Annotated in this window: 62 protein-coding genes and 1 tRNA gene (2 of these 63 running past the window's edge); 32 read left to right on the forward strand and 31 right to left on the reverse strand. The window is 68.4% G+C overall.

Annotation, left to right across the window (positions count from 1 at the left end; genetic code table 11):
- Positions 1–306, forward strand: partial view of an alpha/beta hydrolase gene (locus VHC63_06660; protein ID HVV36269.1) — the 3' portion only. It extends 534 nt beyond the left edge of the window; only the last 306 of its 840 coding nucleotides appear in the window; the start codon falls outside the window, past its left edge; the stop codon is at positions 304–306.
- Here the strand turns inward: VHC63_06660 and VHC63_06665 are convergent.
- Positions 303–818, reverse strand: coding sequence for a MaoC family dehydratase (locus tag VHC63_06665; protein ID HVV36270.1), 516 nt, complete (start codon positions 816–818; stop codon positions 303–305). The genes VHC63_06660 and VHC63_06665 overlap by 4 nt on opposite strands.
- Positions 819–870: 52 nt before the next feature.
- Here VHC63_06665 and VHC63_06670 point away from each other — a divergent pair, with 52 nt between their 5' ends.
- The 3 genes from VHC63_06670 to VHC63_06680 are packed head-to-tail and all read left to right on the forward strand — an operon-like array spanning position 871 to position 3,934.
- Positions 871–2,454, forward strand: coding sequence for an acyl-CoA dehydrogenase family protein (locus VHC63_06670; protein ID HVV36271.1), 1,584 nt, complete (start codon positions 871–873; stop codon positions 2,452–2,454).
- The gene (locus tag VHC63_06675) at positions 2,454–3,008 is read left to right on the forward strand and encodes a DinB family protein (GenBank protein HVV36272.1); all 555 of its coding nucleotides are present in this window, start codon (positions 2,454–2,456) and stop codon (positions 3,006–3,008) included. Before VHC63_06670 ends, VHC63_06675 begins: the two co-directional genes overlap by 1 nt.
- Positions 3,009–3,046: 38 nt before the next feature.
- Positions 3,047–3,934 (forward strand): fructose bisphosphate aldolase, encoded by an 888-nt coding sequence (locus VHC63_06680; protein HVV36273.1) that lies wholly within the window; start codon positions 3,047–3,049, stop codon positions 3,932–3,934.
- A gap of 63 nt (positions 3,935–3,997) precedes the next feature.
- Here VHC63_06680 and VHC63_06685 read toward each other — a convergent pair whose 3' ends face one another.
- The 3 genes from VHC63_06685 to VHC63_06695 are packed head-to-tail and all read right to left on the reverse strand — an operon-like array spanning position 3,998 to position 6,469.
- Positions 3,998–4,939 (reverse strand): CoA ester lyase, encoded by a 942-nt coding sequence (locus VHC63_06685; GenBank protein ID HVV36274.1) that lies wholly within the window; start codon positions 4,937–4,939, stop codon positions 3,998–4,000.
- 9 nt (positions 4,940–4,948) lie between these two features.
- On the reverse strand, positions 4,949–5,644 hold the full coding sequence (locus tag VHC63_06690; protein HVV36275.1) for a dienelactone hydrolase family protein: 696 nt from the start codon (positions 5,642–5,644) through the stop codon (positions 4,949–4,951).
- Between the two features lie 9 nt (positions 5,645–5,653).
- A complete protein-coding gene (locus VHC63_06695) occupies positions 5,654–6,469 on the reverse strand; it encodes a hypothetical protein (GenBank protein ID HVV36276.1) in 816 nt (271 codons plus the stop codon).
- 112 nt (positions 6,470–6,581) lie between these two features.
- Here VHC63_06695 and VHC63_06700 point away from each other — a divergent pair, with 112 nt between their 5' ends.
- Positions 6,582–7,058 (forward strand): hypothetical protein, encoded by a 477-nt coding sequence (locus VHC63_06700; GenBank protein ID HVV36277.1) that lies wholly within the window; start codon positions 6,582–6,584, stop codon positions 7,056–7,058.
- 10 nt (positions 7,059–7,068) lie between these two features.
- Here the strand turns inward: VHC63_06700 and VHC63_06705 are convergent, their stop codons facing one another.
- Genes VHC63_06705 through VHC63_06715 form a run of 3 tightly spaced genes read right to left on the reverse strand, consistent with a single transcriptional unit; the run spans position 7,069 to position 11,329 of the window.
- Positions 7,069–8,268 (reverse strand): acyltransferase, encoded by a 1,200-nt coding sequence (locus VHC63_06705; protein ID HVV36278.1) that lies wholly within the window; start codon positions 8,266–8,268, stop codon positions 7,069–7,071.
- A 23-nt stretch (positions 8,269–8,291) separates the two neighbouring features.
- Complete coding sequence (locus VHC63_06710; GenBank protein HVV36279.1) at positions 8,292–9,917, reverse strand: hypothetical protein; 1,626 nt, start codon at positions 9,915–9,917, stop codon at positions 8,292–8,294.
- A gap of 23 nt (positions 9,918–9,940) precedes the next feature.
- On the reverse strand, positions 9,941–11,329 hold the full coding sequence (locus VHC63_06715; GenBank protein HVV36280.1) for a class II fumarate hydratase: 1,389 nt from the start codon (positions 11,327–11,329) through the stop codon (positions 9,941–9,943).
- A gap of 134 nt (positions 11,330–11,463) precedes the next feature.
- Here VHC63_06715 and VHC63_06720 point away from each other — a divergent pair, with 134 nt between their 5' ends.
- The 3 genes from VHC63_06720 to VHC63_06730 all read left to right on the forward strand — a co-directional run bounded on the left by VHC63_06720 (position 11,464) and on the right by VHC63_06730 (position 14,420).
- A complete protein-coding gene (locus tag VHC63_06720) occupies positions 11,464–12,471 on the forward strand; it encodes an NlpC/P60 family protein (protein HVV36281.1) in 1,008 nt (335 codons plus the stop codon).
- Between the two features lie 115 nt (positions 12,472–12,586).
- Positions 12,587–13,477, forward strand: a complete 891-nt coding sequence (locus tag VHC63_06725; protein ID HVV36282.1) for an LLM class F420-dependent oxidoreductase — start codon at positions 12,587–12,589, stop codon at positions 13,475–13,477.
- A 1-nt stretch (position 13,478) separates the two neighbouring features.
- A complete protein-coding gene (locus VHC63_06730) occupies positions 13,479–14,420 on the forward strand; it encodes an NAD(P)H-quinone oxidoreductase (protein HVV36283.1) in 942 nt (313 codons plus the stop codon).
- A 15-nt stretch (positions 14,421–14,435) separates the two neighbouring features.
- Here the strand turns inward: VHC63_06730 and VHC63_06735 are convergent, their stop codons facing one another.
- The 3 genes from VHC63_06735 to VHC63_06745 form a co-directional block, all read right to left on the reverse strand.
- A complete protein-coding gene (locus VHC63_06735; protein HVV36284.1) occupies positions 14,436–14,639 on the reverse strand; it encodes a BldC family transcriptional regulator in 204 nt (67 codons plus the stop codon).
- A gap of 88 nt (positions 14,640–14,727) precedes the next feature.
- Positions 14,728–15,480: a glucose 1-dehydrogenase gene (locus tag VHC63_06740; protein ID HVV36285.1), complete on the reverse strand. Its 753-nt coding sequence runs from the start codon at positions 15,478–15,480 to the stop codon at positions 14,728–14,730.
- On the reverse strand, positions 15,480–15,983 hold the full coding sequence (locus VHC63_06745) for a helix-turn-helix domain-containing protein (GenBank protein ID HVV36286.1): 504 nt from the start codon (positions 15,981–15,983) through the stop codon (positions 15,480–15,482). Before VHC63_06745 ends, VHC63_06740 begins: the two co-directional genes overlap by 1 nt.
- A gap of 76 nt (positions 15,984–16,059) precedes the next feature.
- Between VHC63_06745 and VHC63_06750 the strand changes: the two genes are divergently transcribed.
- Entirely contained in the window at positions 16,060–17,121 is a 1,062-nt protein-coding gene (locus VHC63_06750; protein HVV36287.1) for a hypothetical protein, read from the forward strand.
- A gap of 8 nt (positions 17,122–17,129) precedes the next feature.
- Here the strand turns inward: VHC63_06750 and nucS are convergent, their stop codons facing one another.
- A complete protein-coding gene (gene nucS, locus VHC63_06755; protein HVV36288.1) occupies positions 17,130–17,786 on the reverse strand; it encodes an endonuclease NucS in 657 nt (218 codons plus the stop codon).
- Positions 17,787–17,790: 4 nt separating this feature from the next.
- Positions 17,791–18,153, reverse strand: coding sequence for an ArsC/Spx/MgsR family protein (locus VHC63_06760; protein ID HVV36289.1), 363 nt, complete (start codon positions 18,151–18,153; stop codon positions 17,791–17,793).
- Between the two features lie 130 nt (positions 18,154–18,283).
- Here VHC63_06760 and VHC63_06765 point away from each other — a divergent pair.
- The 4 genes from VHC63_06765 to hemG all read left to right on the forward strand — a co-directional run bounded on the left by VHC63_06765 (position 18,284) and on the right by hemG (position 21,677).
- Positions 18,284–18,356, forward strand: a tRNA-Leu gene (locus VHC63_06765).
- Positions 18,357–18,406: 50 nt separating this feature from the next.
- Positions 18,407–19,444, forward strand: a complete 1,038-nt coding sequence (gene hemE / locus VHC63_06770) for a uroporphyrinogen decarboxylase (GenBank protein ID HVV36290.1) — start codon at positions 18,407–18,409, stop codon at positions 19,442–19,444.
- On the forward strand, positions 19,441–20,307 hold the full coding sequence (hemH, locus tag VHC63_06775; GenBank protein ID HVV36291.1) for a ferrochelatase: 867 nt from the start codon (positions 19,441–19,443) through the stop codon (positions 20,305–20,307). The genes hemE and hemH overlap by 4 nt, the downstream gene beginning before the upstream one ends.
- Positions 20,304–21,677 carry a protoporphyrinogen oxidase gene (hemG, locus tag VHC63_06780; protein ID HVV36292.1) on the forward strand — a complete coding sequence of 458 codons (1,374 nt, stop codon included), beginning with the start codon at positions 20,304–20,306 and terminating at the stop codon, positions 21,675–21,677. Before hemH ends, hemG begins: the two co-directional genes overlap by 4 nt.
- Positions 21,678–21,705: 28 nt before the next feature.
- Here hemG and VHC63_06785 read toward each other — a convergent pair whose 3' ends face one another.
- Positions 21,706–22,386 carry a chlorite dismutase family protein gene (locus VHC63_06785; protein HVV36293.1) on the reverse strand — a complete coding sequence of 227 codons (681 nt, stop codon included), beginning with the start codon at positions 22,384–22,386 and terminating at the stop codon, positions 21,706–21,708.
- Positions 22,371–22,655, reverse strand: coding sequence for a hypothetical protein (locus VHC63_06790; protein ID HVV36294.1), 285 nt, complete (start codon positions 22,653–22,655; stop codon positions 22,371–22,373). Before VHC63_06790 ends, VHC63_06785 begins: the two co-directional genes overlap by 16 nt.
- A gap of 37 nt (positions 22,656–22,692) precedes the next feature.
- On the opposite strand from VHC63_06790, the gene VHC63_06795 reads away from it, so the two are divergent.
- The 8 genes from VHC63_06795 (at position 22,693) to VHC63_06830 (ending at position 29,746) form a co-directional block, all read left to right on the forward strand.
- Positions 22,693–23,238 (forward strand): hypothetical protein, encoded by a 546-nt coding sequence (locus VHC63_06795; GenBank protein ID HVV36295.1) that lies wholly within the window; start codon positions 22,693–22,695, stop codon positions 23,236–23,238.
- Entirely contained in the window at positions 23,231–24,154 is a 924-nt protein-coding gene (locus tag VHC63_06800; GenBank protein HVV36296.1) for a PD-(D/E)XK nuclease family protein, read from the forward strand. Before VHC63_06795 ends, VHC63_06800 begins: the two co-directional genes overlap by 8 nt.
- A gap of 10 nt (positions 24,155–24,164) precedes the next feature.
- Complete coding sequence (locus tag VHC63_06805; GenBank protein HVV36297.1) at positions 24,165–25,043, forward strand: lysophospholipid acyltransferase family protein; 879 nt, start codon at positions 24,165–24,167, stop codon at positions 25,041–25,043.
- 1 nt (position 25,044) lies between these two features.
- Complete coding sequence (locus VHC63_06810; GenBank protein ID HVV36298.1) at positions 25,045–26,091, forward strand: NAD-dependent epimerase/dehydratase family protein; 1,047 nt, start codon at positions 25,045–25,047, stop codon at positions 26,089–26,091.
- Complete coding sequence (locus tag VHC63_06815; protein ID HVV36299.1) at positions 26,091–26,846, forward strand: enoyl-CoA hydratase; 756 nt, start codon at positions 26,091–26,093, stop codon at positions 26,844–26,846. The genes VHC63_06810 and VHC63_06815 overlap by 1 nt, the downstream gene beginning before the upstream one ends.
- Positions 26,847–26,912: 66 nt before the next feature.
- Positions 26,913–27,251, forward strand: a complete 339-nt coding sequence (locus tag VHC63_06820; GenBank protein HVV36300.1) for a YciI family protein — start codon at positions 26,913–26,915, stop codon at positions 27,249–27,251.
- 53 nt (positions 27,252–27,304) lie between these two features.
- On the forward strand, positions 27,305–28,465 hold the full coding sequence (locus tag VHC63_06825; protein ID HVV36301.1) for a sigma-70 family RNA polymerase sigma factor: 1,161 nt from the start codon (positions 27,305–27,307) through the stop codon (positions 28,463–28,465).
- 45 nt (positions 28,466–28,510) lie between these two features.
- Positions 28,511–29,746 (forward strand): hypothetical protein, encoded by a 1,236-nt coding sequence (locus VHC63_06830; GenBank protein ID HVV36302.1) that lies wholly within the window; start codon positions 28,511–28,513, stop codon positions 29,744–29,746.
- Here the strand turns inward: VHC63_06830 and VHC63_06835 are convergent.
- The 4 genes from VHC63_06835 to VHC63_06850 are packed head-to-tail and all read right to left on the reverse strand — an operon-like array spanning position 29,743 to position 34,211.
- A complete protein-coding gene (locus VHC63_06835; GenBank protein HVV36303.1) occupies positions 29,743–30,576 on the reverse strand; it encodes a sulfotransferase domain-containing protein in 834 nt (277 codons plus the stop codon). The two genes, VHC63_06830 and VHC63_06835, sit on opposite strands and share 4 nt — an antisense overlap.
- Before the next feature lie 54 nt (positions 30,577–30,630).
- Complete coding sequence (locus VHC63_06840) at positions 30,631–31,239, reverse strand: GNAT family protein (GenBank protein ID HVV36304.1); 609 nt, start codon at positions 31,237–31,239, stop codon at positions 30,631–30,633.
- A 21-nt stretch (positions 31,240–31,260) separates the two neighbouring features.
- Positions 31,261–33,129, reverse strand: a complete 1,869-nt coding sequence (locus VHC63_06845) for an AMP-binding protein (GenBank protein HVV36305.1) — start codon at positions 33,127–33,129, stop codon at positions 31,261–31,263.
- Positions 33,126–34,211, reverse strand: coding sequence for an alanine--glyoxylate aminotransferase family protein (locus VHC63_06850; GenBank protein ID HVV36306.1), 1,086 nt, complete (start codon positions 34,209–34,211; stop codon positions 33,126–33,128). Before VHC63_06850 ends, VHC63_06845 begins: the two co-directional genes overlap by 4 nt.
- Positions 34,212–34,362: 151 nt before the next feature.
- Here VHC63_06850 and VHC63_06855 point away from each other — a divergent pair, with 151 nt between their 5' ends.
- The 10 genes from VHC63_06855 (at position 34,363) to VHC63_06900 (ending at position 43,983) form a co-directional block, all read left to right on the forward strand.
- Entirely contained in the window at positions 34,363–35,559 is a 1,197-nt protein-coding gene (locus tag VHC63_06855; protein HVV36307.1) for an HNH endonuclease signature motif containing protein, read from the forward strand.
- Between the two features lie 9 nt (positions 35,560–35,568).
- Positions 35,569–36,327: a class I SAM-dependent methyltransferase gene (locus VHC63_06860; GenBank protein HVV36308.1), complete on the forward strand. Its 759-nt coding sequence runs from the start codon at positions 35,569–35,571 to the stop codon at positions 36,325–36,327.
- A 2-nt stretch (positions 36,328–36,329) separates the two neighbouring features.
- Positions 36,330–37,988 carry a class I adenylate-forming enzyme family protein gene (locus VHC63_06865; protein HVV36309.1) on the forward strand — a complete coding sequence of 553 codons (1,659 nt, stop codon included), beginning with the start codon at positions 36,330–36,332 and terminating at the stop codon, positions 37,986–37,988.
- A gap of 16 nt (positions 37,989–38,004) precedes the next feature.
- Positions 38,005–39,186, forward strand: coding sequence for a cytochrome P450 (locus VHC63_06870; GenBank protein HVV36310.1), 1,182 nt, complete (start codon positions 38,005–38,007; stop codon positions 39,184–39,186).
- Positions 39,187–39,307: 121 nt separating this feature from the next.
- Positions 39,308–40,432: a M15 family metallopeptidase gene (locus VHC63_06875; GenBank protein HVV36311.1), complete on the forward strand. Its 1,125-nt coding sequence runs from the start codon at positions 39,308–39,310 to the stop codon at positions 40,430–40,432.
- A 42-nt stretch (positions 40,433–40,474) separates the two neighbouring features.
- Positions 40,475–40,720: a DUF6582 domain-containing protein gene (locus tag VHC63_06880; protein ID HVV36312.1), complete on the forward strand. Its 246-nt coding sequence runs from the start codon at positions 40,475–40,477 to the stop codon at positions 40,718–40,720.
- A complete protein-coding gene (locus VHC63_06885) occupies positions 40,717–41,328 on the forward strand; it encodes a methyltransferase (protein HVV36313.1) in 612 nt (203 codons plus the stop codon). The genes VHC63_06880 and VHC63_06885 overlap by 4 nt, the downstream gene beginning before the upstream one ends.
- Positions 41,329–41,373: 45 nt before the next feature.
- On the forward strand, positions 41,374–42,315 hold the full coding sequence (locus VHC63_06890) for an iron-containing redox enzyme family protein (protein HVV36314.1): 942 nt from the start codon (positions 41,374–41,376) through the stop codon (positions 42,313–42,315).
- Positions 42,312–43,244, forward strand: a complete 933-nt coding sequence (locus tag VHC63_06895; protein HVV36315.1) for a hypothetical protein — start codon at positions 42,312–42,314, stop codon at positions 43,242–43,244. Before VHC63_06890 ends, VHC63_06895 begins: the two co-directional genes overlap by 4 nt.
- A 52-nt stretch (positions 43,245–43,296) precedes the next feature.
- A complete protein-coding gene (locus VHC63_06900) occupies positions 43,297–43,983 on the forward strand; it encodes a cupredoxin domain-containing protein (GenBank protein HVV36316.1) in 687 nt (228 codons plus the stop codon).
- Here the strand turns inward: VHC63_06900 and VHC63_06905 are convergent.
- The 10 genes from VHC63_06905 to VHC63_06950 form a co-directional block, all read right to left on the reverse strand.
- Complete coding sequence (locus VHC63_06905; protein ID HVV36317.1) at positions 43,980–44,465, reverse strand: hypothetical protein; 486 nt, start codon at positions 44,463–44,465, stop codon at positions 43,980–43,982. The genes VHC63_06900 and VHC63_06905 overlap by 4 nt on opposite strands.
- Positions 44,465–44,827, reverse strand: a complete 363-nt coding sequence (locus VHC63_06910; protein ID HVV36318.1) for a response regulator — start codon at positions 44,825–44,827, stop codon at positions 44,465–44,467. Before VHC63_06910 ends, VHC63_06905 begins: the two co-directional genes overlap by 1 nt.
- On the reverse strand, positions 44,824–45,315 hold the full coding sequence (locus VHC63_06915; protein ID HVV36319.1) for a chemotaxis protein CheX: 492 nt from the start codon (positions 45,313–45,315) through the stop codon (positions 44,824–44,826). Before VHC63_06915 ends, VHC63_06910 begins: the two co-directional genes overlap by 4 nt.
- Positions 45,312–45,686, reverse strand: coding sequence for a response regulator (locus tag VHC63_06920; protein ID HVV36320.1), 375 nt, complete (start codon positions 45,684–45,686; stop codon positions 45,312–45,314). The genes VHC63_06915 and VHC63_06920 overlap by 4 nt, the downstream gene beginning before the upstream one ends.
- Before the next feature lie 11 nt (positions 45,687–45,697).
- Complete coding sequence (locus tag VHC63_06925) at positions 45,698–46,528, reverse strand: protein-glutamate O-methyltransferase CheR (protein HVV36321.1); 831 nt, start codon at positions 46,526–46,528, stop codon at positions 45,698–45,700.
- Positions 46,525–47,598, reverse strand: a complete 1,074-nt coding sequence (cheB, locus tag VHC63_06930; protein HVV36322.1) for a chemotaxis-specific protein-glutamate methyltransferase CheB — start codon at positions 47,596–47,598, stop codon at positions 46,525–46,527. The genes VHC63_06925 and cheB overlap by 4 nt, the downstream gene beginning before the upstream one ends.
- Before the next feature lie 42 nt (positions 47,599–47,640).
- Entirely contained in the window at positions 47,641–49,917 is a 2,277-nt protein-coding gene (locus VHC63_06935; GenBank protein ID HVV36323.1) for a methyl-accepting chemotaxis protein, read from the reverse strand.
- Positions 49,914–50,393, reverse strand: a complete 480-nt coding sequence (locus tag VHC63_06940) for a chemotaxis protein CheW (GenBank protein ID HVV36324.1) — start codon at positions 50,391–50,393, stop codon at positions 49,914–49,916. Before VHC63_06940 ends, VHC63_06935 begins: the two co-directional genes overlap by 4 nt.
- On the reverse strand, positions 50,390–52,603 hold the full coding sequence (locus VHC63_06945) for a chemotaxis protein CheA (GenBank protein ID HVV36325.1): 2,214 nt from the start codon (positions 52,601–52,603) through the stop codon (positions 50,390–50,392). The genes VHC63_06940 and VHC63_06945 overlap by 4 nt, the downstream gene beginning before the upstream one ends.
- Positions 52,604–52,785: 182 nt before the next feature.
- A complete protein-coding gene (locus tag VHC63_06950; GenBank protein HVV36326.1) occupies positions 52,786–53,622 on the reverse strand; it encodes an SMP-30/gluconolactonase/LRE family protein in 837 nt (278 codons plus the stop codon).
- 264 nt (positions 53,623–53,886) lie between these two features.
- Between VHC63_06950 and VHC63_06955 the strand changes: the two genes are divergently transcribed.
- Positions 53,887–54,627 (forward strand): SDR family oxidoreductase, encoded by a 741-nt coding sequence (locus VHC63_06955; GenBank protein ID HVV36327.1) that lies wholly within the window; start codon positions 53,887–53,889, stop codon positions 54,625–54,627.
- A 7-nt stretch (positions 54,628–54,634) separates the two neighbouring features.
- Here VHC63_06955 and VHC63_06960 read toward each other — a convergent pair whose 3' ends face one another.
- The 3 genes in view from VHC63_06960 to VHC63_06970 are tightly spaced (each overlapping or abutting the next) and all read right to left on the reverse strand, a layout consistent with a single transcriptional unit that may run on beyond the window.
- The gene (locus VHC63_06960) at positions 54,635–55,537 is read right to left on the reverse strand and encodes a Ppx/GppA phosphatase family protein (protein ID HVV36328.1); all 903 of its coding nucleotides are present in this window, start codon (positions 55,535–55,537) and stop codon (positions 54,635–54,637) included.
- A complete protein-coding gene (locus tag VHC63_06965) occupies positions 55,534–55,986 on the reverse strand; it encodes a DUF501 domain-containing protein (GenBank protein HVV36329.1) in 453 nt (150 codons plus the stop codon). The genes VHC63_06960 and VHC63_06965 overlap by 4 nt, the downstream gene beginning before the upstream one ends.
- A protein-coding gene (locus VHC63_06970; protein ID HVV36330.1) for an adenylate/guanylate cyclase domain-containing protein crosses the window boundary here: on the reverse strand, positions 55,968–56,239 show its 3' portion. 1,165 nt of this gene lie beyond the right edge of the window; only the last 272 of its 1,437 coding nucleotides appear in the window; its start codon lies off the right edge, out of view; its stop codon occupies positions 55,968–55,970. Before VHC63_06970 ends, VHC63_06965 begins: the two co-directional genes overlap by 19 nt.

The following is a 56,239-nucleotide window of genomic DNA, read 5'->3' on the forward strand; positions in this document are numbered from 1 at the left end:
TCGGCACACATCCCCGCGGTCAAGGACGCTCTGCGCGATCCGGCAAACCTCGCCGCCGCCATCGGTTACTACCGCGCCATGCTCGGGAGCACGGACCATCCCGGCACGCAGGGCGTCCCCCCGCAACCGCTGTTGTACCTCCACGGCCGCGACGACGGCTGCCTCGGCGTCGACCTCACGACGACCGCCGCGACGTTCCTGTCCCCCGAATCACGCGTCGAGGTGCTCGACGACTGCGGTCACTTCCTTCAGGTCGAGCGGCCCGACCTGGTCAACAAACTCGTCGTCGACTGGGTGACGGCTTAACTCGACCAGACGTCGTCACCGTAGGGACGCCGGCGCACCGGAGCGGCGTCCTTCTTCCACACCATGACCTTGCGGCGGAAGTAGCAGACCTCGTCGCCGTGCTGGTTGAAGCCCTTGGTTTCGACGGTGACGATGCCGCGGTCGGGCTTGGAGGACGACTCGACCTTGTCGAGCACGCGCGTCTCGGCGTAGATGGTGTCGCCGTGGAACGTCGGCTTCTTGTGGGTCAGCGACTCGATCTCGAGATTCGCGATCGCCGCGCCGGACACGTCGGGCACCGACATGCCGAGCACGAGTGAATACACGAGGTTGCCGACGACGACGTTCTTGCCGTGCACCGTCTCGTTCTCGGCGAACCACACGTTGGTGTGCAGCGGGTGGTGATTCATCGTGATCATGCAGAAGAGGTGATCGTCGTATTCGGTGATCGTCTTGCCGGGCCAGTGCTTGTAGATGTCGCCCACCTCGAAGTCCTCGAGGTACCGCCCAAACGGCCTGTCGTACGTCGTCATGCCAGCCAAGCTAATGGTGGGGCCCGCGCGTCCCAAACGTAGGATTGCGGGCATGCCAGCCCCTTTTTCGATGGATGAGGCCCGCGCCGCGTTGGGGGACGCGCAATCGCTCGTGGACGCGTGTGCCCGGCGCATCGCCGGTAACGGCGGCGTCGACGCCCACCAGGTCGTGGCGTACGACTTGGCCCACGCCGCCGCCGCGGTCGCCTGCGCCCGGGGCGCAGCCGACTACGGCGACCGCGGGGACGTCGAAGCGCGGCTGGCGGCGGCCTTCGTCGCCGACGCCATCCACGACGTGGCGTCGCGGGTCACCGGTCGTGAGGCGGCGTGGGGCGTCGAGCCGGGCGCGCTCGACAAGGCCCTGCGGCTCACCGCCGCCGGCCGCGATCCCGAGTTCATGGCGTCGCTGTGCGGCGAGGAAGGCCCGCGGCACCTGGGCGACGACATGCAACTCGTCGCCGACACGTTCCGCCGGTTCGCCGAGGACAAGGTCCGCCCCGTCGCCGAGCACATCCACCGGACCAACAGCGATATCCCCGAAGACATCATCAGTGGCCTCGCCGAGCTCGGCACGTTCGGCCTGTCCGTCCCCGAGCAGTACGGCGGCTGGGCGACAGGAAGCGACGACGAGTACGTCTCGATGGTGGTGGCCACCGAGGAGTTGTCGCGGGGCAGCCTCGGCGTGGGCGGCAGCCTCATCACGCGACCCGAAATCCTCACGCGTGCACTCCTCAAGGGCGGCACCGAGGAACAGAAGGCCGAGTGGCTGCCCAAGCTGGCGACGGGTGAAGTCATGAACGCGGTGGCCGTCACCGAGCCCGACTTCGGCTCCGACGTCGCCGGCGTCAAGGTCACCGCGGTACGCGACGGCGACGACTATGTCGTCAACGGCGTCAAGACGTGGTGCACGTTCGCGGCGCGCGCCGACGTGCTGATGCTGCTCGTGCGCACCGGAACCCCCGACTCGGGCCACCGCGGCCTGTCGCTGCTGATTTCGCCGAAGGAACGCGGCGACGGCCACGGCTTCCTCCTCACCCAGGACGGCGGCGGCAAGCTCGAAGGCCGCCCGATCGACACCCTCGGCTACCGCGGCATGCACTCCTACGAACTCGCCTTCGAGAACTGGCTCGTTCCGGCCGCCAACCTCATCGGCCTCGACGACGGGTTGGGCAAGGGCTTCTACATGCAGATGGCCGGCTTCGAGAACGGCCGCCTGCAAACCGCGGCGCGCGCCATCGGCGTGATGCAGGCCGCCTACGAAGCGGCGCTCGACTACGCGAGCAACCGCGTCGTGTTCGGCGAGCCGATCGTCAACTACCAACTCACGCGCGCCAAGCTCACCAAGATGGCGGCGATCATCCAGGCCGCCCGCCAGTTCAGTTATCACGTCGCCCACCTGATGGCCAAGGGCGAGGGCTCGATGGAGGCCAGCCTCGTCAAGGCCTACGTGTGCCGCGCCGCCGAGTGGGTGACGCGCGAAGCCCTGCAGATCCACGGCGGCATGGGTTACGCCGAGGAGTTCCCCGTCAGCCGCTACTTCGTCGACGCCCGCGTGCTGTCGATCTTCGAGGGCGCCGACGAAACGCTCGCCCTCAAGGTGATCGCCCGCCGCCTCACCGAGGCTGCGGCGTCCTAATGGGCGTCGGCGACTGGGACGTCCCACGTCCGGGCTGGACGTGCGCCGAATGCGGCTTCGCGTTCGACGACTTCGACCCGCACTCGGTGGCGGAGTCCATCGCCAAGACGGGTAAGCGCCTGCGCGCTCCTCTCACCCGCGGCCTGAAGGACGAGGACCTCGACGCCGTCCTGCGCGCGCGACCCGTGCCCGACATGTGGTCGGCGCTCGAATATGCCTGCCACGTGCGCGACGCGCTGCGCATCAACATCGAGCGCGTGCCCGCCACCGTCGCCGGCAACCCGCCCGAGTTCCAGGCGCTGGCGCGTGACAAGGCGGCGTTGAGCAGGCGCTATAACGAGCAGGATCCGGCGGCGGTCGCCGACGAGATCGACGCCGCCGCTGCCGAGTTGAGCGCGGCGTTCGCCGCCGTACCCGACGACGGTTGGGATCGCTACTGGATGCGCGACGACATGAAGTTCACCATCGACTGGATGGCACGCAACGTGCAGCACGAAGTCGATCACCACCTCCTCGACATCGGAAGGACCCTGCGGCAGGTACGCGGGCGTTGAGCGAACAGCTCACAGACGGAACTAAGAAAGGCACTCATATGAACCAGGAACAGCTCGACAAGGTCCGCGCCGGCCGTGGCTTCATCGCCGCCCTCGACCAGTCCGGCGGGTCGACTCCCAAGGCCCTCAGGCTCTACGGCATCGAAGAGTCGGAGTACTCGGGGGAGGCCGAGATGTTCGACAAGATCCACGAGATGCGTTCTCGGATCATCGAGAGCCCGTCGTTCAACGGCGACCGCATCCTCGGGGCGATCCTGTTCGAGATGACGATGGACCGCCAGATCTCGGGCATGGACACCGCGGAGTACCTGTGGTCGAAGAAGGGCGTCGTGCCGTTTTTGAAGATCGACAAAGGCCTCGCCGACGAAGCCGACAACGTGCAGCTGATGAAGGCCATGCCCGACCTCGACGCGCTGCTCGAGCGCGGCGTGGCCAAGGGCATCTTCGGCACGAAGGAGCGCTCGGTCATCAACGACGCCAACGAGACAGGCGTGCAGGCGATCGCGGCGCAGCAGTTTGAGGTCGGCAAGCAGGTCCTGTCGCACGGCCTCGTGCCCATCCTCGAACCCGAGGTCAACATCAAGGCGCCCAACAAGGCCGAAGCCGAGGCGCAGCTGAAGGCGGCGCTGCTCGCCGGCCTCGACGACCTGTCCGCCGACCAGCACGTGATGTTCAAGCTCACGCTGCCATCCGAAGACGGTTTCTACAGCGACCTCGTCAACCACCCGAAGGTGGTCAAGGTCGTCGCCCTCTCGGGCGGCTACACCCGCGCCGAGGCGTGCGAGAAGCTGGCCAAGAACCCCGGCGTGATCGCGTCGTTCTCCCGCGCGTTGACCGAGGGTCTCACGGCCCAGCAGAGCGACCAAGAGTTCGACAAGGCCCTCGACGCGTCGATCCAGGCGATCTTCGACGCCTCGGTCAAGTAGCCCTCCCCGCACTTCTGTGAAGGGTTTCCCGCCCTATGGGCGGGCAACCCTTCACAGAAGTCGTTAGCCGGGGGTGCGGGTGCGGCCGGCGCGCTTGCCGCGGGCCACCAACTTGACCGCGACCTTGCGGCTGGCTTCGTCGATCATCTCGTCGCCGAACATCACCGCGCCCTTGCGGTCGCCGGTGGTAGTGGCCTTCTCGTAGGCGTCGAGCACGTCCCATGCCTTGTCGAACTGCTCCTGCGTGCCCGAGAACAAGTCGTTGAGGATCTCGACCTGGTCGGGGTGCAGCGCCCACTTGCCGTCGAAGCCGAGGATCTGCGTGCGGGTGGCGTAGTCCTTGAAGCCCTCGCTGTCGCGCACCTTCACGTACGGGCCGTCGATCACCTGGAGGCCAGCAGCGCGCCCGGCCATGAGGATCTTCATGAACACGTAGTGGAAGTAGTCGCCCGGATACTCGGGGATCTGGAGACCGCCGGCGAGCGAGGGCATCTCCATCGACGCCGAGAAGTCGACGGGACCGAGGATGATCGTCTCGAGACGGGGCGACGCCTTGCAGATCTCTTCGACGTTGATGAGGCCCTGCGCCGTTTCGATCTGGGCCTCGATGCCGATGTGACCAAGGGGCAGCCCGCTGTTCTTTTCGACCTGCGTGAGCAGCAGGTCGAGGGCGACGACCTCGGCCGCCGTGTTGACCTTCGGCAGCATGATCTCGTCGAGACGCTCCCCCGCGTTCCCCACGACCTCGATCACGTCGCCGTAGGTCCAGATGGTGTCCCAGGCGTTGACGCGCACGCACAGCACGCGGTCGCCCCAGTCGAGGTTCTTGATGGCATCGACGACCTTGGCGCGGGCGTCGACCTTCTCCAGCGGCGCCACGGCGTCCTCGAGGTCGAGGAACGTCATGTCAGCGTTGATCGTCGGGCCCTTGGCGAGGAACTTCTCGCTCGATCCGGGAACCGAAAGGCAGCTACGGCGGGGCAGGTCGCGGGAACGTGCGGACATGCGCAGAGCCTACGACGAGAGGTTCTGCTTCAGGAAAGCGAACGCGTCGGCGAGGCACTGCTCGGCGACGTCGTGGTTGTAGGTGCCCAAGGCGTTGGTCTCGTTGGCGAAGGCGTGACCGGTGCCCGGGTGAATCGTGAAGGAGACGTCCTTACCGAGACCCCGCAGCTCGTCCTGCAGCGCGTTGATCTTGTCGGGCCCGAAGAAGTCGTCGTTCTCGGCGTAGTGGCCCTTGACCGGCGCAGTGAGGCCGTTCCAGTCGGGGGCATTGCCGAACACCGGGGCGCCGTAGAACGGGACGACGGCGCCGATCTTGGCGCCGTACTCGGCGCCGAGCATGAGCGAGAGCATCCCGCCCATGCAGAACCCGATCACACCGACCTTGCTGCTGGTGGTCTCGTTGCGGCCCTGGAGGTAGTCGACGGCGCCCTCCATGTCGCGCACGGCCCGCGCCTGGTCGAGCGTCGACATGAGGTGGCTCGCCTTGTCCATCTCGTCGTGCTCGGCCAACTCGCCGTGGTACAGGTCCGGGGCGAGCGCGACGAAGCCTTCACCGGCGAGGCGGTCGGCCATGCCCTTGATCTGGGGGTTCAGCCCCCACCACTCCTGGATCACGAGCACGCCCGGGCCCGACCCGCTCGCCGGAAGGGCGAGGTAGCCGCTCGCGTTGTCGCCGTTGGACGGAAAGGAAACGGTCTCGCTCATGGCGCAGTTCTAGCGGAGCGGGCGGAGCAGTTCTGCCGCGATCGGGCAGTCGGCGCGGGTGACGGCGCGGCCCGGGTCCATGGCGCCGGTCGGGCCGACGATCGTCTCGATCAACGACAGCGGCACGAACTCGTAGTCCGCATCCCAGGCGTCGTCGTCGGCGTCGACGGCTGCGCCCAGCGCCTCCCACATACGCGCCGGCAGCACGGTCGCCTCGCCCGCCGCGACCACGACGTGGCGGCCGGCAGCGCGGCCGACCGCGGCCGCGGCGCGTGACCCGCTCGCGGCGATGACGCCGTCGGGACCGACGGCGGTGGCGTCGATCATGACGACGTCCGCCGCCGCGGCCGCGGCGCCAATACCCGAGTCGCGCACGCCGATGGCGTCCACGTCGGCGCGCTCGAGGGCGCGCGCCAGCCCGTAGCCCACCGGCGTGTCGACGGCGAGCACGGTGATGTCGCCGCGCCGCGTCAAGGCGTCGCCCGAATACCACGGCGGGCCGACCAGCAGGATCGTGGACTCGCCCGGGATCAGCCCGTCGAGGAAGTAGGCGACCTCCTCGCCGGTCGGGTCCTCGACCAGCAAGTCTTCGATCAGGTCCGCCTCGACGTGGGCATGGTCGGGCGTGACGAGCATCCGGGCCGTCACCCACCACACCGGGCCCATCGCCGGCTGGCGCTGCACGAGCCGGCGGCAGGCGGTGACGAGACCGGCGGGGTCGCCGACGAAGCCACCGAGGGCCCGCGCCGCGGTCAACCCCGCCAGCCGCGGACCATCGCCGTCATTGCGCGCCGCCCACCGCAGCCTCTCGATCGGGTGTGCCATTGTTCAGCGCCCTGCGGGCGCAGCCAATGGCTTGGCCGCAGTTCCGTTGATTCGCTCGCTCCACTCGCTCATCTCGCTTCCAGCGTAGGCGTGCCACTACGTTTTCGTGCTCGTGGCGACGACGATTTCCACCGACGTAACGCTGGCCCCGTTGACGGGACGGGCGCGCACGCTCGAAGAGTTCCTCACGACCTTCCACATGGCCGTCGTGGCGCTCGATCCCTTCACGCAAGAAGGTGCGTGGATCCTGCCGATCGCCACCCGGGTGCTGACGCATTTCAGCCAGGCCGACGTGCGCGTGGCCCTGTTGCTGCCGGCGACGCCCGACGAGTGCCGCCTGTTCCTCGGCCCCTGGGTGAACACCCTGCTCACCTTCGCCGACCCCGAGCGCGAGGCGATCCGGGGAATGGGCTTCGACAAGCTGCCCGCGTTTGCCCATATCGCCATGGACGGCACCGTCGAGGGCAAGGCCGAAGGCTGGTTCCCCGAGGAATGGCAGAAGGTCGTCGACCACCTCGCCGAGGTCATGAGCTGGAGCTCGACGGTCGTCGAGCGCGACGGCGACCCCGCACCGTTCCCGGCGCGCTGACGAGCCCGTCTCAGGGCGCGGCGGCGTCCTCGACGCGGTGCCGGGCGCGGTCGGTCGCCGTCTCCCGCCGCCGGGCCCAACGGATCGCCGGCTGCTCGACCCAGCGGTAGCTGATCGCGCCGGCCACGAGCGCGATCGGGACGATCACGGCCAGGCCGCGCAGCAGCCCCGCCGCCGTCGGTTGCGAGTGCAAGACGCCGTTGTAGAGCAGGGCGATGGCGATGCTGTGGAACAGGTACACGCCGTAGGACCGGTCGCCGATCCACTTGAGCGGGCGGCTCCCGAGCAGCGCATTGGCCCGCTCCAGATGCGCGGCACCGAACAGAAACGCACCGAAGCCGACCGCCAACACCGGACGGCCGACGAAGTACGCCATCCACCTCGGCTGCACCGCGTGATCGCGCGCCGCCAGATCGCCGAGCCACAACCAGACGGCCGCCGTGACGGCGAAGCCGCCGGCGGCGAGCAAGAACGCGGTCCAGCGTCGGGGTGCTGCTCGGCGCGCGACAGTCCACGCCACGAGCATCCCGACGGCGAAATGACCGCCGTAGCCGATGATGCCTTCGGCCATCGCCCGCACGAACAACTGCACGGCCTCGGGCAGGTGGTGCATCACTGATGCTGCGCGGAACGCCACGATGCGCGTCGCGGTGGCGACGACCAGCGCGCCGATCGTGTACGCGGTCGGCGCCTGGCGGAACCGACGCGCGATCTCCGGCAACACGCCGTAGTACATCGCTTCCCACGTCAGTGTCCACCACGCGCCGTCGATGCCCAGACCGAAGGTGGCGTGCACGATTGGCAACACCAGCGCCTGCGCCATGACGAGGTGCATCGCCACCTGGAACACGCCGTCGCCCGTCGTGAGGGGATGGTGCGTGCTCGGCGGCTGGTGCAGCGCGAACGACCACACGGCCAGCACGACCGCGATCGAGACGTAATACGCCGGCAGGATGCGAGCAACGCGGCGGCGCGCATAGGCGCGGGGCCGGAACGGCTGGTCGGTGGCGAAGGGCAGGAACATGACGAAGCCGCTGATGACGAAGAACATGTCGACGCCGAGGTAGCCGCCGCCGGCGGCGTTGAGCACTCGGTGGGCGAAGCGGGGCGCGCCGATGATCTCCCAGGTGTGGAACACGACAACCGCCAGCGCGGCGACGGCGCGCAAGCCGTCGATCGCGGGAACCCGCAGCGGCTTGGTGGCGTTCACGTGGTGGAACTATTGCGCGGCACTCAGGCGCCGGCACGCAGGCCGCAGACCTGGTGCTCGCCCGCCGGGAGTTGCAGGATGAGCGGACCGGCCACGACGAACGCGATCGTCACGGCGGAACCCGCGGTGAGCGGCACGATCCGCGGCCCGGCGAATCCGCCCGGGTACGGGACGTAGATGAGGGCCGAACCGCTGCGCCCGGGCCGCACGGACACGACGCCGGTCGCACCCGTCCGCGTGAGCGCGGCGTTCTCGCCCCGCAGGTCGACCGTGTCGCAGGCGCCCCTCCGCCGGCTCGTCGCGTCCGGTCCGAGCGCGGCGACGACACCGCCGACCGGGCGGCGCGACGACTGGCTGACCGCCACTTGCAGGGCCAGGCGCGCCTGGGCCAGCTGCCGCGGGTTGGGTGACAGCCGCGGCAGCCTCCCGCGGTCGCGCAGCGACGCCATCTCCGCCACGGTGATGTCGTGGTTGTAGGTGAAGTCGACGAAGTTGCTGACGCGTGGCTCGGATCGCGCCACCGTGAGCGCCGCCAGCATCTGCCCGCGCACCGTCTGGTCGCGGGTCCGGTCGTCGCGGGCGTTGTCGCGCAACTGCAACCAGCCGGACGCGGCGAGTCCGACGCTGACGGCCAGCACCAACGCCACCCGCAGCACCGACCGGCCGGCGAACTGCTGCACCGCGAACGCGATGAACGCCAGCAGCAAGGCGGCGCACAAGTACAGGTAACGCGACGCCGCCGCCATGCCGATGTTGCCGCGCCCTTGAGAGATGACGGCGAACATCACCGGGGCGGCCACGGCGAGGGCGCACACTTCCGGCGCCCGTCGCCACCACGACCGGCCGCGTGCCGCGGCCACCACCACCAGCGCGACCAGAAGCACTTTGCCGACAGTGTCGCTATGAAACGGCGCGCCCAGGGTGGCCGACATCCCGCCCCACACGTAGTGGGGGATGTCGTCCGGGCCGCCGTGCAGCGACTTGGTGTCGCCGCTGAGACCGACGGCGCCGGCGGTGCGCAACCACACCACGTAGACCGCGGCGGCCGGCGCGGCGACAACGGCCGCGGCGCGTGCTCCCCAGCGTCCGAACGCGCCGAGCGCCAGGGCCATCACCATGACGACCGAGATCCCCGACAGCAGCAGCGAGGCCACCGCGCCCGCACTGACGAGCGCCACCCGGCGCCGCGTCGGCGCGCCGTCGAGCGCCAGCAGCAACGCCATGCCCGACACCAGCGAGCCGACGAAGCCGACCTGGAACGCCCACGTCATGTTCTCGGACCCGGCACCGAAGAAGGCGAACACCGTCACCAGCCCGGTGGCGACCGCGATACCCACGCCGGCGCGACGCATCAGGCGCCACAAGAGGTGACACGCCAGCAGGTGCAGGCCGAAGACGCCCGCAAGGTAGGGCCAGTAGCTGCGCAGGCCGAAAACGCTGAAGACGGCTCGGTACCAGAGGATCGGCAGCGTGCTCCAGTGCTCGTTGTGGGGGTACAGCAAGCCCCAGCGGGGGTGGTGCAACCCGCGATAGAGGATGAAGTCCCACTCGTCGCCGAAGAACCACTTGCCGCGGCACACGACCGCCAGCGCGACGAAGGCCAGCGCCAGCGTCGCCAGGTGGACGCGCGTCCACTGGCGCGTCGCCATCGCGCCGCTGCGGGTGGGCGCCGCTACTTGATGACTCCGCCCTTGGTGAGGGCCATGACGTCGAGCGCCTTGTCGGCCTCGGCTTCGGTGAGCAGCCCTTCCTCGAGGACGACTTCTTTCAACGTCTTGTTTTCCTTCAACGACTTCTTGATGACGCGCGCCGCCTCGTCGTAGCCGATGTAGGGATTGAGCGACGTGCCCACCGAGGGCGACGACAGCGCGTGGCGCAGGCACTGCTCGACGTTGGCCTCGATGCCACTGATGCACTTGTCGGCGAAGGTCCGCGACACCGACGACAGGAGGCGGATCGACTCGAGCAGGTTCCGGGCGATCACCGGCAGCATCACGTTGAGCTCGAAGTTCCCGGCGCTGCCGCCGAACGCGACCGCGGCGTCGTTGCCGATTACCTGCGACACGACCTGGCACACCGCTTCGGGCACGACCGGGTTGACTTTGCCCGGCATGATCGACGAGCCGGGCTGCAGGTCGGGAATGTGGATCTCCATCAGACCCGTGCGCGGTCCCGAGCCCATCCAGCGCAGGTCGTTGGCGATCTTGTACAGCGACACCGCGATGGTGCGCAGGACACCGCTGCACTCGACCAGGGCGTCGCGCGACGCCTGGGCCTCGAAGTGGTCGCGGGCCTCCGACAGCGGCAGCCCCTTGTAGCGCTTGGCGACGCGGGCGATCACGCCGGCGGCGAACCCCGGCGGGCAGTTGAGGCCGGTGCCGACGGCGGTGCCCCCGAGGGGCAACTCGCCCACGCGAGGCAGCGCGGCGTTGATCCGCTCGATGCCGTATTCGATCGACGCCGCGTAGCCGGAGAACTCCTGGCCGAGGGTGACGGGCGTGGCGTCCATCAGGTGGGTGCGACCGCTCTTGACGACCTTGTCGAACTCCTTGGCCTTCTTGCGCAGTGCCTTGGCCAGGTGCGTGAGCGCGGGAATGAGATCCTGGACGAGGCCCGCCGTGGCGGCGACGTGGATCGACGAGGGGAACACGTCATTCGAGGACTGCGACGCGTTGACGTGGTCGTTGGGGTGGACGGGCTTGCCCAGCTTGTCGGTGGCGAGCGACGCCAGCACCTCGTTGGCGTTCATGTTCGACGACGTGCCCGAACCCGTCTGGTACACGTCGATCGGGAACTGATCACGGTAGGCGCCGTCGATGATTTCGTCCGCCGCGTCCGAAATGGCCTTGGCCACGTCCTTGGGCACGATCTTGAGTCGGGCGTTCTCCATCGCCGCCGCGCCCTTGATGGCGGCGAGCGCCGAGATCAGCAGCGGGTCGATCGTGAGGCCCGAGATCGGGAAGTTCTCGACGGCGCGTTGGGTCTGAGCAGCCCATTTGGCCTTTGCCGGGACCTTGACGTCGCCCAACGAATCGCGCTCAATTCGAAACTTTTCAGCCATGAAAAAACCCTACGTCCGGCTTTGCGAGATTCCCCAATTCGCAGGTGAACCCGATAAGGTGTCGCCCCAACGTGTTGCAGACAACGGCCCGCCGGGCTGCCACCGTTCTAGCGCTCATCCTTTCGCTGGGGATGTTGAGCACGATCGTCGCCCCCTTGGCGTCGGCCGACTCTGTCGCGTCCAAAAAGGCCGAGGCGGCGCGCATCTCCGCTGAGTTGGATCGCCTCGCCGAGCGGGTGAGCATCCTCGACGAGGACTACAACCAGGCCCGGGTCAAGGCCACCGATCTCGACAACAAGACGCGCAACGCCCAGGCCGATCTGGCGCGCACGACCGCCAAGGCGCAGTCGGCGACCGACGCCCTCAAGGCAATGTCGATCTCGGCGTACATGAAGGGCGGCATCACGCCGTCGGGTGTCGGTCTCGGTACCGACGATCCGGCGCGCGCCGAGTACTACCTGCACGCCACGGCCAACCGACAGCAGGACGCCATCGACGCGCTGCACGCGGCGCGTCTCCAGTTGGCCGAGCAGCAGAGCGCCCTGGTCGGCCAGCGTGACCAGGCCCGCCGCAACCTCGCCGCCGTCAACGCCAAGCGCAAGGCCGCCGAGAGCGCCGTCGCCGCCGAGCAAGCACTGCTGTCCAAGATCAAGGGCGACCTCGCCCGCCTTGTCGCCGCCGACCAGGCCCGCCGCCGGGCGGCGACCGCGCCCCGCGCCTCGCGGGGTCGCAGCGGCCGCGGCATCGGCACGCCGCCCACCGTCGACGTCCCGGCCCCCAACGCGGCGGCCGCCGGTGCCGTCGCCGAAGCCAAGCGGCAGTTGGGCAAGCCGTATCACTACGGCGCCGCGGGTCCTGACAGCTTCGACTGCTCCGGCCTGACGATGTGGTCGTGGGCCCACGGTGGTGGCCGCTCGCTGCCCCACTCGTCGCGGGCGCAGTACTCGGCAACGTCGCGAGTCCCGCTCAACGAGATCGCTCCCGGCGACCTCGTGTTCTTCGGCTCGTCGGTCGGCTCGATCCACCACGTCGGCATCTACGTCGGCGGCGGCAAGATGATCCACGCCCCCGAAACCGGCGAAGTCGTCTCGTACCAAAACGCCTTCCGCAGCGACCTCGTCGGAGTCGGCCGAGTGAATTAGCGCCGCAAGCAGAGCTCGCGGCGCTAGCGCAACCCGGCCTCACCTCTCGTTGCCTCCGGGCCGAACAAGTCGGCCCTGCGGCGTCACGGTTCGCGTTGCTTTAGGTTCTGTGGGCATGCGTACTGGTGTGTTCTTGGCGGCGGACGGGACTCTCGAGCAGCTGGGCGAGGGACTCGCTGATGTGGCTGAGCGGGGGTTCGACTCGGCGTGGTTGCCGAACATCTTCGGCTTCGACGCCCTAACGGCGATTGCCGCGGTCGGCAACCGTGGACCCGGCATCGAGATCGGCACGGCGGTGATCCCGACCTACCCGCGTCACCCGATGATGCTGGCGAGCCAGGCGCTGACGACCCAGGCGGCGATCGGCAACCGGCTGGCGCTCGGCATCGGCCTGTCGCACCAGATCGTGATCGAGAACATGTTCGGCTACTCCTTCGACAAGCCGGCGCGGCACATGAAGGAGTACCTCCAGGCGCTCCTGCCGCTGCTGGCGGGCGAGCCGGTCAACGTGCAGGGCGAGACGCTCAAAGCCGTCGGGCAGCTCTCGGTCGCCGGCGCGCAACGCCCGCCGGTCCTGCTTGCCGCCCTGGCACCGACGATGCTCAAACTCGCCGGCGGCGTCGCCGACGGCACCGTCACGTGGATGACGGGTCCGGCGACGGTCGGTGACCACATCGTGCCGTCGATCACCGCCGCCGCCGAAGCCGCAGGGCGTCCGGCGCCGCGCACGGTGGTGGCGCTGCCGACGATGGTCACCAACGACGTCGACGAAGCCAAAGCGCGCGCCAGCAAGGTGTTCGTCGTCTACGGAGGCCTGCCCTCCTATCGCGCCATGCTCGACCGCGAGGGCGCGGCGGGCCCGGCCGACGTCGTGATCGCCGGCGACGAAGCGACGGTGCGCAAGGCCATCGACGGCGTGCGCGACGCCGGCGCCACCGACTTCGTCGCCGTGCCCTTCGGCAACGCGGAGGAGAACGCCCGCACGCTCACCGTCGTCAAGGGCTGACGTGCGAGCCGTCGTCGTGCGTGACGGCGCCCTCGTCGTCGAAGCGCGGCCCGATCCCACGCCTGGACCGGGCGAGGTCCTCGTCGCCGTCAAGGCGGCCGGCCTCAACGCCGCTGACTTGTTGCAGCGGCGCGGTTTCTATCCCGCCCCGCCGGGCTCGCCGCCCGACATCCCGGGATTGGAGATGGCCGGCGAGGTGGCGGCGCTGGGAACGGCGGCGACTCGCTTCGGCGTCGGCGACCGCGTGATGGCCGTCGTCGGCGGGGGCGCGCAGGCGACCCATCTCGTAGTGCACGAGCGCGTCCTCATGGCGGTGCCGCCGGGCGTCGACTGGGCACAGGCGGGCGGCTTCCCCGAAGCCTTCACCACGGCCCATGACGCGCTGTTCACCCAGTGCGGCCTGGCCATGGGTGATCGCGTCTGCGTGCACGGCGCCGCGGGCGGCGTCGGCACCGCTGCGGTGCAGATGGCACACGCCGCGGGCGCCCACGTGACCGCGACGGTGCGCGATGAGTCACGCCACGACGAGGTGCGGGCGCTCGGCGCGGACGTCGTCATCGCGCCCGACCGGTTCGCCGACACGACGGGCTACGACGTCATCCTCGAACTCGTCGGCGGGCCGAACATGGACACGAACATCCAGGCGTTGAACACCGGCGGTCGCATCTCGGTGATCGGCGTCGGCGCCGGGATCATGGCGGAGGTCAACCTGGCGAACCTGATGGGCAAGCGCGGCGCGATCCACGCGTCCACGCTGCGGGCGCGCCCGCTCGAGCAAAAAGCCGACGCGGCGCGCCGCGTCGAACAGCACGTGGTGCCGTTGCTGGCCAACGGGCGCGTGCGCGTGCCCGTGCTGGCGACTTACAGGCTCGACGAAGTCGAGGCTGCCTACGAACGATTCTCGGCTGGGGGGAAGCTCGGGAAGATCGTGCTGACGAACTAGCCGTCAGTCACGTCGTCAGGCGAGGTCCGTACCCACGTCCTCGAAGCGCTCGAGCAGCTCCTTGACTTCGCTCGCCCGGAACCGGCGGTGCCCACCGAGCGTGCGCAGCGCCGTCAGCTTGCCCGAACGGGCCCAGCGGGTGACCGTTTTGGGGCTGACACGGAACAGCGTCGCGACCTCAGCAGGGGTCAGCAGGTCGGATTCGACAGAAATCGTCATGGGAGGAACACCTTTTTTCGTCTCGCCCAGGGACAACGGGCGAGAGAGGTATTTCTGGCGCGATTCCGGCACTATTTCCTATTCCCACTCAGATGGCCGTCCAACCCCCGTCGACGGCCAAAACCTGCCCCGTCACGAACGACGACGCATCGCTGGCGAGGAAGAGGAGCGCTCCGTCGAGTTCGCCCGGCTTCCCCGGGCGTGCCATCGGGGTCTTGCGGCGCACCAGCGTCATGGCGTTCTCGTCGGCGAACATCACCGCCGTCATCTCGCTTTCGAACCAGCCAGGCGCCAACGCGTTGACGCGCACGCCCTGCCGGGCCCACTGCGCCGCAAGGTCACGGGTGAGTTGGATGACGGCTCCCTTGGACGACGCGTAGGAGGCGGAGGCGAACATGCCGGCGCCGACCATGCCGAGGATCGACGCCACGTTGACGATCGAACCGCGGCCGGCCGCGAGCATGTGGCGCCCCGCTTTCTGACACAGCGCGAAGGTCGCAGTGAGGTTGACCGCAACCGTGTTGCGGAACTCGTCCACCGGTTCGTCGATTGCCGCGATCGGCTCGCCGATGCCGGCGTTGTTGACGACGATGTCGATGCGGCCGTAGTTGTCCATGGTGGCGGCGACGAGATCGTCGAGGTCGTCGTCCACGGCGACGTCGCACGTGAGCGGCAACGAGCGTTCGAGTTCGTCGGCCAATGCCTTGATGCGATCGGCGCGTCGCGCCGCGAGCACGACCGTCGCACCAGCGTCGTGGAGCGCATGCGCCATCTGCACGCCGATGCCCGACGACGCGCCAGTCACGATCGCGGTCTTGCCTTCGAGGGAAAAGAGATCCATCACGCTCCGTCGTGTTCGGCCGACACCACGGCGGCGGCGACCTTCAATACGTGTGCCAGTTCAGCAGACGGCAACGCGCGGCCGAGGGCTTGCATGACGACGGCGCCGACCGCCATCAACTCCAGGGCGAGACCCATCGCTTCAGCCGACACGTCGAACTCGGCGCCGCGGGCGTTGACGATCTCGGCGATCTGGTCACTGGACGCCTTGAGCGCCGCCTCGACGGCGCGTGCCGCGGTCTCGTCACGCGGTGCCAGCGCCAGCACGTCGAGGAACAAGCGATGTTGCGTCGAGCAGCTGGCGGCGAGGGCGGCGGTCAGGAGTTCGGCCTTGCTCTCGAAGTTGCCGTAGATGGCGCCCGTCGTGAGCCCGGCGCGGCGGGCGATCTCGGCGACGCGCGTCCCGTCGTACCCCTTCTCCATGAAGACCTCGGTGGCCGCGTCGAGCAGGCGCTGCCGGGTGCTGTCGGCGGGTGCGCCGCCCCCAAACCGGGTCGCCTCCATGCAGTTTGTTTAACGCGTTCGGACCGCGCTCGCCTTGAGACCCTAGAGTTCACGGCCTGGATCTGGGGAGGCATCGATGCAATTGGAATGGACCGAAGCGGAACTGCTCGAGACGCATGCCGTCGAGGCACCGCTCTTCGCCGGCGGCGTGAAGTGCCACGGTGGCTTCGGCCATGACGGCGAATACGTCTCGCCGCGCACCAAGAACCGCTGGACGGCCATCGAAAACTGGAAGGCCGAACATCAGAAGAACTTCGGCACCGAGTTGCTCGACATCGGCCTCGACCGCTGGCCGGCGCACTACCCCAACGTGGCGCAGGCGAAGTACCTGTTGCGGAACGGCGTGTTCGAACCGATGACCTCGACGCTCACCCGCGTCGGCACGGTCGAAGGCTTCGGCGCCTACTTGCGTTACTCCCCGATTCCCGACCTCCAGGCGCACTTCGTCGAGCCCATCAAGGGCACGGCGATGGCGCACCTTGGTGGCGGACTGTTCGAGGCGCACGCCCGCGACGAGGCGGGCTTCGACAGCGCCGACGGGTTCGAGGGCGGCCACAAGCAGATGTGGTTCGCGGCGCGCGACGTCGCCTTCGAGAACCCCGTCACCGACGACCAGGTGGAAGTGATGCTGGCGCGCATGGGCATCGGGCAGAACGCCAACCCGCAGCAGCGCTCGACCGGCGTGCTGTCACAGCTCAACGCCGACCAGCAGGTGCCCGAGATCGACGCGACGCTCGAGTCGCTGATCCAGCGCATGACGTCGCTGCTGCTCATCGAAATCAGCGCGTTCCACATCTTCGCTTTCGCCGAAGAGGTGCTGTCCGATAACGAGCTCACCGCCGGCGACGGTCTGGCGGCACAACTCGTGTCCTACATCCGCGCCGACGAGACGCCACACGTCGAGTACCTGAAGACGACGCTGACCGAGATGCGCGACCGCACGTTCGTCGGCGTCGACGGTCAACACATTGCGGGCCGCGACGTGATCGGTCCGATCTGGGAGCGCGCCGTGGCCAACTCGCTCGGCCCCAACCGCGAGGCGAACCTCGCCACGCAGATGAGCGAGCTGCACCACGCACTGTCGTCACGCAAGAACGGCGGCGAGATCCTCGAGGGCTTCCACGCCCTCGCCACTTAGCCGGTCGTTCAGAACAGCGTGTTGTCGACGCGGCCGTCTTTCAGCGCGTCGTAGTCGACTTCCACACAGGTAAGGCCCCGCTGATCGGCGAGGACCTTGGCCTGCGGCGCGATCTTCTGGGCGGCGAACACGCCGCGCACCGGCCGTAATCTCGGGTCCTGGTCGAGGCACTCGATGTAGCGGGCCAACTGCTCGACGCCGTCGATCTCGCCGCGGCGCTTGATCTCCACGGCGACCATCTGCCCATCCCGGTCGCGCAGCATCAAGTCGACGGGACCGATCGGGGTCGGGTACTCGCGCCGCACGAGTGACAGGCCGTCTTCGATGGTGTGCGGGGCGCCGGCGAGGAGGTCGCGCAACGCGTGCTCGACGCCGTCTTTCACCAAGCCCGGACCGACCTCCATGTCGTGGCTGCTGTCGGAGAGCACTTCCTCGAAATCGATGGTGAGGGTCTCACCCTTCGAATTGGTGACGATCCACTGCAGCTCGCGTTCTTCGACGAAGTTGGGCGCCATCATCCAGTTGAGCGGCTTATAGGCGCCGGCGTCGGCGTGGATGGCGACGCAGCCGTCGGCCTTGACCATGACGAGACGGACGCCCGAAGGCAGCGTGGCTGACAACCGTCCGGCGTAGGTGACGGTGCAGCGTGCAACGACGAGACGCACGCGGCTATTCGAACAGGTCGAGCACGAGTTCGGGCGGACGCCCCACGACGGCGCGCCCCTCGGACGTGATCACGATCGGGCGCTCGATCAATTCGGGGTTGGCGACGAGGGCGTCGAGAATCTCGTCGCGCGACTTGTCCTTGAGGCCGAGTTGCTTCGCTTTGTCCTCACCGAGGCGCACGATCACCTTGACGTCGGGCTCGCCCATCATCGTCAGGACCGACTCGAGTTCACGCCGCGACGGCGGCTCGGCGATGTAGTTGCGCGTCTCGAAGTCCACGCCGCGCACGGCGAGCAGATCGCAGGCGCCGCGGCTCTTCGAGCATCGCTGGTTGTGCCAGACAACGGCGGTCGGTATATCGGACATGGGCCGAGAATACGCGGGTAGACCTCGCCAGGTGTTCCGCAGAATCACCACGAGCACCCCGGCGACGGCCCGCCCTCGTACGCTGACGTTCCCGAGTGTTCGCGGCGCCATCCGGTGCCGACGCACGTCAGGCCCTGTAGCCCAACGGTAGAGGCAGGAGACTTAAAATCTCTCAAGTGCGGGTTCGAAACCCGCCGGGGCCACGCACCGCAAATCAGGCGCGGCGTTCCGCAACTCTTAGGATCAGGCCGAAGTGAACGACGCCTTTCTCCGAGCCTGCCGCCGCGAACCCGCCGACCGCATTCCCGTGTGGTTCATGCGCCAAGCGGGTCGCTGCCTACCCGAGTACCGCGAGGTGCGCGCCCAGCACGAGATGTTCGAGGTCATGGCGAGCGCGGAACTCACCGCGCTCGTGACCGAGCAGCCGGTGAAGCGCTTCGGCGTCGACGCCGCGGTCATCTTCTCCGACATCGTGGCGCCGCTATCGGCCGCCGGCATCGACGTGAAGCTCGTGGCCGAGGTCGGGCCGGTATTCGCCCATCCGGTCCGCACCGCCGCCGATGTCGCCGCCCTGCCGCGGCTCGCCGATCCGGCGTCGTCGATGGCCGGACTGCTCGGCGGGATCAAGCAGGTGGCGAGCACCGACACCGTGCCCGTGATCGGGTTCTGCGGCGGACCCTTCACCCTCGCCAGCTACCTGGTCGAGGGCGGCCCGTCGCGCGACTACGCCAAGACCAAGGCGCTGATGCTCGGCGCGCCCGACGTGTGGGAAGCGCTGATGGAGGTGCTCGCCGACATCGCGGCCACGAGCCTGCTGGCGCAGGTCGACGCCGGCGCATCGGCGATTCAGATCTTCGACAGCTGGGTCGGCGCGCTCGACCCCGACATGTACCGCCGGTTCGCCATGCCGGCGACGACGCGGGTGCTCGAAGCGATCGGTGCACGCGGCGTGCCACGCATCGTGTTCGGCGTGTCGACCGGCGAGCTGCTGCCGCTGTTCGCCGAAGCGGGCGCGGACGTCGTGGGCGTCGACTGGCGCGTGCCCCTCGACCTGGCGCGCGACCGCGTCGGGCCCGACGTGGCGGTGCAGGGCAACCTCGACCCGGCGGCCTGTCTCGCGGGTTGGCCGGCGCTGCAGGCCGAAGCGCAGCGCGTGGTCGACGCCGCCGGGTCCGCACCTGGACACGTGTTCAACCTCGGCTGGGGCGTGCTGCCGGCGACGGATCCCGACGTGCTGACCCAGCTCGTCCAGTGGGTGCACAAGCAGCCGCCGCCGACGGAGTCACTGTGATCGGCGTCCTCGTGCTGGCGCACGGCACGCCGGCGCGTCGCGAGGACATCGCCGAGTTCTACACGCGCATTCGTCGCGGCCGTCCGCCGACCGACGACGAAGTCGCCGAGTTGGCCCGGCGCTACGAAGCCATCGGCGGGCTGTCGCCGTTCGCGGCTCGGACCACGGCGCAAGTCGCCGGCATTGCGACCGCCCTCGACCCGGCGAAGTACGTCGTGCGCCTCGGCCAGAAATACGCCGAGCCCTACATCCCCGACGCCGTCGACGAGCTCGTGGCCGCCGGTGTCGAGCGCATCGTCGGTGTCGTGCTGGCGCCGCACGATTCGCCGGCGGTGTCGGACTACGCCGCGCGCGCCGAGACGGCGGTCGACGGGCGGGTGCCGCTCGACGTCATCCGGTCGTGGCACGTCGAACCGGCGCTGATCGAACTGCTGGCGGCCCGCGTGCGCGAGGTGTGGATCGACGGCGCGCTGCTCGTCGTGACCGCCCACAGCCTGCCGCTGGCCGCGCTGGGCGACGACACCTCCTACGGCGACGACCTCGAACAGACAGCGCGCCGCGTCGCCGAGGAGGCCGGCATCACCAACTTCGGCATCGCCTACCAGTCCGCCGGCGTGTCGGGCGGACGGTGGCTCGACCCGTCGCTGCTCGACGTGATCCGCGAGGAAGCCGGCGCCGGTACGACAGCAGTAGTCGTGTGCGCCGCGGGCTTCGTGTCCGAGCACCTCGAGATCGCCTACGACCTCGACATCGAGGCGGCGTCGCTCGCCCGCGACCTCGGCATCGGCTTCGCCCGCACGCGCTCGCTCGACGACGACCCGGCGTTCTGCGCGCTCGTCGCCGATCTCGTCTCCCGGCGATGAGTCAGCGCGCCCGGCCGCGCGTCGCCGTGATCGGTGCCGGCATCGCCGGGCTCGCCGCCGCCCTCGACCTCGCCGCGGCGGCCGACGTCACCGTGTTCGAAGCGAGCGACCGCGTCGGCGGGCCGATCCGCACCGTGGACTTTGCCGGAGAACGCGTCGAAGCGGGCCCGGACGCGTTCCTCGCCCGTCGGCCGGAGATGATCGACCTCGCGGCACGCGTCGGCTTCACTCGCGACGACCTGATCTCGCCCACCGCGGCGGACGCCGGCATCTGGACCCGCGGCGAAGTGCGCCAGATGCCGTCCGGTCTCGTGATGGGCGTGCCGCGCTCGGCCGAGCATCTCGGCGACACGGGGATCATCAGCGCCGAGGGCGTGGCGCGCGCCGCCCGTGAACGCGAGTTGCCGGTGATCGCCGTCGGCGACGACGTCGGCATGGGTGAACTCGTACGCCAGCGCTTCGGCGAGGAGGTCTTCGAGCGCCTCGTCGATCCCTTGATGGGCGGGGTGCACGCCGGGCGCAGCGAGCTCCTCTCGACCGCGGTCGCCGTGCCGCAGCTGCTGGCCGCGGCGCGCTCCGGCCGCCCGCTGATGGACGCGCTACCGGAACCGGCGCTGTCGAGCGATCCCGTGTTCTATTCCGTGCGCGCCGGGCTGGGCGAGATCGTCGGCGGCGTGGCAAAGCAGCTCCCCGATATCCGCCTCGGGGCGCGGATCGACGAATTGGGCATGGTGGGCGACCGGTGGGAGGTCGCCGGCGAAGATTTCGACGGCGTCGTGGTGGCGACGCACGCACCGGTGACGGCGTCGCTCGTCGTCCCATTCGCCCCCGACGCCGCCCGCGTGTTGTCGACGGTGGAGTACGCGTCCGTCGTGTTGACGCTGCTGGCCTACCCGACCGCGGCGTTCACGTCGCCGCCGCACACGAGCGGCTACCTCGTGCCGCGCGTCGAGCACAAGCTGACGAGCGCCGTGTCGTGGTGGAACGCCAAGTGGTCACAGCGCGCCCCGCGCGACACCCAAGTCGTGCGCGCCTCGACGGGCCGTATTGACGACGTCCGCCACCACGATCTGTCCGACGACGACCTCGTGGCCGCCCTGCACCGCGAACTCGTCGAGGCCACCGACCTCCACGCCGACGCCCCGAGCGACGCGCGAGTCAGCCGCTACGAACACGCCCTGCCGCAGTTCCGCGTCGGCCATCTGACAGACGTGGCGGCACCGGCGCACGCCGCCGCCGCCGCCGTGCGCGCCCCGCTGGCCCTCGCCGGCTCCTGTTACGAAGGACTCGGTCTTCCAGCGTGCGTCGCCAGCGGCCAAGCCGCCGCCCAACGGGTTTTGGTCCGTTTGCGCAAGGGTCTTTCCGTCTGAAACGGACCAGAACGCGAGGGGCTGGAGCTCAGCGGGCGACGCGGGCGACGACTTCTTCGACGGTGCTGATGAGGCCGGTGATGAACGGCCCGAACTCGGCGTATTTGGCCGAGGCTTCGTCGAAGCGCATCGTGTAGACGACCTCCTTGAGGTCGTCGGGGTTGACGGCGAAGAGCGACACCGCCCACTCCCAGTCGTCGAGGCCGGCGGAGCCGGTGATCACTTGCAGCACGCGGCCGGCGAAGGTGCGACCCGTCTTGCCGTGGCCGTGCATCAGCTCGCTGCGCTCGTCGTAGGGCAGCGAGAACCAGTTGTCGGTTTCGCCGCGGCGCTTCGACATCGGATACCAGCAGAAGGCCCGCATCCCGTCGGGCGGCAGGTTGGGATACAGCCGCGCTTGGAGCATCTGCTCCGGCATCCCCTTGGCGTACTCCGACACCTCGGTGAGCGACACGTAGGACGTGGCGACGGCGAGGCCGGCGCGCTGCAGTTCCGTCTGGAACTGTTGCAGGCGCCACAGGTCGGGGCCGAGCGCCATGAAACCGATGTCGGCCTTGTGGCCGAGCACAGCGAAGGGAATCGCCTGGTACCCGTCGGCCTCGACCGCCTTGGTGGCGGCGACGACGGCTTCGGCGTCGAAGGCGGGCGTGACCGTGCAGAAGAGGTGCAGCACTCCCCAACCGGTCGAGGGAATCAGCGCGTCAGGCACGCCGCGAGCTTACGAGCCGCGTCCTGCGCCTCCGAACCCGACAGGCGGTTGGCCCGCACGACGCCTTCGATCATGTCGGCCACGACGGCGTCGGACGGGCGGTTGGCGCGGCGCACGGCAACGATGGCCTTGTCGGGCGCCAGCCACCGGATCGTGCGCTGCGCTTCGGGCAGCCGAGGCGGGCTCTTGAACGCCGGCGCCCGCATGCCGGCGCCGGCGGTGGCGTGCATCAGCTGGCGCACGACCTGTGCGAACTCCGTCCCACTCATGCCGGACACAGTGACAGAACGGTGTAACACTCTCGCCGTGGACGAGGCCCCTGAAACCGTCGAGACAACCGTTGAGCCCACATCCGTCGTCGTCGTGGAAGCCGACCCGGTCAACCGCGTGCTGACGTGGGCGGCGGCGGCCGTGGCCCTGCTCGGGATCGCCGAGCTCGTGGGCACGATGGGTGTCGGCCTCGCGGTCAACGTCAAGAAGATGAACTTCCCGACCCGCCAGGGATACGCGTTCCTGACGAACCTGGAGAAGTCGCCGATCGGCATCGCGTTGATCGTCGCCGCCGTCTTCGGCGCGCTCGCCCTCGCCCGCGCCCGCGCCGGTGACCAGACCCAGCTGACCACGGTCGCCCTGTGGGTGGTCGTGGTGTCGTCGCTCATCCTCGGCGTCGGCACGATCCTCGCGGTCATGGCGCGTTTCCGCGTGGCACAACTCGTGGCGACCCAGCCGGTCGACTCGTTGACGCGACGCGTGCTCGTCGTGTTCGTGATCCGCAACTTCGGCTCGGCCGTGGTGGCCGCGCTGATCGCCGTCGGCGCGATCTTCCGCCCGACGCCCGCGCCGGTTGCCTGAGCTCAACGCCGCGCAACGCGCCGTCGTCGACGGCCTCCTGACCTTCGACGACGCCCGACCCCGCGTCGACCACGACACCGTCGAGCACATCCGCCGCGGCTTCACCGAGCGCACGCAGTGGGCCGTGGACGCCCTCGACGAAGGCGGCCAGACGCTGCCGGTGAACAAGTACACGATCCGCACGGCCCTCCAGTGCGAGACGCGCTGGCAGTTCGGCGGCGACTTCTCCTGGAACGTGTCGAACGCCGCCGGGTCAGTGGCCCACCGCGCCGCGGAGCTGCTGCTCGTCGGGCGCCTCAGCGCCACGCCGCTCGACGCCGTCGCGTCGGCCATCGAGTTGATGTGCGAGGACAACTCCGGATTCGCCGCCTTTCTCGACGAAGGTCCGCCGGCGCGCGCCGCCGCCGTGCGCGCCGACAGCGTCACCCACGTGTCCTCGCTGGTCGACGGGTTCCCGCCGCTGCCCAAGCGCCTGCTGCCCCGCACGGAACAGTCGTTTCAGGCGACGCTCGGCGGCCGCACCGTCCTCCTCAACGCCCGTCCCGACCTTGCCCTCGGCCGTCCCGCCGGCGCGGACGCCCGCAGCCTGTTGGTCGACCTCAAAACGGGTACGCCTCACCAGTCCCACGTCGACGATCTGCGCTTCTACGCGCTCGTGTTCATGCTGCGGTGGGGCGCGCCGCCGTGGCGGATCGCGTCGTTCTACGCGCCCGACGGCAGCTGGACCGCCGAGGACGTGGACCGTGACGTGCTCGAAGCCGCCGCCCGGCGCACCAGCGACGCCATCCTGCGCATGACCGAAATCGTGTGCTCGCACCGGCCGCCGGCGATCACACCGGGACCCGGTTGCACGTGGTGCGCGCTCGCCGAAACCTGCGAAGGCCCGGCCTCTTTGACGGCGGAGGACGCCCACTAACCTCTGACCAATGCCCACCAAGCGCGTCGCCGAACGCGAGACCAGCTCGGCCCTCGTGCCGCTCCCGCGCCAGACCGAAGAGCCGCCCACGCCGACGGATCCGCGGCTCGGCGACGTCGACGAGTGGGGCCGGTCCGAGCACATGCGTGCCCTCGCCCGTCGGGTCTACGAACCGATCTACAAGTACTGGTTCCGCGCCGAGTGGGAAGGCATGGAGAAGATCCCGCGGACGGGCGGTGCGCTGCTGGTGGCCAACCACGCCGGGGCCGTCCCGTCGGACGCGCCGGTGATCATGCACGGCATCGAAACCGAACTGCAGCGGCCCGTGTACGGCATGGCCGACCACTGGTTCAAGGGAATGCCGTACCTCGGCACGATGTGGTCCCGCGTCGGGGGCGTGGCCGCGGATCCGGAGAACGCCTACCGCCTGTTGCGCGAGCAGAAGCAGCTCGCCCTGGTGTTCCCGGAAGGCACCAAAGGCACGTCCAAGACGTACGGCGAGCGCTACCAGCTGCGTCGCTTCGGTCGTGGTGGCTTCGTCGAAATCGCCATGCGCGCCGGAGTGCCGATCATCCCCATCGCCGTTGTGGGCGCCGAGGAGTCGATGCCCATCCTGGCCAAGAACGCCACGCTGGCGCGCATGCTCGGCTTGCCGTACTTCCCGATCACGGCCAACCAGTTGGTGTTCGGCCCCGTGCTCGGCGCCGTCGCCTACTTCCCGGCGAAGTTCAAGCTGCGCGTGCTCGACCCCGTGCACTTCGACGTGCCGGCCGACCAGGAGCGGTACTCGAAGAGCCACGTGATGGACGAAGCCGAGCGCATCCGCGTCCAGCTGCAAGAAGCGCTGTTCGACATGTTGCGCACCCGCGCCTCGGTCTGGTTCGGCTGACGTGGGAAAACGCGTCCTCATCACGGGCCTCGGCGGCTTCTGGGGCGGCCGGGCCGCCGAAGCGCTCGAACGCGACCCCGACGTCGAGATGATCGTCGGCCTCGACACGCAGGAGCCGACGGTCGAACTCGAGCGCACCGAATACGTGCGCGCCGACTCGAGCTATTCGATCCTGGCGCGCATCGTGGAGGCGACGCAGGTCGACACCATCCTGCACACGTTCCTCGAGATGGACTCGACGCGCATCAGCGGACGGGCGCTGCACGAGATCAACGTGATCGGCACGATGAACCTCCTCGCCGCCGCCAGCACGCCGGGCAGTTCGGTGCGCCACATCGTCGTGAAGTCCTCGACGCTGGTGTACGGGTCCAACCGCGAGGACCCGGCGTGGTTCCGCGAAGAGATGACCCGTCGTCGGCCACCGCGCACCCGCGTTGAACGCTCGATCCTCGAGGTCGAGGGGTACCTGCGCGACTTCGCCGAGGACAATCCGCACGTCGTCGTCAGTTTGCTGCGCTTCTCCAACGTGCTGGGCACCGACATCCAGACGCCGCTGTCGCGTGCGCTGGAGTTGCCCGTCGTGCCCTATATCGCCGGCTTCGACCCACTGTTGCAGTTCACCGAAGAAGACGACGTCATCCGCTCGATGGAGTTCGTGATGCACAACCGCATCCCCGGGATCTTCAACGTCGCCGGCGACGGCAAGGTGCCCTGGAGCGAGGTCGTCTCGATCTGCGGCAAACGCCGCTTCCCGATCACACCGGTAGGAACGGGGGTGGTGGCGTCGCTGCTCGACACGATGCGCGTCGTCGACTGGCCGCCGGAAGTCCTCGACCTGCTGCGCTACGGCCGCGGCGTCGACAACCGTCGCCTCAAGCGCGCCGGGTTTACCTACCGGCATACGTCGGCCGGCGCGGTCGAGAGCTTCGTGCGGGCTTCGCGGTTGCGCAAGACGGTCGGCAACTCGCGTCCCGACTACCACTACGAACGCGACGTGGAGAACTTCTTCCGTCACTCACCCGCCGTCGTGCGCGAACGGAGCAATTGATGAGCGAAGTCTCGCTGGCCGTCGACGACAACGGCGTCGCTCTCATCACGTTGAACGCGCCGGAGCGGCGCAACTCGATGAACCTCGAGATGGTCGAAGAGATCGTCGCCATCGTCGAGCAGTGCGTGAACGACAACGCGGTCGGTGCCCTCGTCGTCACCGGCGAAGGCAAGGGCTTCTGCGCCGGCGCCACCCTCGGTCATCTCGCTGGGTCGACGAGCGAGTCGGAGAGCCGCGCTGTCGGATCGGTGTACGACGGCTTCCTCGTGTTCGCCAACTGCCCCAAGCCGACGATCGCGGCGGTCAACGGTGCGGCCGTCGGCGCCGGCATGAACCTCGCGCTCGCCTGCGACGTTCGCATTGCGTCGACCAGTTCGAAGTTCATCACGCGCTTTTTGGACCTCGGCCTGCATCCCGGCGGCGGCCACACCTGGATGCTCCAACGCATCGTCGGCCCGCAAGTGGCGCGGGCGATGGTGCTGTTCGGCCAGGAGTACTCGGGCGAAGACGCCGTGCGCTTCGGCCTCGCCTACGACTGCGTGGCCCCCGACGAGTTACTCCCACGGGCCCTCGAGATGGGGGCACGCGCCGCCTCGGCGCCGCGTGAGCTGTCGCGCCGCACGAAGGCCACGATGAACCGCATGTGGGACGTCGACACGTCGCGTGACGCCGTGCAGATCGAACTCGAAGTCCAGGCGTGGTCGCTCCAACAACCCGAGTTCAAAGAGCGGATTGCCAACTTCCAGAAGAAGTAGTTCCGAAGCTGTCCATCTGACGAGGTCTCGTTCGTCGTGGGGTTTACCTAACCAAAGGAGAGACCGATGAAGTACCTGCTGTTGATCTGCACCGACGAGGCCGCCGAGGCGACCAACGCCACCCCGGACCGCACCGCTGAGTACATGAAGTGGGCCGAAGAGGCCGGCACCCGCGGTGTGCTCGTCGGCGGTGAGCGCCTGCGCCCGACGACCGACGCGACGACGGTCCGCATCCGCAACGGCGAACTGCTCGTCGCCGACGGCCCCTTCGCCGAGACGAAGGAACAGATCGGTGGCTACTTCGTCATCGACGTTCCCAACATCGACGACGCGGTGAAGGCCGCGTCGATGCTGCCGGGCGCCCAGGACGGCACGATCGAGGTCCGCCCGATTTGGGAGATGTAGACGGCCACATTTCTGGAGAGGTCGCGCAAGCCTTTCGTGACGAATGGGGGCGCGTGGTCGCGACCCTCATTCGCACGACGGGCGACTGGGACCTCGCCGAGGAGTGCGCCCAAGACGCCTTCGCTCAGGCGATCGAGGCGTGGGCGCGCGACGGCGTCCCGCGTTCGCCGGGCGCGTGGTTGACGACCGTGGCCCGCAACCGCGCCCTCGACCGCATCCGCCGTGACCAGACTCGTGCCGCCAAGTACAAGGAGATCGCGGTGACGACCGACGACGAACCGGCCGAGCAGCCTCTCATCGCCGACGACCGCCTGCGCCTCATCTTCACCTGCTGCCACCCGGCGCTACCGATCGAGGGCCGCGTGGCACTCACGCTGCGGACACTGGCCGGCTTGTCGACCGCCGAGATCGCCCGCGCCTTTCTGGTTCCCGAACCGACGATGGCGAAGCGGCTCGTGCGGGCCAAGGCGAAGATCCAACACGCCGGCATCCCCTATCGAGTGCCGCCACCGGAGTTACTGCCCGAGCGTGTCGAGGGCGTGCTCGGTGTGCTGTATCTGTTGTTCAACGAGGGCTACAACGCCACGTCGGGCGACGACCACGTCCGCGTCGCACTCTGTGACGAAGCGATCCGTCTGGCCGGCGCGCTGGCGGACCTCATGGCGGACGAACCCGAAGCCGCCGGCCTGCTGGCGCTGATGGAACTGCACCACGCGCGGCGCGCCGGGCGCGTCGACGCGCACGGTGACCTCTTGCCGCTCGAAGAGCAGGACCGCTCGACGTGGGACCTCGACGCCATTCGTCGCGCCGTTGCGCGCCTCGAGTCCGCCGAGCGGCGCGGCGCCCGCGGGCCCTACCAGCTGCAGGCGGCGATCGCCGCGTGCCACGCCATCGCCCCTGTTGCGGCGGCGACGGACTGGCCGCGCATCGTGGCGCTCTACGACCAACTCGCCGGCATGGTGCCCACGCCGTTCGTGGCGCTCAACCGCGCCGTGGCCGTCGGTATGGCGTTCGGGCCCGAAGCCGCACTGCCGCTGCTCGACGCGCTGGCCGGCGAGCTGGAGTCCTTCCATCTCTTCCACGCCACCCGGGGCGACATGCTGCGCCGTCTCGGCGACCGCGACGCCGCGGCGCAGGCGTTCACCGAAGCGGCGCGGCTCGCACCGACGGAAGTCCAGCGGCGCTATCTCGAACGCCGCAGCCACGAGGTGTGACATGCGCCGCAGCGTCGGACAACCCCGGCTCCCTACTGTGGCCGCATGCGACGGCTCCTGATCACGTTCGTGCTGCTGGCTGCGACGTTGGCGGTGATGCCGCAGCGCTCGGCCTACGCCTACGACGTCCAGGTCCACCGCGAGCCACCCCAGGTACCCAACCTCGGCGTCGCTCCCAAGCCGTTGCGGTTCGTCGCCGTCATCCCGACCAAATATCCGCACGCCACCAAGCTGGCGAAGTTCGTGAAGTACCTGCCGCAGAGTCAGTGGCTCGCCGCGCTGCAGCAGGAGTATCCGCCCGCGCCCGGCTCACCCCCGAACAAGCCGCAGGTCACCGTGATGATGGTCGACGACATGAAGGAGCCCTTCCACCATCAAATCCCCGACTTCTACTACCAGGACTACGTGTACGACGCGTCGACCGCCGCCGCGGCGCCGAACTACCAGACGATCTACGTGCTGTTCCTGCGCTGCCAAGACGGCGGCGGCATGGACACTGCTGGTTGCAACTCTCACCATCCGCCGATGGTCTCCAACCGGGTGCACAACGGTCACGACGAGTCCTCGCTGTACACCGAAGGCGACACGTTCGCGGCCGTACTCGAACCCGGCGATTTCCCGACGCACACACAGCAGGCAAGCCACGAGATCGCCGAGGCGTACACCGACACCGACGGTCTGGCCCAGTGGGAGCTGCAGACCGCCACACCAAACCACCCGTGGAAGGACCAGCCGCCGTGGTTGAAGCAGCAGGGAACCGTCGAGCTGGCCGACATCGCCGGCGACACCCGCTGGTACGAAACTGACGGGGGACGGACCTATCGCTTCACGCGCGTGTTCGCCAACTCGCGCGCGCAAGCCGGCCTCGACGATCCGTACGTGCCGGTTTCGCCGTATCCCGTCTTCGGCGTCTCGAGTCCGCTCGGCGACCAACCGCACGACTGGTTCAAGTTCACGCTGCCGAGCGCCATAGACGTGCCCATGACGGCGTGGGCCGCGGCGGACTCCGTCGGCACCTTCAACGTGAAGGCAAAGCTCCTCGCCAGCGGCGGCGACGACCCGAACTTCTGCACGTCCCTCCCACGGTCCGTGTGGACCGTCTCGAACTCCGTCACGTTCCACTTCAGGGTCAATCCGCCCGCGTCGGTACATCCGGGAACTTCCTCGTGGTGCACGTTCCGTTTCGAGAGCTTCCAGACGAACGGGCCCGCTGACGCCGACGAGGGCTACTTCTGGGGCGTCGGCCTTCACCTGTCCGTGCCGGAGTCGACGCCGACCTAGAGCTCCCAGTCGGCGTCGTCGAGGTAGCGCGTCGGGTCGGTCGCGTCCCAGCCGGCGCGCACGTCGGCGAGTTGCTCGGCGCTGATGCGTGAACGCCAGGCGTCAGCCATAGCGGAGGTGTTGCGCGTGGTGCCGAGCGGGTCGTCGGCGCCGCGGGTGATGTCGCCGTGCGTGCTCGCCTGAAGCGAGCGGGCGACGTCGTCGGTCCACGTGAGCCCCGCGACCTCGAACAAGTCGACGAAGCTCGACTGCGGATCGCGGCACAAGCCTTCGTAGGTCACCGTCGCCGCCGGGAACGCGGCGTCGACACGGTGACACGCGATCCCCTGCACCGCGCCGATACGCGCCCAGAAGTTGGCCGCCACGTCGGGCAGCGACGGCCGCGTGCGTTCGAGGAAGCGTTGCTCGTAGATGCCGTCCCAGCCCCAGCCGCGCTCGTGCAAGCTGACGGCCACCGCCGCGGGGTGGCGCACGATCGTAAGCAGGATCGGGTCGAGCGCCCGCACATACCACTCGACCGCGAGTGGGTTCACTTCCTTGATCACCACGCGCTTGCCGAGGCGCGCGGACAACCCGAGGGGCGCCACCGTCGCGGGCCCGAACGCCGGGACTCCGGCGGCGGCGAACCGCGCCGGCCAAGGATACGACGCGGGCGGGTTGTCGGGGTCGACCTCGAAGAACGTGGCTCTCCCCTGCTCGGCCACGTGCACCTCGCTCACCGGCTCGTTGAAGTAGATCGCCTCGGGCGCGTCACCCAGCGTGCGCCCGACCCACGTCGTGCCGCTGCGCGGCATGCCGAGCACGAGCACCGGCGGCGGGCGCACCGGCACCAGCCGGCCCAACCACAGACTGACGCGACCGTGCCGCGCCCAACCGCGCAAGCGCTATCGCACCCAGGCGTCGAGCAGTTCGCTGCCGCGCTCGGCCCACTCCTCGGCCGTCATGGCGTGGCGCACGTGGTCTTCCCACACGCCGTTGATCTCGAGGTACCGGGTGGCGATGCCCTCCTCGCGAATGCCGAGCTTCGCCATCACGCGACGAGACGGCGCGTTGCGCGGGATGATCGCCACCTGCACGCGGTGCAGGCCGAGTTCCTCGAAAGCGAAGCGCATCACGACGACGACGGCTTCGGGAGTGAGGCCGTTGCCGGCCTGCTTCTCGTCGACCCAGTAACCGACGTAGCAACTCTGGAAGGGGCCGCGCTGGATTGAGCTGATGTTGATCTCGCCGACGAGTTGGCCGTCGAAGAACATGCCGAAGCCGTAGCCGGTGCCGAGCTGTCGCTCGCGGTCGCGCGCCGCGCAGCGCGATGCGAAGGCGCGGCGATCCGTCGACGGATCGGCGTGGCCCGCCGGGATGCTCGGCTCCCACTTGCGCAGCCAGCCCGCCGAGCGCGAGCGCACCTCGGTCCACTGGTCGAAATCGGTGGCCTCGAGCGGGCGCAGCACGAGGCGGCGTCCTGCCAGCTGCACCGGCGCTGTGGTGCGTAGCAAAGCCAACTCCCTAATCCCCCGTTACACCGCCGCTCGTACGGCTTCAATCGTTGCCGGATCTTCCAGCGACGACAAGTCTCCCACGTCCTGCCCGGTCACGACCCCTCGAACCGCACGGCGCAGCACCTTGGCGTTGCGCGTCTTGGGCAGCGCCGTCGTGAACTTCACCATGCTCGGAGCGAACGACTTGCCGAGGGCGTCGGCCACGAACGCCTTCAGCTCGGCGCGCAGATCCTCGGTGGGTGACGCGTCCGGCGCCAGCACGACGAAGCACCACAGCGCTTCACCCTTGACGTCGTCGGGCACGCCGACCGCGGCCGCTTCGGTAACGGATGGGTGGGTCACGAGGACGCTTTCGACTTCGGCGGGACCGAGGCGCTTGCCCGCGACCTTGATCGTGTCGTCGCTGCGGCCGTGGAGGAACCAGTCGCCGTCGGCGTCGATCGACGCCCAGTCGCCGTGCACCCACACGTCCGGCCAGCGACTCCAATACGTGTCGAGGTAGCGCTGCGGATCCTTGTAGATGCCTCGCGTCATGCCCGGCCACGGCTTGGTGCAGACGAGTTCGCCGACGGCACCGCGCACCGGTTGGCCCTCGTCGTCGAACACGTCGACGGCCATCCCGAGGCAGGGACCGCCGAGGCTCATCGGCTTGATCGCGTGGATCGGATGCGGCGACAGGAAGCAGGCGCCGACTTCGGTTCCTCCGCTTATGTTGATGATCGGGCACGCTTCGCCGCCCACGACGCGGTAGTACCAAAGCCACGGCGACTCGTTCCACGGTTCGCCGGTGGAGCCGAGGATGCGCAGGCTGCCGAGGTCGTGCTCGTGCACGAGATCGTCGCCATGACTCATGAGTGAACGCACGAGCGTCGGGCTGATGCCCAGCACCGTCACGCCGTGGCGCTCGATGTAATCCCAGAGCCGGTCGGGCGCCGGCCAGTCAGGCGCCCCTTCGTAGAGCATCAACGTGGCCCGGTTCGCCAGCGTGCCGACGACCTCCCACGGCCCCATGATCCAGCCCATGTCCGTGAACCAGAACAGGCGGTCGTCGGGGCGTACGTCGAACTGGAACGCCACCTCCTCGGCGACCTTCACCAAGAAGCCGGCGTGCGTGGCGATCGTGCCCTTCGGCCGGCCGGTCGTGCCCGACGTGTACGCGATGAACAGCGGGTGTTCGCTGTCGACCGTTACCGCGTCGAGCGGCGCGTCCGTCGGCGCCGGCCAGTTGCGCCCGACGCACAGCACGGTGGTGACCGTGGGGCAATGCGCGATTGCTTCTTCGGCCACGCCGATCATGTCGACGGTCTTGCCGCGGCGGCTGGCGCCCGCCGCCGTCAGCAGCGCTTTGGCTTCCGCGTCCTGCAAGCGGGTGGCGACGGCGGCCGCGCCGTAGCCGGAGAACAACGGCAGGAAGATCGCGCCCACCGCCATCACGCCGAGCAGGCCGGCGACCGTTTCGGGCAGCATCGGCATGAACACGCCGACGGTGTCGCCCTGGCCGACGCCCGCGTCGCGCAACGCCGCGGCCACGCCGCTCGCGGCGTTGGTCAATTCGGCGTAGGTCCACTCGCGGACGTCGCCGTTTTCGCCTTCCCACACGATGGCGGTGCGGGTAGCCGGCGCGGCCAGCAGCGTGTCGACGGCGTTGAGCCGACCGCCGGTGAACCACGTCGCCCAGGCGATGCCGTTGTCGGTGTTGAGGACTTCGCTGTAAGGCGTGCGGAACTTGATGTCGAGCCACCGCACGATCTCGTTCCAGAACCACTGCGGTTCTTCGACCGACTTCTCGTACAGCAAGTCGAACTCGCCCGGGACGTGCTCAGCTTCCATGAAGCGACCGAGGTTGGTGTCCTCGGGATCGCACGGCTCCCACACGACCTTGCTCACCAGGTGACGACCTCGTCGAGCGCGGCCAGCAACGCGGCGACGTTGCGCAATCGCGCCGTGTGGCCCATACAGCCGATGCGCCACGCCTTGCCCGCCATCGCACCGACGCCGCCGCCGATCTCGATCCCATAGCGCGCGAGCAGCGCGCGCCGCACGAAGGCGTCGTCGACGCCGCTCGGCACCCACACCGTCGTCAACTCCGGCAGGCGGTTGGTCGCCGGGGCGACCAACTCGAAACCGCGCTTCTCGAGCCCGTCTTGCAGCGCACGTCCCGCCTCTTCGTGACGGGCCCACGCGTTGCGCAGTCCCTCCTCGAGCACGACGCCGAGGCCGGCGTGCAGCCCGAAGATCATCGAGATCGGCGCCGTGTGGTGATAGCGACGGGCCCCGCCGCCGCCCTCGACGTAGGACGCAATCTGGGACAGGTCGAGGTACCAGCTTTGCGGCCGCTCCAGAATGCGAGCGCGCGCCGCATCGGAGTACGTGAGCGGCGCGAGACCCGGCGGAACACCGAGGCACTTCTGCGTACCCGAGTAGGCGATGTCGACGCCCCAGCCGTCGATGTCGACCTCGATGCCGCCGAGCGACGTGACGCAGTCGATCAGGAGCAACGTGCCAGCGGGCTTGGCGGCGCCGAGGGGGGCGACGTCGTTGCGCACCCCCGTCGACGTCTCGGCGTGGACCACGGCGATGATCGCGGGGTTCGGGTGGGCGTCGAGCAACTGCTGCGGGTCGAGCGGCGTGCCCCACTCGGCGTCGACACGCACCACCTGCGCGCCGCAACGCGTCGCCACGTCCACCATCCGCTCGCCGAACAACCCGTTCACCCCGACGACGACCACGTCGCCCGGCTTCACCACGTTGACGAAGCTCGCCTCCATCCCCGCCGACCCGGTGCCGCTGATCGGCAGCGTGAGGGCGTTGGCCGTCTGGAACACGGTGCGCAGGCGTTCGCACGTCTCGTCGAGCACGGCGAGGAAGTCGGGATCGAGGTGCCCGAGCATCGGCCGCCCGAGTGCTGCGGTCACTTCCGGATACGGATTGCACGGGCCCGGGCCCATGAGGATGCGGTCGGAAAGCACGGCCTATCAGCCTAATACGGCTGCGAAAGTGCGGTCCTAGCTGCGAAAACGCCTTGAATGCGAACGCGCGTTCGGGTACAATCGGTGCGCCGTCGCAGCCGCGGTTTCCCGGCTTGCCTCCCGCATTGTTCTGCTGTTTGGAGGTAGCCGTATGTCCGTATCCGCAACCGGAGCCGGCCGCGAGTTGGTCGCCGACTGGGGCGAGATCAACACGAAGGTGGTCGAGTGGGTGTTGAAGCTCGCCGACTTCGATCGCGAGCAGCTGTACCGGGTCGACGGGTTCCACTCGTGTGTTTCGTGGCTCGAAATCATGTGCGCGATGCGTCGCTCGACCGCGTTCGAGAAGGTAAGGGTGGCGCACGAACTCGAACGCCGCCCTGTGGTGCGCGCCGCGTTCGCCGCCGGCGAGTTGCCGTACGCCAAAGCGCGCATCATCACGCGCCTCGAAGGACTCAATGAAGAACGCGACACCAAGTTCGTCGCCGACGCGCCTGACAGCTCGACGCGTGCCCTCGAGACGCGTGTCCGCTACTGGAACTTCGTCAACGGAAGCACCAAGCCCGACCTTGACGACCACTACGGCATGCGCCTCGAAGCAGGGTTCATGGACGGACTCGGCCGCTTGGTGCTCGAAGGAACGAACGACATGCTGGCGCGGGTTCTTGCGATCACGGACGCGTACGGCGACTACCTGCTCCACAACCGCTCGAACGAGCTACGGCTCAGGCCTGTGGACGAGTCTCCGCGGGAGACTCGTCCACAGGCAGACAACGAGTCCGAACCCAAACGCCCGCTGGCGGCGAAGCGACTCGACCTACTCCTCGACCTGCTGGAAGAAGTCGTGCTCGTAAACGAAGACAAGATCGACCCGGAACGGGCGTCGATAGGCGTCACGATTCAGTACGAGGACCTAATCGAGAACCGCCGCACGCTCGTGCCGACGGACCAAGAAGTGCTCATCACCGGCGAAGCCGTTCGCCGCTTGGCCTGCGACGCCGGCATCCACCGCATGGTCATCCGTGGGGTCTCCGAATTCCTCGACATCGGCCGCAAAACCCGGGTCTTCACGACCGCCCAACGCCGCGCGATCCGCGCCCGTCACAACTTCCGCTGCTGCGCCGCCGGATGCGGACGGCGCATCACCCAGATCCACCACGTGCATTGGTGGGAAGAGGGCGGTGTCACGTCAATCGATAACGGCGTGCCGCTCTGCTCCTACCACCACCACCTCGTCCACGAAGGCGGGTGGACGATCTCCTACAACCCGAACACCGGCGTGACGCGTCTCGAAGGCCCGCACGGCCAAGCCCTCGAAACGCAGGTCGACGTCGGGCGGCGCGCGGCATGATCGCCCACGATGCGCGTTCCGAACGATCCGATGTACTTGCGCGAGGTGCAATACAAGGACGACTCGAATCTGGCTAGCCGCGCGAACCTGCACGCCAAGTACGGCACGGCGACGATCGGGTGGTTCGAGTGGCTCGTCGAGCAAGTGGACTGGCCTGCGGATGCGCTCGTGCTCGAGGTCGGTTGCGGCCCCGGATGGCTCTGGGAAGTGCTCCACTCGCTTATCCGACTCGTCCTCAGCGATCTCTCGGTCGGGATGGCGACGGCGGCATCGGCCCGGGCGGGGGCACCGGCGACCGTGGCCGACGTGCAGCGACTCCCCTTCGCTGACGAGACATTCGACGTCGTGGTCGCCAATCACATGCTGTACCACGTGCCCGACATCCCGGCCGCGGTCGGCGAGCTGCGCCGCGTGCTGCGCCCCGGCGGTGCGCTCCTGGCCGCCACGAACGGCGTGGAATCGATGCGCGAGATAGCGGAACTGCGCGGCGCAGGCTCCGAGTTCCCGAAGCGCTTCGGCCGCGAGAACGGCGCCGCGGTCTTGGGCGAGGCCTTCACCGACGTCACGTGGCACCACTACGACGACGAACTCCGCTGCACCGACGCCGACGACGTCGTCGCCTACATCGCCTCGATGGAGCCCGGTGAACTCACGGCCGGCGAGCGGGCGGAGCTGCGCCACCGCATCGAGCAGCGCATGGTCGACGGTGTGTTCCGGGTGACGAAAGACACCGGTGCGTTCGTCGCTCGCAATAATGCGCAACCGTGACCATGAGTTATGACGAGGCCGTGGCGGCCATCACCGGCCCGGGGCAGGTATTCGAACTCGAAGAAGTCGACGTGCTGGGCGTGCCGACCAAGGTGTTCAAGAACGCGCCGCCGACCTTGCGCGACTTCATCGCGTCGGCGCGTACGCGCGGAGACCGCGACTTCCTGGTCTACGAAGACGAGCGGTGGTCCTTCGACCTCGTGATGCAGCACGTCGACGCGCTCGGCGCGGCGCTGGTCAACCACTTCGGGGTGCAGAAGGGCGACCGCGTCGCCATCGGCATGCGCAACTACCCCGAGTGGGTGATCTCGTGGGCGGCGATCGTGTCAATCGGTGCGATCTCGGTGTCGCTGAACGCGTGGTGGACCGAGGAGGAGATGGCCTACGCCCTCGAGGACTCCGGCACAAAGGTTCTGATCGCCGATCCCGAGCGGGCGAAGGTGGCCCACGACAGCGCGCAACGTCTCGGGATACGCACGCTCGTCGTGCGCGGCGACGCGCCCGACGCCGCGCGTTACGACGCCGTCGTGCACCTCGGCGACGTGCCCCCGCCGATCGACATCGCACCCGACGACGACGCCACGATCCTGTACACGTCGGGCACGACGGGTCATCCCAAGGGTGCGGTGTCGACGCATCGCGCCATCACCAACTCGATCACCGGCTTCGCGTCGCGCACCGCACTCGAACGCGTGCGCAATCCCGACACCACCCGCGCCGCCACGAGCGACCCGCTCAGCTTCATCCTGATCGTGCCGCTCTTCCACGTCACCGGTGGCGTGCCCGTCATGCTCAGCTGCTTCGGCAGCGGCCTCAAACTCGTGATGATGTACAAGTGGGATCCGTCCCGCGCGCTGGAACTCATCGAGCGCGAGCGCGTCACCAACTTCGTCGGCGTGCCGACGCAGAGCTGGGACCTGCTCGAGTGCCCCGACTTCGACAAGTTCGACACGTCGTCGCTGCTGTCGGTCGGCGGCGGTGGCGCGCCGGCGCCGCCCAAGCTCGTCGGCCGCGTCGCCTCGTCGTTCAAGAAGGCGGCCCCGAACATCGGCTACGGCATGACGGAGACCAACGCCTACGGCCCCGGCAACTCGGGCAAGGACTACGTCGAGCACCCGACGTCGACGGGACGCGCCGCCCCCGGTCAGCTCATCGCCATCCGCGACGAGGACGGCAACGACCTCCCCGTCGGCGAACGCGGTGAGGTGTGGTTCAAGGGCCCATCGCTGATCCGCGGCTACTGGAACAAGCCCGAGGCGACGGCCGAGACGATCGTCAACGGCTGGCTGCGCTCGGGCGACCTCGGCCGCCTCGACGAGGAGGGCTTCCTCTACATCGAGGACCGCGCCAAGGACATGGTGCTGCGCGGCGGCGAGAACGTGTACTGCGCCGAGGTCGAAGCGGCCATCTACGAGCATCCGGCGGTGTACGAAGCCGCAGTGTTCGGCATCCCGCACGAGCGGCTCGGCGAAGAAGTCGCCGCGGTGATCGTCGTACGCGACGGCGAGTCTCTCGACGCCGACGGCTTGCAGACCTACCTGCGCGAGCACCTGGCGCCGTTCAAGATCCCGTCGCACATCGAATTTCGCGCGCAGCAGCTGCCGCGCAACGCGTCCGGCAAGATCCTCAAGCGGCAGCTGCGGGACGAGATGTCTGCTTGAATCCATACTGATGAGTATGGAAACGACGCCGGACATCAACCTGCTCGATCGCGAGTTCTGGAGGACGCGGCAGCACGAAGCGTGGACGTGGTGCCGCGCCAACGATCCGGTGTACTTCGACGAGCACAGCGGCATCTGGGCCATCACCAAGCACGCCGACATCATCCACGTCGAGCGTCACGACGAGATCTTCTCGTCGGAGGGCAGCTACCGCCTCAACCCGTCGCCCGGCGAAGCCAACATGATCGCGGCCGACGACCCGCAGCACCTCAAGCAGCGGCGCCTCGTCAACCGCGGCTTCACCCCGAGCGCCGTCGACACGTGGAATCCGCACTTCGACAAGTTGCTCGACTCGATGATCGAACCGCTGACGCCGAACGGTTCGTGCGAGGTCGTCGACGCGCTGGCCGGCCAGTTGCCGGCGCGCTTCACCTGCGCCTTGCTCGGCCTGCCCGACGAGCAGTGGCCCGTCGTCAAGGTGTGGTCCGAGAAGCTCATGCGCATCGACGCCATGACCATGGACAACGACGCCATCACCGGGATGATGGAGGCGAACCAGGAGCTCTACATGATGCTCATGGAGAAGGTGCCGGAACTGAAGGCGTGCCCGGTGGGCGACGGGCTGCTGTCGAAGTGGTCGCACTCGACGATCGACGGCGAGCCGATGACCCAGGAACAGATCCACCACGAGACGGGCCTGTTCGTCGCCGGCGGCGCCGAGACGACGCGCACCGCCATCGCGCACGGACTGCGCACGTTTTGCGATTACAACGACCAGTGGGAAGCCCTGTACAACGATCCGTCGTTGATGGTGAGCGCGGTCGACGAAGTGATCCGCTGGGTGACGCCGCTCAACAACATGTTCCGCCGCGTGAAGACCGACACCGTCGTCGGTGGCAAACAACTGCACGCCGGCGACCGGGTGGCGCTCGTGTATCCGTCCGGCAACCGCGACGAGGAGGTGTTCGACGATCCGTTCACCTTCGACATCACCCGCAACCCGAACCCGCACGTCGCCTTCGGTCACGGCACCCACTTCTGCATCGGGCGCAACTTCGCCCGCCGCGAGCTCGAAATGCTCTTCGGCAAGCTCAATGAGGCATGGACCGACCTGCGCGTCGTCGAAGAAATCGACGTCGAACCCAACATTTTTGCGCCAGCCGTCCGATCGTTCGTGATGGGATTTACCGCCCGCTAGTTCGTCCCTTTTCGGCGTGGTTGGCACACGCCGTTCCGCGCATTACCCTTCTCCGCAACCCGATTCCGGGCCGCTATTTGTTATGCACAACTTCCCCAACTCCCGACGCTGGCTTTGCTTCGTGGCGACCGCTGTTGCGGCGCTGACGATCGCCGCCACCACCGCGCCTGCCCACGCGAGCTCGGATCCCTACACCGAGCGCAAGAACGTCCAGAAGCAGAAGAAGGCGATCGACGCCGAAGTCAGCACGCTCAAGAAGAGCGACGCCCAGCTCAGCAAGCAGATCGCGGACCTCAACAACCAAGTCAGCAGCAGCCAGGCGGCCTACAACGCCGCGCAGGCCGCGGCCCAAGCCGCCGCCCAGGCCGCCGAGCTTGCCCGCGGCACCGAGGCCCAGACGGCCGCGAACTACAACCGCCTGCGCGCCCAGACGAAGAACCTCGCCCTGCAGCTGTACGAACACGGCTTCGAGGACAAGCAAGTCCCCAACCTCGACGCCAAGCAGCTCACCGAGGCGGCGGCGCACGGTTACCTGAAGCTGCGCGCCATCGCCCGCGGGCAGGACATCACCGTCCAGCTCGGCAAGCTGCGTGACCAGATGACGGCTGCCCGGCTCGAGGCCGAAGCGAAGCTGGCGCAAGCGGCGGCCGAGAAGGCGAAGCAGCAGTCGGCGCTCAACGAGTTGCAGAGCAGTCGCAGCAAGCAGAAGAACGTGCAGACCGCCATCGAGGCGCGCCTCGAAGCCGCGCTCGCCGAGTCGTCGTTCCTCGCCGCCCAGGACAAGGCGCTGTCGGCCGAGATCGCCCGGCGCGCCAACGGTGGTGGCGGCGGCAGCGGTCGCATCAGCGTCGGCAACGTCGACACCGTGACCGTGCAGGGCATCACCGTCGCCCGCTCGATCGGCACGCAGCTGAACAATCTGCTCAACGCGGCGAAGGCCGATGGCATCGTGCTCAGCGGTTGGGGCTATCGCAGCTCCGACCAGCAGATCGCGCTGCGCAAGGCCCACTGCGGCACGAGCGAGTACGCCGTCTACGAGATGCCGGCCAACCAGTGCCACCCGCCCACAGCCCGCCCCGGCGCCTCGATGCACGAGCGCGGCCTGGCGGTCGACTTCACCGTCAACGGATCGATCATCACGTCGCACTCGAGTTCGGCGTGGCAGTGGCTGAACAAGAACGCCTCGAAGTACGGGCTCTACAACCTCGCCAGCGAGCCCTGGCACTGGTCCACCAACGGCAACTAGCCCGACGGCATCGTCGCGCACCGGGCTGGGTATCTCCGGTGCATGGCAACGAGCAAGCTGACCACGAAGAAACAGAACGATCTTCCTGACCGGGCCTTCGCGTTCACCAAAAAGCGCAAGGAACCGCTCGTCGACGCCAAGCACGTCCGCAACGCCATCGCCCGGTTCGACCAGGTCGAAGACGTCACCAACGCCGAGCGCGACGCAGCGTGGAAGAAGATCCGCGCCGCGGCCAAGAAGTTCGACATCGAGGTGGAAGCGAAGGACTGGCGCGAACTCACCAAGTGACGGTCGCCACCTGCGACTTCGGTCCGTTGACCGTCGCCTACGACGAGCGCGTGCTCACGCCCCGACCGTGGACACTCCTGCAAAGCCGGTGGGCGGCCGAGCTTTCACCGGAACTCCCCGACGGGCCGATCCTCGAACTATGCGCCGGGGCCGGCCACATCGGTCTCGCCGCCGCCGTCCTCACCGGGCGCCCACTCGTACAGGTCGAGTGTGACCCGACCGCCGCCGCGTTTGCGACGCGGAACGCGCGCGCGGCGGGCGTGCGCAACCACGAGATGCGCGTCACCACGATCGACGCGGCGACCTTCGTCGGCGAGACGTTCCCGCTGATCCTCGCCGACCCGCCGTATCTGCCAACGGCTGACGTCGAGCGCTTTCCCGACGACCCCCGCCGCGCCATCGACGGCGGTCGTGACGGGCTGACCTACGTGCGCACGTGCATCGCCATTGCGGCGCTGCACCTCGCCGCGCCGGGCGCGCTTCTCCTTCAGTTGCGCGGGCCGGCACAAGCAAACTCCGTGGGCGCGCGCACCATCCGTGCACACGACGACGAGCGCGCCGTTGCGTTGCTCACCCGCAACGAGATTGAACGTTGCGCGATTGGGTAACCTCTTTGTTGCCGCTCAAGTAGTCGGGCGTTGTGGTTGTAAGGGATGAAGATGACCGCACTCCAGTTCCGCCTGCGTGCTGCACTCGACAACGAAGCATTCGACAACCTGCAATACGTCGATCCGCAGAACGACCGCGACGCGTTGCTCACGTTGCTCGACATCTACGAACTCTGGCTGGCGCCGCTCGACACTGTCGGCGATCAGGCACGGTTCCAGAACCAGCCGGCGATCACCGCGCTGAAGTGGCGCCTCGAAGAGTGGCTCGTGGACTACCTCGACAGCCGTGTCGGCCGCCCGAACCTCGAACTGGGCGACGTCGCCGACGCCATTCGTCGCATCGCCCGGCAAGCGCACGACTCGATCTACGACTGGATCGCAACCAGCGCCGACTGGGATCAGCTCGTGACGTTCCTCGCGATCGAGGGTGGTCCTGACGGCGGCTTCGACGACCTCGTCGCCGTCGCCCAGGTCGGCTTGAAAGGCGAACCCAAGGTGGTGCTCGGCGCCAACTACTGGGACGAGATGGGCCGCGGTGATCCCGACGGCGTGCACACGACGCTGCACGATCGCCTGGTGGAAGCCGTCGGCCTGCAGGCGCCGAACGTCAACGAACTGCCCACGTCCGCGTTATACCGCTCGGCGCTGAACGGGCTGCTGGCCACGAATCGACACTTGCAGCCCGAGATGCTCGGCGCGCTCGGGTTGCTCGAGCTCCAGGCGGGGCAGCGCTGTAGGCGTGTCCTCGATGCGCTGCACCGCCTCGGGGCGCCGAAGGACGCGTACCCGTTCTACGAGGAGCACGCCAGCACCGATCCGCGCCACGGCAAGGAGTGGCTCGAGGCCGCCCTACGACCGCTGGTGGCCGAGCATCCGGAATGGGCCCAGGGCATGATCCGCGGTGCCCGCTGGCGCGCCGACGTGAACGCCCGCCTCTTCCGCGACCTGCACACCCTCGTGGCGACGCGGGAGCTGCAGCCCGCTTGAGCGGGATCACCTTCGTCAGCGATCAGACCCCCGGTATCCGCCGGCAGCGGCGCGGGCGCGCCAAGCACTTCACCTACATCAGCCCGACGGGCCGCGAGCTCAACGGCGCCGTGGCGGCGCGCATCAACGCGCTGGCGATTCCGCCGGCGTGGACCGACGTGTGGATCTGTCCCGACCCGAACGGTCACATCCAGGCGACGGGGCGCGACGCCCGCGGTCGCAAGCAGTACCGCTATCACCCGCAGTACCGCCAGGGCCGCGAGCGCGCCAAGTTCCGCAACCTCGTGCCCTTCGGCGAAGCGCTCGGCGCGCTGCGAGCCCGCATCGACACCGACCTGCGCTCCCCCACGCTCACCTACGAGCGCGTCGTGGCGGGCGTCGTCGCGCTCATCGGCGAGACGTTCGTGCGCGTGGGCAACGAGTCCTACGCCCGCACGAATGAGACCTACGGCATCACGACGCTGCGCACCAACCACGTCGACGTGTCGGGCACGCACCTTCACCTGTGCTTCGTCGGCAAGGGCGGCAAGGAGTTCGACCTCGACTGCTGCCATCCGCGCGTGGCGCGCCTGGTGCGCCGCCTGCAGGACCTGCCCGGCCAGCGCCTGTTCCAGTACGTCGACGACGACGGGGTGGTGCGCGCCGTGTCGTCCAACAACGTCAACGACTACCTGCGAACGGCGACAGGAGTCGACGCCACCGCCAAGACATTCCGAACCTGGGGCGCGTCGCTGCTGGCGGCGCAGCAACTCAGGGTCGACCCGCCGCCGAAACTGAACGACGCGCTGCGGCCAGTCGCCGACGCACTCGGCAACACGCTGGCGGTGTGCAAGGCGTCCTACGTGCACCCTCGGGTCATCGCCCTTCACGAGAAGGGCACGCTGCACGACGCGTGGGCGCGCGGCCCCGCCCGTGCGGCCGGGGGCTGAGTGCCGACGAGCGCAAGTTGCTGGCGGTGCTCGGTTCTTCCTAATCTTAGGTATGCCTAAGATTTTTGCTATTGCGGTCCTGACGCTGGCACTCGTCGGTTGCAGTGCGAAGAAGGCCGACACGGTCGTCGCCGTCACCGGCACCGACAAGGCCTGCACGGCCGCCGACACGACGCTCAACGCCGGAACGATCCGCTTCCAGATGACGAACAAGGCGAAGCTCACCAACGAGCTCTACGTCCTCGGCGACAAGGACCGCGTGATCAAGGAGGTCGAGAACGTCCTGCCGGGCGGGACGGCCGACCTCGACGTCGACCTCAAGGCGGGCACCTACACGCTCAACTGCAAGCCGGGTCAGACCGGCGACGGCTTCCGCCAGAAGTTCACGGTGAAGGGCGCCGGCGGGACGACGGGTGCCGTCGGCGCCAAGGCCGATCGGACCATCGACGTGACCGCCCGCGAGTTCGCGTACACGTTCGCCACGCCCCTCTCGATCAACCAGGGCGACGCCATCGAGTTCGACCTCACCAACGCCGGCCAGGAACACCACGAGTTCGAAGTCCTCGGACCCGACGGGAAATCCATCGGCGAAATCGAGAGTGTCGCACCGGGCCGCTCGGGCACCGCCACGTTCGTATTCGCCAAGCCTGGCGTCTACACGTACCAGTGCCTGCTGAAGACGCCCGACGGCCGCGTCCACAAGAACCTCGGCATGACGGGCACCTTCACCGTCTCCTAGTTCGCCACCACCAGGCTGAAGCGCCCTTCGCCGTAACCCGCCACCTTGATGGCGAGATCCATGCGACCGGTCGGCCGCCTCACGGCGGCGTCGACCGCCGGCGGCAGCGCGGCACCGACGTCGTAGAGCGCCGCGATCTTGACGTGCGGTTGGCCGGGCAAGTTGAACAGCGAGCAGGCGATGTTCATCGTCTCGTAGAGGTTCTCGCGCACGACGGGCGACAGGTCGCCGTCCTTCGCCATGTCCTGCGCGCCACCGGGCGGCAGCAGACCCATGGCGGCGCCGATGTACGCGCCGGCCGACGAGTCGACGAGACCGAGCGTGGCGAGCGCGCCGTCGTCGTCCACGAACTCGGCCACGAGGATCTTCTCGCCCGCCGGCGGGATCCACACCGGGCCGTCCTTCACTTCGACATCGCGACCGAGCAGGCTTTCGAGCAGGTCGCGGACGTCCTTGACTGGGGGAAGTGTCGACAGTCCCATCAGCCGAGCACCGGTTGCAGCACTTCGCGGAACGCTTCGGGCGTGAACGGCTTGGCGATGAGGAATAGCGCGCCGGCTTCTTCGGCGAGCTCGCGCATTTGCGTCGAACCCTCGGACGTCACAAAGCCAAAGGGCCGCCCGTCTCCCGTCGACCGCAGTTGCTTCAGGAAGTCGATGCCGCTCATCTCGGGCATGTTCCAGTCGGACAGCACGAGGTCGGGCTGTTCGGCGCCCACCATCGTCAGGCCCTCGGCGCCACTGGATGCCTCGACCACGGTGGCGTCGCCGTAGCCCGCTTGGCGCAGCGTGCGCACCACGATCTGGCGCATCACGCGGCTGTCGTCGGCAATCAAGATTTTCATTCGGCCATCTCCTTGTGGTTTGACTCCTTCTCTTCGGGCGCCCAGACACTCACGATGAACGGGGCGTCGTGCCACGTCATCTCGACCCGGGTCGCCTCCACGGTTCCAGGCAGGCGTTCGCGCGCGGAGCCGAGGACGGCGACGGGAAGCGACAACTTGCTCGGGCCCGGCATCATCGCCTTGACGTTGCCGCCCACCACGTTGGCGAACTCGCCCATCGCGTCGGACAGGTCGTCGTCGGTGATCTCTTCGGGTTCGGTCATGAGCAGACCGGCCGCGATCTTGCGGCCGAGTACCTCGCCGCACGCCATCACGACATGACCCGACCATTCACCGGTCACCGACACCGACGCGGACACGTCCAGCGGCGAGCCGTCGTAGGGCAACGGATACGGCAGCGGCCCGTCTTCGCCAATGAGACCCTGGAAGATCTCCTGCACGATCTGCTCGACGACTTCGGGTTCGGGTCCGGTGTGAATGAGGGTCACCACCCCACCTCCTCTTGTTGCGGGATCAGTCCGAGAAAGCTCAACTTGTCCACCAGCGCGTCGGCGGTGAACGGTTTGATCAGGTACTCGTGGGCACCGGCGGCCAGCGCCCGCACGATCTGCGACTGCTCGGATTCAGTCGTGACCATCACCAGCGTGACGTTGCGCAGCTCGGGGTTGTTGCGCACCGCCGAGATGAACGACAGCCCGTCCATCACTGGCATGTTCCAGTCGACGAGGGCGACGTCGGGAACGTCGCCGCCTTCGATGGCGTCGAGCGCTTGCGCCCCGTCGCCCGCCTCGGACACTTCGAAGCCCAGCGGCGTCACGATGCGTCGCAGCATCGAGCGCATGGTGCGCGAGTCGTCCACCAACAAAGCCTTCATGAGCCCTCCACGCAGTACGCCACCGCGTTGCCACAACGCGTGGCGGTGTAACCCTCGGCCAGGCCGACGGTTGTCTCGGATGTGCCAAGGAACAGGTAGCCGCCCTCCGGCAGTCGCTGCCGAATGCGGTCGAGGATGGAACGCCGCACCTCGAGGTCGAAGTAGATCAACACGTTGCGGCAGAACACGATGTCGAAGGTCGGCAACAACGGCCACGCCTCGGCCAGGTTCATACGGTCGAAGCGGCAGCGGTGCCGGATGCGCTCGTCGAGCACGTAGTCGGCGCCTTCACGGGAGAAGTAGCGGGCGAGCATGGGTGCCGGCAGCCCGCGGTTGACCTCGAGCGTGGAGTACCGGCCCGAGCGCGCCTTGGCCAGCACGTCGTTCGACAGGTCCGTGCCGTACAGCTGCACGTTCCACGTCGCCAGTTCGGGAAAGTGGGCGTCGAGCAGCATGGCGATCGAATAGATCTCCTGGCCCGTCGAGGACGCGGCGCTCCAGATGTTGATCGTCTTGGTGCCGTTGGCCTTGTGCTCGATCAGCTTCGGGATGATGTCGGTCTGCAGCGCGTCGAACGGATGCCGGTCACGAAAGAACGACGTCTCGTTGGTCGTCATCGCTTCGACGACTTGCTCGCGCACTCGCGGGTCGGCCGACGGCTTGCGCAGCTGACCGATGAGTTCGGAGACGTCGGCCATCCCGGCGGCGCGGGCGACGGGTGCGAGCCGCGACTCGACGAGATACTCCTTGCCCTCGGCGATCGAGATCGCCGACTGCCGCCGCAGGAAGTCGGCGATGAAGGTGAAGTCCTCAGCGGTGACGCTCATTGGCGCGCCACCTTCCCGGTGATGGTGCGGGCGACCTCGTCGAGCGGCACGGCTCGGCCGAGTCGCTCGCGTACGACGTAGCCCGGCATCCCCCACACGACCGAGGTCGCTTCGTCCTGTGCGATCACCTCTCCTCCTGCTTGTGTGATGTCGCGGGCCCCCAGGAGCCCGTCTTGACCCATGCCCGTCAGCACCACGCCGAGCAGATGCCCGTCGGCGGCGGCGGCGGCGGTACGGAACAACACGTCGACGGCGGGCCGGCACGAGTTCTCCGGCGGGTTCTCCGTCAGTTCGAAACTGAAGCCGCTGGCGCCGTAGCGCACGACCTCGAGATGCTTGCCCCCGGGCGCGATGTAGGCGTGACCCGGGAGCGCCACCTCGCCGTCGACGGCCTCGGTGACGCTGATGTTGCTGAGCCCGTCGAGGCGCTCGGCCAGCATGGCGGTGAACACCGGCGGCATGTGCTGCACGATGACGACGGGTACCCGCAGGTTCTCCGGCAACATCGGCATCACCGTCGCCAGCGCCGCGGGCCCACCGGTCGACACGCCGACGACGACGAGGCGGAGCGGGCCTGTCTTGGGTTTCGGCGGCGGTGCCGGCGCGGCGGGCACCGCGTCGTCGAGTGGGGGTGAGCGCCGGGCGGACGCGGTGCCGATGCGCGTCGACGCCCGGCGCTTGCCCCACAACTTCACCAGTGGGAGCAGGTTCTGGCGAACCATCTCGGCCGCGTCGTCGCGGCTGATCGCTCCCTCCGGTTTGGTGGCGTAGTCGACGGCTCCGAGGGCCAGCGCGTCGAGCGTGGCTTCGGCCCCTCGGGCCGTCAACGTGGAATACATGATCACCGGCACCGTCGGGAAGTCCTTGCGGATCTCCGCCAACGTCTCGAGGCCGGTGAGTCCCGGCATCTCGACGTCGAGGGTGATCACGTCAGGGTTCAGTTCGGCGCAGCGGCGCAACCCGATCCGCCCGTCGGACGCGGTGACGACTTCGATGTCGTCAGCCTCGGCCAGCACGGTGGCCACCGTGCGGCGCACCACGACGGAATCATCTACGACGAGGGCGCGCACGGTCAGACCTTTCTCGTGAGGGGACGGGTGGGAGGACGGGGATTAGTAGCGGAACTGACCGACGAGACGCTTGAGCTCGGTCGCCATCGTCGCCAGAGAACTCGCCGACTGGAGCGACTCCTCGGCCCCACGCTGGGTGGAGGTTGCGGCCTCGGCCACCTCGGCGACGTCCGCCGCGATGCCGTTGGCGCCACCGGCGGCCTCGGTCACGCTGCGGGCGATCTCGTTGGTGGTCGCCGTCTGCTCTTCGACCGCCGAGGCGATCGTGGTCTGGATCTCGTTGATGTTGTCGATGATCGTGCCGATCTCGCCGATCGCGTCGACGGCACCGCGGGTGTCGTTCTGGATCGCTTCGATCTTCTGGCTGATGTCCTCGGTCGCCCGAGCCGTTTCCTTCGCGAGTTCCTTGACCTCGTTGGCGACGACCGCGAACCCCTTGCCGGCTTCACCGGCACGGGCGGCTTCGATCGTGGCGTTGAGGGCGAGCAGGTTGGTCTGCTGCGCGATCGACGTGATCACCTTGATGACCTGGCCGATTTCGGCGCTGGACTCGCCGAGGCTGGCGACCGTGCCCTTGGCGTCGCTCGCCACCTTGACCGCCGTGGTAGCCACGCCCGCCGCACTGTCGGCGTTCTTGGCGATCTCGCGAATGCTGGCCGTCATCTCCTCGGCCGCCGAAGCGACGGTCTGGATGCTGGCCGACACCTGCACCGACGCCGAACTGGCGCTGGCTGCACGGTCCGACGTCTGGGTGGCGCCGCGGCCCATGTTGCCCGACACCGCGGTGAGCTGCTCGGCCGCGGCGGCCAACGCTTCGGCGGTCTCGCCGATGTTGGACATACTCTGGCGCATCGTGTGCAGCAGCGAGCCGAGACCCTCGGCCAGCTGGCCGATGGCGTCGTCGCCGTGGATGTCGAGGTCACGGGTGAGGTCACCGGCGACCGCCGCGTTCACCACGTCGAGCACGAGGTTGACCTTCTCCTGCAGTTCCGCCGCCGCGTTGCGCTTGGCCTCTTCCTGCGAGATGCGGTCGAACGCCGACGACACGAGCCGGCCCACGTTGCGCAGGGCGTCGAGGCGCTGCTGACTCGGGTGCAGCGTCTCCATGGTGAAGAAGTCCATCGTGCCCACGACTTGGCCGGCGACGATGAGCGGGAAGCACACACCCGACTTGACGCCGATCTTCTGCGCCACGGGAGCCCGCGAGCAGTCGGTCATTTCGCCGATGTCCTGCGTGAAGAAAAGGTCGCGGTTCTTCCAGGCGCGACCCGACAGGCCGACGCCTTCCTTGAACGACGCGCGCAGCGTGACGTCCTTGAACTCCTGCGGGACGTCGCCCGACTCGAGCACCCAGCGCAGTTCCTGGTCCTCGTTGACCTTCCAGTACGAGCCGTAGGCCCAGCCGAAGGCGTCGCGCACGTTGTCGAGCGCGATCTTGGCGGCCTCGTCGACGTTGACGGCGCTCGCCATCGCCTCGAGTACGCGGTTGACCGCAGCCGTGTCGTTGGCCGCCTCACGCTGCGCCGCCTCGAGGGCGAGCTTGTCGGTGATGACTTCCCACGTCGCCATGGCGCCGACGTAGTTGCCGTCGCTGTCGTGGATCGGCGACACGAGGAGGTCGAGCGTTTCAGGACCGACGGAGATGTTGGCGCGCCGCGGGAGCTGCTTCTCGTCGCTCAGAATGCCGCGCTGGTAGCTCGGGTTCTTGTGGAAGATGTCGAGGCTCGACCCCACGACCTCGCTCGCCTTCACCGGCAGGTGCTCTTCGAGCCCCGCCAGCGTCTTGAGCGACGCCGGGTTCATGTAGGTGATCGTGAAGTCGCGGTCGGCGAACATCATGTTGGTCGGCGAGTTCTCCATCATGGAGGTGACTCGCGCCACCTGGCGCTCGAGCTCGCGCTTCTCGGTGACGACGTCCCACGTCGCCATGGCGCCGCAGTACTTGCCGTCCTCGTCGTAGATGGCGCACACGTTGAGGTCGAGCGTTTCCGGGCCGAGCTGGATGTCGGCGCGGCGCGGCAGGTACTTGTCGGGATCCGCCAGCAGACCGCGCTGGTAGCTCGGGTCCTTGTGGAAGATGTCGAGGCTGGCGCCCACGACGTGCTCGGGGGCGATCGGCAGGTACTCGGCGACCGAGCGCAAGCCTTCGATCGCCGATTTGTTGACGTAGCGGATCGTCAGGTCTTTGTCGCACAACATCGTGCGCGTCGGCATCTCGTCGAGCACTGAACGGAGCGAAGCGAGATCCTTTCCGCTCTCGAGGTTCGGCGCCTTCGACTTGGCGTGGCCGTTGGTGGATTGCGGGGCGGTGACAGTCACGAGTTTCCTCCGGAAATACGCGTGTGAGTGGAGACGTCGGCAGCGAGGTCCGCGTGCAGGACAAGCAGGATCGCTTCGGGTCGGGGGATGACTCCCACCAGCACGTCACGGACGGCAGGTGGGACGGTGGCGGGTACCGGCATGACCGCCGCACCCTCGGTGTCGATGACGTCGCCGATGTCGTCAACCAAGAGGCTGACGACCTCGTCGCGGCTGCGCACGACGACGTTCATCGGGGTTTCGCCTTCGGGTCGCGGTGCGAGCCCGAGGCGGTGACGCAGGTCGATCGCCGTGACGATCTGCCCACGCAGATTGATAAGACCGGTGATGGCTTCGTGCGCTTGGGGCACGTGCGTCATCTCGTGGAAGCGCAGGACCTCCTGCACGTCGCAGACGTTGACGCCGAAATACTGGCCGTCGGCCCAGAACGTGCAGTACTGGGTGAGCGCTGTCGGGGTGGCCGTCGCTGACGTCATGCCGCCACCGCCGTTGCCATCGCTACGACCGCTTCGAGGTCGACGAGTTCGGTGACACGGTCCTGGACGACCGCCGAACCGAGAACACCCGGCCGGCGCCCCACGTCGTTGGTGACGACGATGGTCTCGACGACGTCGACGACGCGGTCGACCACGATGCCGACCCGCGACGTGCCGTCGTCGTGCACCACCACCGATACGAGGGGGTTTTCCGACGGCGTGACGTGCACACCGATGGCGTCGGCCAGGTGGACGAGGGGCAGGATGCCTTCGCGGTATTGCACGACCTCGTGGGCGCCCGATCGCTCGACGCTGCCTACCGGGAATTCTTCGAGCCGGGACACCTCGGCGAGCGGCAGCGCCGCCCGGCGGTCGTCGCCGACGTCGAGGATCAGCAGCGCCGAGACGTCGGACGCCGCAGCGCGCGACTCTGCGGCCAGTCCGGCGTCTACGGCGTGCACCCCGCTGTGGTGTGCAAGTCCGGCGACGTCGAGGATCAACGAGACGCGCCCGTCGCCCATGATCGTTGCGCCGGCGTAGATGTCGATCGACTTGAGTTGCCGTCCCAGCGGCTTGACCACGATCTCCTGTGTGTCGTGGACGTCGGCGACGGAAAGCCCGAAGCGAATGTCGTCGGACTGCAACACGACGATGGTCTTGGCTTCCCCATCGGCGTCGTCGTCGAAGCCGAGCGCGCCGGCCATTGACACGAGGGGTAGGAGGTGACCGCGCAGTCGCAGCACCGGCGCGCCCGAGATCGTTTCGATGTTCTGTAGGTCCTGGCCCTCCATGCGCACGAGCTCGACAAGGTTCGCCTGCGGAATGGCGTAACGCTCACCCCCCTGTTCGACCACCAGCGCCGGGATGATCGCCAGCGTGAGTGGAATGCGGACGCGCACCGTGGTGCCGAAGCCGGGCCGGCTCGACACGTCGACGGTGCCGCCGATGCGCTCGATATTCGTGCGTACGACGTCCATCCCGACGCCGCGCCCCGACACGTTTGTCACCTGCGCGGCCGTCGAGAAACCGGGCCGGAAGATCAGGTTGAGCATCTCGCGGTTGTCCATGCGGGCCAGCGCGTCCTGGGTGATGTCGCCGCGGCGCACCGCGGCCTGGCCGACGGCGATGGGATCGATGCCCTTGCCGTCGTCGGAGATCTCGACGACGACCTGGCCGCTCTCGTGGAACGCCCGCAGCGACAGCGTCCCTTCCGGCGGCTTGCCGGCGGCGACGCGGTCGTCGGGCATTTCGATGCCGTGGTCGATGGCGTTGCGCACCAGATGCGTCAACGGATCCTTGACCGCTTCGAGCACGGATCGGTCGAGTTCGGTCTCGTGACCCTCGAGGTGAAGCTTGACCTTGCGCTGGAGCTGGGCGCCGAGGTCGCGCACGACGCGGGGCATCTTGGCCCACACGTTTCCGATCGGCTGCATGCGCGTGCGCATCACCGACTCCTGCAGTTCGCTGGCGACGAGGTCGAGGCGCTGCGACGCCCGGATGAGGTCAGTGTCCTCGGTGTCGTCCGCCTGCTGGAGGATCTGGTTGCGGGTGAGTACCAGTTCGCCGACGAGCCGTACGAGTGTGTCGAGCAGGTCGATGTCGACGCGCACGGTGCTGTCGGCCACGCTGCGCCGCCCGTCGTCGATGTCGACGGGTTCGGCGGCCTCCGCCACCGGGACGGGTTCGGGAGTCGGCTCCGAACTCGGCTCGGCTTCGCCGGTCGGGTCGGCCGCGGGCGCCGCGTACGCGGGCTCCGCCTCCGCGGCCTCTCCGACCGCCGATTCGCTCGTCGCATCCGCATCACTGGCGTCACCGGCAAGACATGCGGTGATGGCAGCGATGACCGGTGCGACGTCGATCGTGTCGTCTTCGTCCGTGCTGGTGCGCTCGATCGCCGCCAGCAGCGCCCGCACCTGATCGATCATGTGCAGCAGGGCGTCGGCCGTCGCCGGGGTCATCGAGAGATGCCCGTCGCGCAGCTGCGACAGCAGGCTCTCGCCCACGTGCGTCAACGCCTCGAGGCGACCAAAGGCCAAGAAGCCACTCGCGCCCTTGATCGTGTGAATCGTGCGAAAGATGCTCGACAGCAGCTCACGTGAGCCCGGCTGCTGTTCGAGCGCCACGAGATCCCGATCGAGCTGATCGAGGTTCTCGTACGACTCCACGAGGAACTCTTGAATGATCTCGTCGTCGTCCGACAACTGCGCCACCTCCCGATGTACGGGAAGGCTTTTCGTCCACTTGGGAACCGCAGTTGAGCAATACGCGACCGAGTTGGGAAAGGCTTTATGACCCTGAGAGAAAGAGCACTCCGGCCCTACGCCGTACGCTGGACCCACGGTCGGTCGCGGCCCACGTTGCTGTCCGCCGATCGGCGGAGGCGCAGCAGGACTTAGGGCAACCCAGCCCGGGGCACTTTGACCTCGGTGCAGAAGATGGCACCCGCGGCTTTTCCGTCAACCTGCTCGGGCATCGAACCGGGCGCACACAGTGCGTACAGCGTCGTAGCGTCGGTGCCGCCGAGCATGCAGGCGAACGTGGGCATGGGCGTCACGATCTCGTCGCTGATCTCGCCGCCCTCCTTCACCCGCACCAGTCGCGACCCGAGGGCGTCGGCGAACCAGATTGCGCCTGCGGCGTCGAGGCAACAGCCGTCGGGGAACATGTTCGGCGTCTCAGCCCACACGCGGCGATCGGTGAGGGATCCGTCGTCGGCGATGCTGAACGCGGTGTAGCGCGCCCCCATCGTCTCGCCCACGATCAGCGTCGAACCGTCCGGCGTGATCACCGATCCGTTGGGAAAGCGCAGCTCATCGGCCGCGACCGCCACCGTGCCGTCCGGGGCCACGCGTGCCAGCGCGGCGTGGGCCGGTCGGCCGCCGCCTTCGAGGTCGAAACCGAAGTTGCCGACGTACGCGGTGCCGTCGGCCGCCACCACCATGTCGTTGCAGTAGGCGGTGGCGATGCCCGAGAGGTCGGCGTGCTCGGTGAACTCGCCGTCGACGACGCGCCACACCTGTCGCTGGGTCATGGCGACGACCAGCAGCGAACCGTCGGGCATCCAGCCCAGGCCCGACGGGCGGTCGGGCAGGCCGGCGTGGACGGCGCGGCGCGTGCCCTCGGGCGTGACCGCGTAAATCGTCCGTTGGTAGAAGTCGGAATACCACAGCTCGCCGTCGTGCCAGCGCGGGCCCTCGCCGAAATCCACACCGTCCACCAGCAGATCCATGCCCGCACCTTAAGTTCCCAAAAAGTTGGGAGTTGGTTGATCCTGCTGTGGCCCGCGGTGCCGAAGAATGGGCGTGGTCATCGGTACAAATTCGCGGCGGCTGGTCATCGTCGCTGTGACAGCGCTCGTCGCCGCCGGCGCTTCGGCCAGCCCGGCGGCGGCGGCGTGCCGTGCTGGGTGACACGACTCCTCGCCCGGGAGGGACCCGACTTCCCAAGTAACTGCTCTCCCTGGTGACCAGTTCCATCGGCCTAACTTGGGCCGATGGAACTGGGTCTCGCCGATCGCGCCGCCATCGTCACCGCGGCGTCGCGCGGTCTGGGCCGCGGTAGCGCGCTCGCGCTCGCGGCCGCTGGCTGCCACCTCGTCCTCAACGCCCGCGACGCGAACGCGTTGGCGCGCACGGCGGCCGAGTGCCGCGAGCACGGCGTCGACGTGCACGAAGTTGCCGCCGACGCCACCGCCGCCGCCACCCCGGCCATGTTGGTGTCCCGTTGCCTGGACGCGTTCGGCCGCGTGGACATCGCGGTCGCCAACGCCGGCGGTCCCCCGCCGGGCAAGGCGCTCGACGTCGACGACGACATGATCCGCGCCGCCGTCGAGCACAACCTGATCGCGTCGGCGCGTCTCGTGCGCGCCTGCGTGCCGCCGATGACGGCGAACGGCTTCGGGCGCATCGTGTGCATCACGTCGATCTCGGTGAAACAGCCCATCAGTGGGCTGTCGCTGTCGAACACGGCGCGCACCGGGCTGTACGCCTGGTGCAAGACCGCCGCGACCGACCTCGCCGCTGACCCGTCGACGCGCAACATCACGATCAACCTCGCCTGCCCCGGCCTGCACGACACCGACCGCGTGCGCCAGCTCTACGGCGACAACGCGCCCGACAACATCGGCGACCCCGAGGACTTCGGCCGCGTCGTCGCCTTCCTGTGCTCGACCTCCGCTCGCTTCATCACCGGCCAAGCCGTCCTCGTCGACGGCGGCGCCACCCTGGGCCTGTAGGCAGGTCCTACAGCAGGGAGGCGGCGAGGCCGTCGAGGATGTCGGCGTCGCTGACGAGGCACTCCTTGAAGCCGAACACGCGCATGACGCACACGAGGATGATGCAGCCGCCCACGATGACGTCGGCGCGGCCGGGGTCGAGACCCGGATTGAACTTGCGGTCGGCGACCGTCTCGGTGGCGAGCGTACGGAAGACGTCTTCGGCCGCCGCCTTCGTCAGCACGAAGTGGTGGATGCGATCGCGGTCGTATTCCTTGAGGCCCTGCTCGACGGCGGCGACGGTCGTGATCGTGCCGGCGAGGCCGACGAGGGTGCGCCCGGCGTCGAGGGTCGGCAGCTGCATGCGCAGGTCCTCGAGTTGATCGCGCACGTCGCCGACGGCGTTGGACAACTCCTCCGGCGCCGGCGGGTCGCCATGGAGGTACTGCTCGGTCAACCGGACCGAGCCGATGTCGAGTGAACGGAATGCCTCGGGCGCGGTGGTACCGAGGATCAACTCGGTCGAACCGCCGCCGATGTCGAGCACGAGAAATGGTCCCTCGCGTGGATCGAGGTCGGCGGTGGCGCCGCCGAAACTGGTGCGCGCCTCGTCGTCGCCGCTCAAAAGTTCGGGGCGCGTCCCGACGACGCGCGCCGCGGCATCGAAGAACTCGTCGCGGTTGGTGGCGTCGCGCGCCGCCGAAGTCGCGGCGATGCGGACCTTGTCGACGCCGTGCTGGTCCATCACGCCGCGGAATTCCGCCAGCACGTCGACGGTCCGGCCGATCGCCTCGGGCGCCAGCGTGCGGGAGCGGTCGACGCCCTGGCCGAGCCGCGTTATGCGCATCAGGCGTGCCAGCGTGCGGGTGCCGTCGGTCACCAGCAGGCGCGTCGAGTTCGTGCCGCAGTCGATGGCGGCGACCACGCTCACAGGTGCGCTTCGATCCACGCGCCGACAGGATCCTCACCGCACACGAGGTAGTAGGCGTAGTGCGCGTGCAAGCACTTCACGCCTTTACGCGTCCCGCCGACGCCGCCTGATGGCCGCGGCCCCGTGTACGCGGGGTCGATGAGCGCGTCGCGTTCGCGGGCGTAGGCGGCGTGCGCGCGCTCGAGTGCGCCGATGTCGACTTCGGCCTCGGCTTGGCGCACCCCGCCGCGGCTTTCGAGCTGGCTCACCTTGCGGGACTCGGCAGCGCCGACCAACCAGTACAGCGTGGGCATCGGCGTTCCGTCGTACAGCAGCGGTGCGTTGCGGATGACGACGGGGGCGCCGGCCGCGTCGCGCACCACCACTTCGTAGTCACCCGCCGGTTCGCGGCCGAGCAACTCGGCCACGGTGTCGTCGTGGCGGTCGGCGGTCACCACGCGACTTGGCACACGCGCTGCGGCTCGCTGATCCCCTTCAAGGCGAGTTGCTGCTCGGGCAAGAACTTGAACTCGCCCGACGACGCCACGAGGTCGCGCACGACGGAGGTCACGAGCACCTCTCCGCCGCTGGCGGTGTCGGCGAGCCGCGCGGCGATGTTGACCGCGGTGCCGAGGAAGTCGTCGCCGTCAGGCACGGCTTCCCCCGAGTTGATCCCGATGTTGATGCTGAAGGGCGCTTCGGGGTGGCGCTCCGAGAAGTCCT

The sequence above is a fragment of the Acidimicrobiales bacterium genome, from assembly GCA_035546775.1.
GTDB lineage: Bacteria > Actinomycetota > Acidimicrobiia > Acidimicrobiales > JACCXE01 > JACCXE01.

What these genes read in the sequence shown, in the direction of transcription:
- VHC63_06865 (HVV36309.1), top strand. Translation starts at nt 36,330, where the DNA reads ATGAGTTATGACGAGGCCGTGGCGGCCATCACCGGCCCGGGGCAGGTA.
- VHC63_06950 (HVV36326.1), bottom strand. Translation starts at nt 53,622, where the DNA reads ATGGATCTGCTGGTGGACGGTGTGGATTTCGGCGAGGGCCCGCGCTGG.
- VHC63_06675 (HVV36272.1), top strand. Translation starts at nt 2,454, where the DNA reads ATGGGCGTCGGCGACTGGGACGTCCCACGTCCGGGCTGGACGTGCGCC.
- VHC63_06940 (HVV36324.1), bottom strand. Translation starts at nt 50,393, where the DNA reads ATGACGTCAGCGACGGCCACCCCGACAGCGCTCACCCAGTACTGCACG.
- VHC63_06710 (HVV36279.1), bottom strand. Translation starts at nt 9,917, where the DNA reads ATGGCGACGCGCCAGTGGACGCGCGTCCACCTGGCGACGCTGGCGCTG.
- VHC63_06695 (HVV36276.1), bottom strand. Translation starts at nt 6,469, where the DNA reads ATGGCACACCCGATCGAGAGGCTGCGGTGGGCGGCGCGCAATGACGGC.
- VHC63_06955 (HVV36327.1), top strand. Translation starts at nt 53,887, where the DNA reads ATGGAACTGGGTCTCGCCGATCGCGCCGCCATCGTCACCGCGGCGTCG.
- VHC63_06745 (HVV36286.1), bottom strand. Translation starts at nt 15,983, where the DNA reads ATGGAGGCGACCCGGTTTGGGGGCGGCGCACCCGCCGACAGCACCCGG.
- VHC63_06860 (HVV36308.1), top strand. Translation starts at nt 35,569, where the DNA reads ATGCGCGTTCCGAACGATCCGATGTACTTGCGCGAGGTGCAATACAAG.
- VHC63_06890 (HVV36314.1), top strand. Translation starts at nt 41,374, where the DNA reads ATGAAGATGACCGCACTCCAGTTCCGCCTGCGTGCTGCACTCGACAAC.
- VHC63_06750 (HVV36287.1), top strand. Translation starts at nt 16,060, where the DNA reads ATGCAATTGGAATGGACCGAAGCGGAACTGCTCGAGACGCATGCCGTC.
- VHC63_06870 (HVV36310.1), top strand. Translation starts at nt 38,005, where the DNA reads ATGGAAACGACGCCGGACATCAACCTGCTCGATCGCGAGTTCTGGAGG.
- VHC63_06665 (HVV36270.1), bottom strand. Translation starts at nt 818, where the DNA reads ATGACGACGTACGACAGGCCGTTTGGGCGGTACCTCGAGGACTTCGAG.
- VHC63_06680 (HVV36273.1), top strand. Translation starts at nt 3,047, where the DNA reads ATGAACCAGGAACAGCTCGACAAGGTCCGCGCCGGCCGTGGCTTCATC.
- VHC63_06820 (HVV36300.1), top strand. Translation starts at nt 26,913, where the DNA reads ATGAAGTACCTGCTGTTGATCTGCACCGACGAGGCCGCCGAGGCGACC.
- VHC63_06760 (HVV36289.1), bottom strand. Translation starts at nt 18,153, where the DNA reads ATGTCCGATATACCGACCGCCGTTGTCTGGCACAACCAGCGATGCTCG.
- VHC63_06905 (HVV36317.1), bottom strand. Translation starts at nt 44,465, where the DNA reads ATGGGACTGTCGACACTTCCCCCAGTCAAGGACGTCCGCGACCTGCTC.
- VHC63_06685 (HVV36274.1), bottom strand. Translation starts at nt 4,939, where the DNA reads ATGTCCGCACGTTCCCGCGACCTGCCCCGCCGTAGCTGCCTTTCGGTT.
- VHC63_06910 (HVV36318.1), bottom strand. Translation starts at nt 44,827, where the DNA reads ATGAAAATCTTGATTGCCGACGACAGCCGCGTGATGCGCCAGATCGTG.
- VHC63_06880 (HVV36312.1), top strand. Translation starts at nt 40,475, where the DNA reads ATGGCAACGAGCAAGCTGACCACGAAGAAACAGAACGATCTTCCTGAC.
- hemG (HVV36292.1), top strand. Translation starts at nt 20,304, where the DNA reads ATGAGTCAGCGCGCCCGGCCGCGCGTCGCCGTGATCGGTGCCGGCATC.
- VHC63_06740 (HVV36285.1), bottom strand. Translation starts at nt 15,480, where the DNA reads ATGGATCTCTTTTCCCTCGAAGGCAAGACCGCGATCGTGACTGGCGCG.
- VHC63_06690 (HVV36275.1), bottom strand. Translation starts at nt 5,644, where the DNA reads ATGAGCGAGACCGTTTCCTTTCCGTCCAACGGCGACAACGCGAGCGGC.
- VHC63_06925 (HVV36321.1), bottom strand. Translation starts at nt 46,528, where the DNA reads ATGAGCGTCACCGCTGAGGACTTCACCTTCATCGCCGACTTCCTGCGG.
- VHC63_06735 (HVV36284.1), bottom strand. Translation starts at nt 14,639, where the DNA reads ATGACGATTTCTGTCGAATCCGACCTGCTGACCCCTGCTGAGGTCGCG.
- VHC63_06815 (HVV36299.1), top strand. Translation starts at nt 26,091, where the DNA reads ATGAGCGAAGTCTCGCTGGCCGTCGACGACAACGGCGTCGCTCTCATC.
- VHC63_06715 (HVV36280.1), bottom strand. Translation starts at nt 11,329, where the DNA reads ATGGCTGAAAAGTTTCGAATTGAGCGCGATTCGTTGGGCGACGTCAAG.
- VHC63_06830 (HVV36302.1), top strand. Translation starts at nt 28,511, where the DNA reads ATGCGACGGCTCCTGATCACGTTCGTGCTGCTGGCTGCGACGTTGGCG.
- VHC63_06725 (HVV36282.1), top strand. Translation starts at nt 12,587, where the DNA reads ATGCGTACTGGTGTGTTCTTGGCGGCGGACGGGACTCTCGAGCAGCTG.
- VHC63_06805 (HVV36297.1), top strand. Translation starts at nt 24,165, where the DNA reads ATGCCCACCAAGCGCGTCGCCGAACGCGAGACCAGCTCGGCCCTCGTG.
- VHC63_06855 (HVV36307.1), top strand. Translation starts at nt 34,363, where the DNA reads ATGTCCGTATCCGCAACCGGAGCCGGCCGCGAGTTGGTCGCCGACTGG.
- VHC63_06670 (HVV36271.1), top strand. Translation starts at nt 871, where the DNA reads ATGCCAGCCCCTTTTTCGATGGATGAGGCCCGCGCCGCGTTGGGGGAC.
- VHC63_06790 (HVV36294.1), bottom strand. Translation starts at nt 22,655, where the DNA reads ATGAGTGGGACGGAGTTCGCACAGGTCGTGCGCCAGCTGATGCACGCC.
- VHC63_06900 (HVV36316.1), top strand. Translation starts at nt 43,297, where the DNA reads ATGCCTAAGATTTTTGCTATTGCGGTCCTGACGCTGGCACTCGTCGGT.